Here is a 56,107-nt window from a genome sequence, read left to right on the forward strand (position 1 = left end):
GTCACCTCGGCGAGGGGCAGCATGCTGCCACCGCCGGCATTGGCGAAGAGCACATCGAGGCGCCCGTGTTCGCGGCGGATGCGCTCATAGAGGGCATCGAGCTGGTCCAGGCGCGAGGAGTCCACGGCGATGCCGGTGGCGTTGCCGACCTGGGCGACGGCGGTTTCCAGCGCGGCCTGCCGCCGTCCGGTGAGGATGACGTGGGCACCCTGCTGGGCGAAGAGCTTGGCGGCGGCCAGGCCGATGCCGCTGGTGGCGCCGGTGACCAGGGCGATCTTGTCTGCGAGCTTGAGGGTCATGGCTGAATCTCCGAGAGGTTGTGATCAGGTGGAGTCAGCCTATCGACCAGGGTGATCTTGCAAAATAGAATGATTGGCAAGCCATCATTGCAGAAATGAAATGAGCAGATTGCCGGATTTCGAAGGCTTGGCGATGTTCGCCAAGGTTGCCGAGGAAGGCTCCTTCGCTGCTGCGGCGCGGGTGCTGGGCGTGTCGGTGGCCACCGTATCGCGGGCGGTGACGCGCCTGGAGGAACGCCTCGGCGGGCGGCTGTTCAATCGCACCTCGCGGCAGCTGGCGCTGACCGAATTCGGCCGCGAGCTGGCCGCCCAGGCCGGCGATCTCTATCGCCAGGCGGAGGCCACCGAAAGCGCCGCCCAGGCTCGCGCCGTGCAGCCGCGCGGCCAGGTACGGCTGGCGGTGCCCATGGCCTTCGGCCTGCGCTGGGTGGCGCCGCTGCTGCCCGAGCTGCTGCGCCGCTATCCGCAGCTGACGGTGGATCTGCACCTGTCCGATGCCACCGTTGACTTGGTGGCGGAGGGTTTCGACGCCGCGCTGCGTATCGCCGCCTTGCCCGACTCTTCGCTGGTCGCCCGGCGCCTCTGCGCGGTCAGCCAGCTACTGGTGGCCGCGCCGGACTATGTCGAACGCCACGGCTCCCCAAGCCATCCGCAGGAGCTGACCGAACACGCCTGCCTGAGCTACGCCTACCGGGCGCGCAGCCAGGTGTGGCGCTTCACCCAGGACGATGGGCGCGAGGAAAGCGTGCTGCCGCGTGGCCCCCTGCGCGTCACCAATTCCGAAGCCCTGCTGCCGGTGCTGCTGGAAGGCCTGGCCATCGCCGAGCTGCCGGAATTCATCGCCGCCGAGTATCTGGCCGATGGCCGCCTGATAAGACTGCTACCGGACTGGCACCTGACCCGTGGCGGCCTCTACTTCGTGACCCCCTCGGCGCGCAGTCGACCGACCAAGATCCAGGTGCTTCTGGATTTCTTCCTCGAGCATCTGACCAGTCCCGGCTGGCAGGCGAGCTCCCCGTCCGCTTCGTGACATCCCGCAACATCCGCCTTCCGCCACGCAAGGCTGGCGAAAGGTTGACGGCTTAGGATCCGCTCAAGACCCGCCCCCGTGAGCGGGCGACGTGCCTACAAAAATAACCAGGATTCTTGCCATGTCGTATCTGTCCTCCCCGGCGTCCCTGCGCGCCACCGTTCCTTGGATCTTCGCCTTCACCGCGCCCCTTCGCCGCGGCTGAACCTTCCTTTTCGCGAATATCCAGAGGTACCTCCCATGCTGACTTTCCTCGGCTTCGCCATGGTCATGACCTTCATGTACCTGATCATGACCAAGCGCCTGTCCCCGCTGATCGCCCTGACCATGGTGCCGATCGCCTTCGCCGTACTGGCCTGGGCGCTGTCCAGCGAATTCGCCAGCCTCGGCCACGTCAAGCTCGACGCCCTCGGCCCGATGATGCTCGACGGCATCCGCAAGCTGGCGCCCACCGGCGTGATGCTGCTGTTCGCGATCCTCTACTTCGCCGTGATGATCGATACCGGCCTGTTCGATCCGGCGGTGCGCTGGATCCTCAAGCTGGTCAAGGGCGATCCGCTCAAGGTGGCCATGGGCACCGTCTTCCTGACCCTGGTGGTCTCCCTGGACGGCGACGGCTCGACCACCTACATGATCTGCGTGGCCGCCATGTTCCCGCTGTACAAGCGCCTGGGCATGAATCCCTTGATCATGACCTGCCTGATGCTGCTCTCCAGCGGGGTGATGAACCTGACCCCCTGGGGCGGTCCGACCGCTCGCGCCGCCAGCGCCCTGCACGTGGACCCGGCCGACGTCTTCGTACCCATGATCGCGCCCATGCTGCTGGCCATCGCCTGGCTGTTCTTCCTCGCCTACCTCTATGGCCGCAGTGAGCGCGCCCGCCTGGGCATCCTGCAGATCGGCGAGACCGAAGGCGCCGACGTCACCGTCTCCCAGTGCGCCGAGGCCCGCCGCCCGCACCTGCGCTGGTTCAACGGCCTGCTGACCCTGGCCCTGATGGCCGCGCTGATCGTCGGCGTGCTGCCGATGCCGGTGCTGTTCATGATCGCCTTCGGCATCGCCATGATCGTCAACTACCGCTGCCTGAACATGCAGAAACAGCGCATCGCCGCCCATGCCGAGAACGTGCTGGCGGTGGTCTCGCTGATCTTCGCCGCCGGCATCTTCACCGGCATCCTCTCGGGTACCGGCATGGTCGACGCCATGTCCAAGGGGCTGCTGGCGGTGATTCCGGACGCCCTGGGCCCGTACATGGCGGTGATCACCGCCCTGGTCAGCCTGCCGTTCACCTTCTTCATCTCCAACGACGCCTTCTACTTCGGCGTGCTGCCGGTGCTGGCCGAGGCCGCCGCGGCCTATGGCATCAGCCCGGTGGAGATCGCCCGGGCCTCCATCGTCGGCCAACCCGTGCACCTGCTCAGCCCCCTGGTGCCCTCGACCTACCTGCTGGTGGGCCTGGCCAAGGTGGAATTCGGCGACCACCAGCGCTTCACCCTGAAATGGGCCACCGTGACCTGCATGTTCCTGCTGGTCGGTGCTTTGTTACTGGGTGTGTTTCCGCTGTACAGCCGCTAGAGTTTTACCAACTGTACGACTAGCCTTGCCGGCTGTTCGAAAACGGCGCGTCGTCCGGCGCGCCTTTTCCTTTAAAGCGCGCTGCCAGACGCGCCTTCGCGATGAGAGGATTTGCAATGGAGTGGTTGACCAACCCGGAAATCTGGGTCGCCTTCTTTACCCTGACGGCCCTGGAGATCGTCCTGGGGATCGACAACATCATCATGATCTCCATCCTGGTCAGCCGCATGCCCAAGCACATGCAGGCGCGGACCCGCTTCTTCGGCCTGGCGCTGGCCATGGTCACCCGTATCCTGCTGCTGCTGTCCATCACCTGGGTGATGCGCCTCACCGCCGATCTGTTCTTCGTCTTCGGCCAGGGCATCTCCGGGCGTGACCTCATCCTCTTCTTCGGCGGCCTGTTCCTGTTGTGGAAGAGCAGCGCCGAGATCTACCACGGCCTGGAAGGCGAGGAAGAGCAGGACGAGGACGCGCCGGCGAAGAAGGGCAGCGGCTTCGTCGGCACCATCATCCAGATCGCCATCATCGACATCGTCTTCTCGCTGGACTCGGTGATCACCGCGGTGGGCATGGTCAGCCACGTGCCGGTCATGGTCGCGGCCATCATCGTCGCGGTGCTGGTGATGATGCTGGCGGCCGGTGCCATCAGCAATTTCATCGACAAGCACCCGAGCCTGAAGATGCTGGCGCTGTCCTTCCTGATCGTGGTCGGTACCGTGCTCATCGCCGAAGCCTTCGAAGTCCATGTGCCCAAGGGCTACGTCTACTTCGCCATGGCCTTCTCGCTGGCGGTGGAAGCCATCAACATCCGCCTGCGCGGCAAGGCCAGGGCGCGCGAAGCGGTGAAGCTGCGCAAGGAACAGATCTGACCGCGACGGTTGAACCCGGCGGGGTTGGTACCGCCTAACCCAGCAGGTCTCCGCGAGCCCGAAGGTGCCTCACCTTCGGGCTCGTGCGTCTGTGCAGAATGGTCGTTACAATTTTGTGACAAGCTCGCCAGGAGCTCTTGGACACGCGCCGGGAGGGCGCCACGATGCTGACACTGCTCAATCTGCTATCCGCCGTGTCCCTGCTGGTGTGGGGCACCCATATCGTGCGCACCGGCATCCTGCGGGTGTACGGCGCCAGCCTGCGCCGGGTACTCAGCCGCAGCATGCAGCGCATGCCGCTGGCCTTTCTCTCCGGCATCGCCGTCACCGCCCTGGTGCAGAGCAGCAACGCCACCGCGCTGCTGGTGACCTCCTTCGTCGCCCAGGGCCTGGTGCCGCTCACCCCGGCGCTGGCCATCATGCTCGGCGCCGACGTGGGCACCGCGCTGATGGCACGGGTGCTGACCTTCGACCTGTCCTGGCTATCGCCGCTGCTGATCTTCCTCGGCGTGGTGTTCTTCCTCGGCCGCAAGCAGACCCGCGCCGGCCAGCTCGGCCGGGTCGCCATCGGTCTGGGGCTGATCATCCTGGCGCTGCAGCTGATCGTCGAGGCGGCCTCGCCCATGACCCACGCCGCCGGGGTCAAGGTGCTGTTCTCTTCGCTGACCGGCGACGAACTGCTCGATGCCCTGACCGGGGCCGTCTTCGCCATGGTCTCCTACTCCAGTCTGGCGGCGGTACTGCTCACCGCTACCCTGGCCGGCTCCGGGGTCATCTCGCTCAAGGTGGCGCTGTGCCTGGTGGTGGGCGCCAACCTGGGTAGTGGCGTGCTGGCCATGATCGGCGCCGCCAAGCAGGGCGTGGAAGCGCGCCGGGTGGCCCTGGGCAGCCTGCTGTTCAAGCTCGCCGGCTGCATCCTGGTGCTGCCCTGGATCGGCCACCTGGCCGATTGGCTGCAGGGCTACGACTTCAACGAGGCCGAGGTGGTGATCGGCTTCCACGTCGCCTACAACCTGGTGCGCTGCCTGTTGTTCCTGCCGCTGACCGGTCCGCTGGCGCGCTTCTGCACCGCCCTGCTGCCGGCACGGGAAAGCGCCGAGACCATCCTGCGGCCACGCCACCTGGATACCGCCGCCCTGGATACCCCGGCCCTGGCGCTGACCAACGCCTCGCGCGAGGTGCTGCGCATGGGCGACGTCATCGAGCAGATGCTGCAGCACCTGCTGGTGCTGATCAACGCCGGCGACAAGCAGCTGGCCCGGGAAGTACGGCGTCTGGACGACGACGTCGATGCCCTCTACACGGCGATCAAGCTGTACCTGGCCCGCATGCCGCGCGACGACCTCGACGAGCGCGACAGCCGCCGCTGGGCCGAGACCATCGAACTGGCCATCAACCTGGAACAGGCCGGCGATCTCATCGAGCGCATGGCCAGCGACGTGGACAGCAAGAAGATCGCTGCCCGCCGTTCCTTCTCGGCCTCCGGGGTGGACGAACTCACCGCGCTGCACCGGCTGCTGGTGGACAGCCTGCGGCTGTGCCTGTCGGTCTACCTGTCCGGCGACCTCGACGCCGCACGCCGCCTGCGCCGGCTCAAGCAGCGCTTCCGCCTGCTGGAGCGGCGCTATGCCCATGCCCACGTCGAGCGGCTGCACCAGCAGGTGGTGGAAAGCTTCGAGACCAGCGCCCTGCACCTGGGCCTGCTCAGCGACATGCGCCGGGTCAATTCGCTGTTCTGCAGCATCGCCCACGGCGTGCTGGAGGCGGCCGACGCCGGCTACGCCACCGAGCACGAACTGCCGGTGGAGGGGCGGCAGGAGGCGGGCGAGGGTTGAGGTTGGGTTTCGTGGATGAGGCTGCGCCGTCAGCCATCCTTGTCTTACGACTACGGTCCATCGCGGCCATGGGCCGCTCCTACAAAAGCATCGCCCTCTGTAGGAGCGGCCCATGGCCGCGATAACGGGTTTGTCTACAGCCCGCTATCGAGCCGCTGCAGAATCCGCCAGGCCGTCTCGATCCGTGCCGGAATCGGGTAGTTGCGGTTGGCCAGGATCACCAGGCCGAGCTGGCGCTCGGGGATGAACAGCGCATAGGCGCCAAAGCCGTTGGTGGAGCCCGTCTTGTTCAGCAGGCGGGCGCCGCTGGCTGGCAGTGGCGGGTGCTGCCAGTCCACCGGCTGTGGCTCCAGGGCCATCGCCGGGGTGTTGCCGGCCAGCAACTGGGCCTTGGGCAGGGGATAGGCGTAGGCCTCCCAACCCAGGCCCTGGGTCATGGGGCCGCTGCGATAGTAGCCCTGCTGGGTGGTGGTGATCGCCTTGGCCAGGGGCGCTGGCAGCCGGCCAGGGTTGAGGTTCGCCTCGACGAAGCGCAGCAGATCGCCCGTGGTGGTCTTGATGCCATAGCTCTCTTCGGCATAGACGCCCGGATTGACCCTTAGCGGCTGGTCGTTCTTGCCATGGCCCCAGGCGTAGTGAGCCTGCTCCGTCGCCGGCACTTGCAGATAGGTGTGACTGAGACCCAGAGGTGTCAGCACCAGGCGTTGCAGCGCCGTGGCGAAGGGCTCGTCGAGGCGCTGGGCCGTCAGGGCGCCGAACAGGCCGATGCTGGGATTGGAATAGAGGCGGTGACTGCCGGCGGGGAAGGGCGGCTGGAAGGCGCGGTAGAAGGCCGAGGCCTGATCTTCCGTGGTGACGCTGTCGGGAAATTGCAGCGGCAGACCGCCAGCGCTGTAGGTGGCCAGTTGCAGCAGGCTGGCCTGGCCGATGGCGCTGCCGGCCAGGGCCGGGCGGACCTGCGCCGCCGGTTCGTCAAGGCGCAGGTGGCCGGTGACCGCGGCATAGGCGCCCAGGGTGGCGGTGTAGGTCTTGCTCAGGGAGCCGATCTCGAACAGGGTGGCGGCGTCCACCGGCTGGCCGGTGCGGCGGTCGGTGGTGCCGAAGTAGTAGAACCGGCGCAGGCCAGGCGCGCTGACGCCGATTGCCAGGCCGGGGATGTCCTGCGCGGCCATCACCTCGTGGGCGGCGGCGCGGACCTCGTCGTCGAGGCGCGTGGCGGCCTCGGCCAGGAGCGGCAGGGTCAGGCCCAGGGTGAGGCCGAGCAGAGTGGGCAGGCGCGGGAAAGCCGACATGGGAGGATCTGTTCCTGGGGGGAGGCCAGGAGTCTAGTCGACCGTCGCTGCCTGGGGATGAGACGCAGGCGACGTTGGAAGATTTTGCGGCTGGTGCTGTCCATGGCTGGCTGGAGCCCGGTCATGGACTGGACTACAGTCGCCCTTTCCCTCTTTCAGGAGTCGCCCCATGTCCGCTGCCCCCCTCGTCGAACAGATCCAACTGGGCCAGTTGCCCGTCTGGCGCATCCGCGTCGGCCAGGCCGAAGCCTTGGTGGCCTGCCAGGGCGCCCACGTGCTGCGCTACGGCTTCGACGGCGAGCCGGACATCGTCTGGGGTAATCCGGAGGCCGTGTTCGAGCCCGGCACCCCGATCCGCGGCGGCATCCCGGTCTGCTGGCCCTGGTTCGGCGACCTGCTGAAGAATCCGGCCGCGGTCCAGGCCATGTGCACCACCACCGCGGACGCCCCGGCCCATGGCCTGGCGCGCCAGGTCGCCTGGCAGGCCGGGGGTGTCGAGGTGGATACCGACCGGGTGCGCCTGGACTTCCACCACCGCACCTCCGCCGAGACCACCCCGGGCTGGCCCCAGGCCACCGAGCTGACCCTGAGCCTGAGCGTCGGTGAGCGCCTGGAACTGACCCTGAGCGTGCGCAATCTGGAAGATCACCCACTGGTGCTGAGCCAGGCGCTGCATACCTATTTCGCCGTGAGCGACGTGCGCGAAGTGGGTATCGAGGGCCTGGCCAACGCCGACTACTACGACTGCCTGGACGGCTGGACCCGCAAGCGGCAGAACGGCGAGCCGACCATCACCGCCGAGACCGACCGGGTCTATGTCGGCCTGCCGGCCCGCCTGGCGATCCGCGATCCGCAGTGGCAGCGCCGGCTGTTCGTGGAGACCCGCAACAGCCATTCGGCGGTGCTGTGGAATCCCTGGATCGACAAGGCCGCGCGCCTGAGCCAGTTCGCCGACGACGCCTGGACCGGCATGCTGTGCATCGAGACCGCCCGGGTGATGGACGACGTCCTGACCGTGGCGCCGGGCGCCTCGACCGAAATGGCGGTGAGCCTGTGGCGCGAAGCGTTGTAAGGACTGAAGGGGCATTAGGTTTTGTACGAAAAGTCGCCGAGCGAAGGTTAGGCGAGGCGAAAAAGGCTGAGGAAGCGGAGTTTACGAGTGGTAAATGAGCATTCCGAAGCCTTTTTCAACGAAGCATCACCGAGCGCAGGCATTTTTCGTACAGAGCCTAGGAGTGGCCCTCACCCCGACCCTCTCCCGGAGGGAGAGGAGGCGCTAGGCGGGATTCCGGCACGGAGGGCGCGGCTGTCAGGCGTCGGGCATGCTCTCACCCCAGCCCTCCTTCGGAGGGAGAGGGGATGCTTTGAGAGACGCTGTTGCACGGGTCGCAGAGGGCCTGAAGGATCCCGCACCAAGCCCACCCAAACGCCCCCTCCCCTTGGGAGAGGGCCGGGGTGAGGGAGCAGCCGGCCCATCAGCCGACGCTCACAATTCCTCGCACAGATTGCGCCCGATCCACTCGACCGCCGCCGCGCGGTCCAGGCCGGCGCCGAGCAGCGCATGCAGCTTGCCCAGGGCGGCCTCGCGGGTCATGCCGCGGCCGGAGATCACCCCGGCGTCGGCCAGGCCGCTGCCGGCGGCATAGGTACCCAGTTCCACAGTACCGCGCGCGCCCTGGCTGAGGGCGACCACCAGGGTACCGGCGTCGCGCAGTTCGGCCAGGGCGGCGAGGAAGTCGGCGTCGTCCGCCGGACCGGTACCGCTGCCGTAGCACTCCAGGACCAGGCCGTGCAGGCCGCTGCCCGCCAGACCGCGCAGGGTGGCGCCGTCGACGCCCGGAAACAGCGGCAGCACCGCCACCCGCACTGGCTGGCGTGGCTGGTCGAAGCGCAGCGCCGCTGGCACGGCGACCAAGGCCTCACCACTGCGCGGCCGGGCGCTTTCCACGAAGGCCTTCCAGCCGCTGCTGGCCTGCTTGGTGCAGCGCGCGGCCGGTAGGCGTTCACCATGGAATTGCACCTGCACCCCCGGCGCCAGGCCGCTGGCGAAGGCGGCGAAGCTGTCGGCCAGGTTGTCGTCGGCATCGCTGTCCGCCACCCCGGCCGGCAGCATGGAGCCGGTCAGCAGCACCGGAATGGCCAGGCCCAGCAGACGGAAGGCCAGGGCGGCGGCGCTGTAGGCCAGGGTGTCGGTGCCGTGCAGCACCAGTACGCCGCGGCAGGCCGGGTCCGCAGCGGCGGCGAGGATGGCCTCGGCCATGCGCGCCCAGGCGGCGGGGGTCATGTTGGCGCTGTCGATCAGCGGCAGCAGCTCCTGCAGCCGCCAGGCCGGACTGCCCAGCTCCGGACGGCTGGCCAGCAGGGCGTCGATGCGCGCCTCGAAACCGGCGGCCGGAGCCAGGCCTGCGGCGGTCTGCTGCATGCCGATGGTGCCGCCGGTGTAGAGGATGTGTAGGTAGGGTGAGCTCATGGGGGACATCCTGATAAGACTGCCCCCACACGGGGTGGGGGCAGGAAAACGGTCGCGGTCCGGGTCAGCGCGACCCGGCAGCGGCGGTCAGTGCGCCTGGCGCGGCTGGGCCGCGCGGGCTTCGGCGACGGTCTCTTCCAGACGCTCCAGCGCCGGCCAGGCCTGGCGATCCAGGTCCAGGTCGCGGAACTGGTCGGCGTCGAATACCGGCTGGTCGACCCCGGCACGGCGCTGGGCGTCGTAGTCGTTGAGCACGCGCATGCCGACCTTGATCAGCATGGCCAGGGCGATCAGGTTGACGAAGGCCAGGCAGGTCATGGTGATGTCGGCGAAGGCGAACACCGTGGCCAGGTTCTGCATCGAACCCCAGCAGATCAGCACCAGCACCAGCCCACGATAGCCGAACAGCACGGCCTTGCCACGGCCGAGCAGGTAGCGCAGGCCGTTCTCGCCCAGGTAGATGTTGTAGAGGATGCAGGTGAAGACGAACAGCGACAGGGCGACGCTGATGAAGATGCGGCCCCAGTCACCGACCACCGCGGCCAGGGAGTTCTGCGTCAGCACGATGCCGTCGCCTTCGAAGCCCGGGGTGTAGAAGCCCGACAGCAGGATCAGCAGGGCGGTGCAGGTGCAGATGACGAAGGTGTCGAGGAAGACGCTGAAGGCCTGCACCACGCCCTGGGCGGCCGGGTGCTTGACCGCTGCCACGGCAGCGACGTTGGGCGCGGCGCCCAGGCCGGCTTCGTTGGCGAAGACGCCACGCTTCACGCCCATGGTGATGGCAGCGCCCAGCAGGCCGGCAAAGGCCGGCTCCAGGCCGAAGGCGCTCTTGACGATGGTCAGCAGGGTGCCGGGGACCAGGTCGATCTGGGTGATGATCACATAGAGGGTGACGGCGATGTAGGCCAGGGTCTTGACCGGCACCAGAACGTCGGACACCGCGGCGATGCGCTTGATGCCGCCGATGAACACCAGGCCCAGCAGGATGGCCAGGGCGATCCCGGTGTACTGCACCGGCAGGCCGAAGGCGTTTTCCAGCGAGTGGGTCACGGTGAAGGACTGCAGACCGACGAAGGCGAAGCCGTAGGTCACCAGCAACAGGCCCGAGAAGATCAGGGCCATCCAGCGCTTGTCGAGGCCGTGCTGGATGTAATAGGCCGGGCCACCGATGTAGAGGCCTTCGCCATCGGCGCGCTTGTAGACCTGCGCCAGGGTGCACTCGAAGAAGCTGCTGGCCATGCCGACCAGGGCGGTCACCCACATCCAGAACACCGCGCCGGGACCACCCAGGGTCACGGCCAGGCCCACGCCGGCGATGTTGCCGGCACCCACGCGGCCGGCCAGGCTGAGCATCAGCGCCTGGAAGGAGCTCAGGCCGTCACCGCTGTTGCGCAGGGATTCCTTGAAGACGGTGAACATGTGCGGGAAATGACGGACCTGCACGAATCGCGAACGCAGGGTGAAATAGCTGCCCAGGCCGACGATCAGCACGATCAGCACGTGGCCGGACAGGAAGTCGTTGAGCATTTCTAGGTAGTGCATGGAGGATCCTCGAGCATGCTAGTGATGCCCCAGGGCCGGCTCGCACGCCGTGGGGCTATTATTGTGGGATATACCGTTGCCAGTTCGCGCGCCCGGTCATGCGGAGATGACCGGGAGCAGGCTCTGGAACGCGTCGGTCCGGGCGGATCGGGCAGTGAATAGGACCGGGCGCCTAGATTCGGCTATCCCAACGACGTGGACAATTCCGCGCCTCGCTTCAAAATGGCGCGACTTGATGCTAGTTTTCCGGCCGTCTGTCAAGTTCGGGCGCCCGTCATGAGCGACTTTTCCGCCAATCTGCAGCTGCTCTGCCGGCACCACCGCTCGATTGCGGCCGTCTGTCGCGCCGTCGGCATCAACCGCGCCCAGTTCAATCGCTACCTTAATGGCCAGAGCCGTCCGTCGGCCTACAACCTGCAACGCCTGGCCGATTTCTTCGCCCTGCCGGTGGCCGAGCTGCTGCTGCCCCACCGCCAGTTCGAGGCCCGCCTGGGTGCGCCGGCGAATCAGGAGAGTGGCTGGGCAGGGCAGGCCCTGGCGCTGTTCGCCGGTCGCCAGGAGGGCTTGGCGCGCTACCAGGGCTACTACCACGAGTACTACCCGTCGCTGTCCACGCCCGGCGTGGTGCTCTGTGGCCTGGTGCGGTTGTTCGAGGAGCAGGAGGTGTTCCGCTACGTACGCTTCGAGCGCCTGCGGCGGCAGGGCGAGAGGGTCAGCCAGGCGCGCTTTCGCTACCTAGGCCTGGCCATGAGCCTGGAAAGCCGGCTGTTCTTCACCGACTACGAATCCCTCACCGGCAACGAGCTGTCGCAGACCGTGCTGCTGCCCAGCGCGCGCAATCGCATCGACCGTCTCAATGGTCTCAAGCTGGGCGTCAGCGCCTCCGACCGCCGCGAGCCGGCCTGCACCCGGGTGGTCTGGGAATACCTGGGTGACCGGCCACGGCGTGGCCTGGCCTACGGCCGGATCGGCCTGTACGACTGGCAGGACCCGCAGCTGGACGACGACTTGCGCCAGCGCCTGGCCAGCACCATCCTGGTCGACCGGGTCTATCGCCTGGGTTAAGGGCGCTCGTCGGCGAGCACCAGGTGGTCGTTGCAGCGCTCCAGCCGCCCCTGGTCGCGCCCTGCCTGCTTGGCCCAGTAGAGCTGCCGGTCGGCCGCCTCGAGGAGGGCCTCGGCAGTGGCATGGCGTGGTCCGGCGCAGGCTCCGCCGATGCTGACCGTAACCCGTCGCCCGGCACCGGCATTGCCCGGATTGGGAATCTCCAGCTCGCGGACCGCATCGAGCAGTTGCTGGACGATCTGGCCCTGGTCCTCATCGGCGGCAGAGGTATGGAGGATGGCGAATTCCTCACCGCCGTAGCGCGCCAGGCAGTCACCGGCGCGCAAGGGGCCGGCGAGGGCGGTGGCGACCTGCTTCAGGCAGCGGTCGCCGGCCGGATGGCCGTAGCGGTCGTTGAAGGCCTTGAAGTGGTCGACATCGATCATCAGCAGGATCAGCCGTTGGTCCTGCCGCCGCGGCAAGGCCGTGGCGAGCACCTGCATCAGCGCCCGGCGATTGGCCACGCCGGTCAGCGGATCGGTGGTGGACTGCTGTTCCAGGAAGCGATTGGCGGCGGCCAGCTCCTCGTTGCGCAGCCGGTCGCGCAGGATCAGCAGATAGCCCCGGCGCCGCGCGCTTTCCATCCAGAAATTGGCGAGCAGGGTGAAGGCGATGGTGGCGAAAGCCAGCGTCAGCACCAGCGAGGCCTCCACGGTGGGCAGGCCGTGCATCTGCGTCGCCAGGGCGATGGCCAGCAGGCCGACCAGGCTGTGCACCGTGGCCTGGCGCAGGGGCGGAGCGATGCAGCTGTTGGTGTAGAGGGTCAGCAGCGGTAGGGTGGCCAACCAGAGCGCGCGGTGCGCGGCGTCGGTGGTATCCACCTCGAACAGCGGCGGACCGTAGGCCAGCAGGCTGGGCAGGATACCCAGCCATTCGCGCGCCGGGTGCTCGGCCGGCATGAGCTTGAGCGCCAGCAGCACCGCGCCGCCACCGATCAGCACCAGGCTGGTGAGCAGGGTGATGACCCAGAAGGCGTTGGTCATCAGGATCCAGTCCCAGATCGAGAAGCTGGCATAGGCCAGCATGGCGACCGCGAGACTGATACGCAGATGACGGCGGCGCGAACGGGCGATCTCGAGTTGGTAGTGCCGTTCCAGTACCGGCTCGAAGCCCAGTGCCCAGAAGGGGCGGGCCAGCGCCCGGTCGAGGGGGAAGCTGAGGGACATGGTGCCGTACCTGGCGCAGTGATCCGGTGGCTCACTTGAGCACAGTCAGGCCCTTGGTAATAAGGATGGTTCCCAAATGGAGCCGCGCAGGCGCCGAATGGTAGCCAATGGCTACCATTCGGTCCGTTATGGACCTCCTGGCATTCAACCGCCGGCCTTGATCCGGCTCCAGGCCCGGGTGCGTACCCGCTCGATGGGCTGCGGCAGCGGCTGCACCACATAGAGGTTCTTGCGCATCTCGGCGGTGGGTACCAGGTCGGGATTGTCGCGGATGGCGGCGGTCACCAGTGGCATGCCGGGCTTGTTGGCGTTGGGATAGCCGAGGTAGTCGCTGATCCCGGCGATCACCTTGGGTTCGAGCAGGTAGTTGAGGAAGGCGTGGGCCTGGTCGACGTTCTTGGCGCTGGCCGGAATGGCCCAGGTGTCGAACCAGATGGGCGCGCCCTCGCGCGGCAGGCGCCAGTCCACCGCCACGCCGTTGCCAGCTTCCTTGGCGCGGTTGCCGAACTGGTAGAAGCTGCCCGAATAGCCCACCGCCACGCAGATGTCGCCGTTGGCGATGTCGGTCATGTACTTGGTGGAATTGAAGTAGGCCAGGTAGGGGCGGATCTTCAGCATCAGCGCCGTGGCCTTTTCGTAGTCCTTCGCATTTGTGCTGTTGGGGTCCAGGCCCAGGTAGTGCAACACCACCGGCAGGATGTCCGAGGGCGAGTCGAGCATGGCTACCCCGCAGCTCTTGAGCTTGGCCATGTTCTCCGGCTTGAACACCAGGTCCCAGCTGTCCACCGGCGCATCCGCGCCCAGTGCCGCCTTGACCTTGGCCGGGTTGAAGCCGATGAGGATGGTGCCGTACATGTAGGGCACGCCGTACTGGTTGCCCGGGTCGTTGACCTCCAGCAGCTTGAGCAACCCGGGATCGAGATTCTGCCACTTGGGCAGCTTGCTCCTGTCCAGCTTCTGGAAGACCCCGGCCTTGATCTGGGTTTCCAGGAACTGGTTGGAGGGGATCACCAGGTCGTAGCCGGAGTGGCCGGTGAGCAGCTTGGCCTCCAGCGACTCGTTGCTGTCGAAGGTGTCCCAGGTGACGCGGATGCCGGTCTGCTGGGCGAAGTCCTTGGGCGTCTCGGGCAGGATGTAGTCGGCCCAGTTGTAGACCCGCAGTTCACCGGGGTCGGCGGCCTGGACGGCGGTGGCGAGCAGGGTGCCACCGAGCAGGGCGGCGAGCGGACGCAGGAGGCTGTGCATGGTCGGATTCCTCGCGATAGGGATCAGGCGCCGTCGAAGGCGGCCAGGACGTTCACCGTGTTGATGCCGATCTCCGCCACGGCGTAACCGCCTTCCATGACGAACAGCGTCGGCAGGCCGAGCCGCGCCAGGCGTTCGCCCAGGCGCAGGTAGTCGTCGCTCTCCAGCTTGAACCGGGAAATCGGGTCGGCCTTGAAGGTATCCACCCCCAGGGAGACCAGCAGCAGATCGGGGCCGTAGGCCGGCAACCGCGCCAGCGCCAGCTCCAGGGCGGCGCTCCAGCTGTCCCAGGCGCTACCGGCGGGCAGCGGCAGATTGAGGTTGAAGCCCTGGCCCGCGCCGCTGCCGGTCTCGTCGGCATAGCCGAGGAAGAAGGGGAATTCGAAACCCGGATCGCCGTGCAGCGAGAGGAACAGCACATCGTCGCGTGCATAGAAGATGTCCTGGGTGCCGTTGCCGTGGTGGTAGTCCACGTCGAGGATGGCCACCCGCCGGGCGCCACCGTCGAGGGCGGCCTGGGCGGCGATGGCAGCGTTGTTCAGATAGCAGTAGCCACCCATGACATCGGCTGCGGCGTGGTGGCCCGGTGGCCGGCACAGGGCGAAGGCGCTGCGCGCGCCGCTGGCGATCTCGGCCGCGGCGCTCAGTGCCACCTGGGCGGCGCTGTAGGCGGCCTGCCAGGTCCCGGCGGTGATGGGCGCGCCGCCGTCGAAGCTGTAGTAGCCCAGGCGTCCGTGCAGGCTGGTGGGTGGCAGCACCTGGCGCAGGGTACGCGCCGGCCAGGTATAGGGCAGCAGATCCACGGTCTCGCCGCGGGCGGCCCATTCGTCCCAGGCGCCGGCGAGGAAGTCGAGATAGGCGTCGGTATGGATGCGCGCCAGCGGTGCCCGGCCGAAGTCCTGGGGCGCCACCAGCTCGCCGAGCTGCCGCCGGTAGCACTCGGCGAGGATGAATTCGACGCGCTGAGGTTTTTCGAAACAGGGCTGCAACTGGCCATCGATCAATTCGCAGCGACCGTGGTGCAGGGCGTGATCGGGACTGTGGTGAATGCGCATGGCGACTCCGGGCAGCGGGCTTCCCGGTCGATTCTTGCCAGCCCGGTGCCCCTGGACGAGAGGCGCAGCGGCCAAAAGGGGATGGATCCGGCCAGATCCGGTGGAACGCCGGTCCTCAGCCGCCCCTGGCTTCGTAGACCACGAAGCGCTTCAGGGTAGGCTCCAGCACCTCCCAGGTGCCCTGGAAGCCGCGCGGTACGACGAAGCTGCTGCCGGGACCGAGGCGGGTGGCGTGGCCCTGGTCATCGGTGACCAGACTCAGACCTTCGAGGATCTGGCAGTACTCTTCCTCGGTGTAGTTCACCCGCCATTTACCCACCTCGCTGTGCCAGTGGCCGACGGCGAAGACGCCGCTGCCATCCTCGTACTCGAGCCAGAGGCTCTGCAACGGATCGCCCTCCAGGCGCTTTTCCGCCGGCAGGTGGTATTGGTCGGTGGGTTGGCCGCGTGCTTCGAGCAGCTTCAGCGAGGGCATGGAAGATCCTCCTTGGGTATGGGAAGCGCTCAGCATACGCCGGCCGCTAGAGTCGATAACCCCGCGGCGATTGCCCGCTCCAGCGGCGAAAGGCATGGCGGAAACTGGCGGTTTCGCTGAAGCCCATGACCTCGGCGATGCGGTAGATGGGCAGCCGCTCCTGGGCCAGCAGGTCGCGCGCCCGCTCGAAACGCAGCTCGTCGAGCAAGAGCTGGTAGCCGCTGCCGGCGGCCTGCAGGTGCCGGCGCAGGCTGCGCGGGGCCATGCCGAGCCGGCGCGCCAGGGCTTCGAAGGAAGGTGGCGCGGCCAGTTCGGCGCTGAGCAGGGTGCGGGTGCGGGCGAGCAGGGCGCGCTGGCGATCCTGCTCCGGGGCCAGGCGCTCGCACTGCTGGAGGGCATCGCGGTGGGTCACGGCGTCCGCCAGGGGCAGCGGCCGCTCCAGCCAGGCGGCGGGAAAGGCCAGGCCGTTGAAGGGAGCCTCGAAGGCCAGGGGCGTGGCGCCGAAGCAGTCGGCATAGCGAGCGCGATGGGCTGGTACTGGATGGCGGAGGACCACCTGGGTCAGCGGCAGGGGCGTACCCAGAAGGTCACAGCAGATCGCCAGGAGCGAGGCCAGGCAGCACTCGGCGTTGCAGCGCTCCAGCTCCGGCGCGAAGGGATGATCGTCGGCCCTGAGCCAGGCCAGCTCGCCGTGACGCTGCAGACGCAGGGTGAAATAGGCACCCAGCAGGCCCTGGTGGGCCAGCGCCGCCTGCAGCGCCGCGCCCAGGGTCGGGGCGCTGAGCAGGGCATAGCCGAGCAGGCCGTAGCCGGAGACCCGTAGCCGCCAGCCCAGCAGCAGCCCCAGTTCGGGCGGTGCGACCGGTAGGGCGTTGGCGATGACCCGCTGTTCCTGGGCCAGGGTGATGAGCCGATGGGGCTGTTCGAGGTCGGCCAGTTGCAGGCCGCTGCCGGCCAGCAGGGGCGCCGCCCGGGCGGAGGTGTCGGCCCCCAGTTGCTGGAGCACCAGGGACACCAGGTTGAGGTTGATCAGGCCGGACTGACGCATGGGCAAATTCCCCGGGGCGGTGGCAGCCTTCCAAGCAAGAAGGATACCGCGCCCGCGGGGCGTTGCCGCCGGTTACCGCTCAGGTCTGGTGTAAGGGGCTCAGACCTTGGCCTTCAAGGGCACCAACCGCGGCGCGATCATGTTTTCCGGGCGCAGGATGTCGTCCAGGGTCGCCTCGTCCAGCAGATTTTCCTCGCGCACCAGCTCCAGCACGCCGCGTCCTGTTTCCAGCGCCGTCTTGGCGATGCGGGTGGAGGTCTCGTAGCCCAGGTAGGGGTTGAGCGCGGTGACCAGGCCGATGGAGTGTTCCACCTGGCGGCGGCAGTGCTCGACGTTGGCGGTGATGCCGCTGATGCAATGCTCGCGCAGCATGTCCATGGCGCGCTGCAGCAGGCGGATGGAGTCGAAGATCTTGTAGGCGATCAAAGGCTCCATGACGTTGAGTTGCAGCTGGCCACCCTCGGCCGCCAGGGTCAGGGCCAAGTCGTTGCCGATGATCTCGAAGGCCACCTGGTTGACCGCCTCGGGGATCACCGGATTGACCTTGCCCGGCATGATGGAGCTGCCCGGCTGGCGCGGCGGCAGGTTGATCTCGTTGATGCCGGTGCGCGGGCCGCTGGAGAGCAGGCGCAGGTCGTTGCAGATCTTCGACAGCTTCACCGCGGTGCGCTTGAGCATGCCGGAGAACAGCACGAAGGCGCCCATGTCCGAGGTGGCCTCGATCAGGTCGGCGGCGGGCTTGAGCGGCTGGCCGCTGATCTCCGCCAGGCGTTGCACGGCCAGCAGCTGGTAGCCGGGGTCGGCATTGATGCCGGTGCCGATGGCGGTCCCGCCCAGGTTGACCTCGGTGAGCAGCTCCGGCGCCAGGCTCTTCAGCCGCGCCAGGTCTTCGCCCAGGGTGGTGGCGAAGGCATGGAATTCCTGACCGAGGGTCATGGGTACCGCGTCCTGCAGCTGGGTGCGACCCATCTTCAGCACCTCGGCGAATTCCACGCCCTTGGCGGCGAAGGCGGTGATCAGGCTGTCGAGGCTGTCGAGCAGGGCGTCGTGACCGAGCAGCAGGCCCAGGCGGATGGCGGTGGGGTAGGCGTCGTTGGTCGACTGCGCCATGTTCACGTCATTGTTCGGGTGCAGGTGGCGATAGTCGCCCTTGGCGTGGCCGAGGATCTCCAGGGCCACGTTGGCGATCACCTCGTTGGCGTTCATGTTGGTCGAGGTGCCGGCGCCCCCCTGGATCATGTCCACCACGAACTGATCGTGGAATTCGCCGCGAATGATGCGCGAGCAGGCCTCGTTGATCGCCTGGTGCTTCGCCGCTGGCAGGTGACCGAGGCGGTGGTTGGCGTCGGCTGCCGCCTGCTTGACCATGGCCAGGGCCACCACCAGCTTGGGGTAGTGACCGAGGGGTACGCCGGAGAGGCGGAAGTTCTGTACGGCGCGCAGGGTCTGGATGCCGTAGTAGGCATCGGCGGGGACGTCGAGGGTACCGAGGAGATCTTTTTCGAGGCGGACGGATGATGCAGAGTCTGACATGATAGCGTTAGGCTTCGATCGAGCGGCAGGCGCCGCGATGCCCTAGAATCTAGGCCTGCCAGCCGCTCTCGGCCAATGCCGATCCGCCAAGCCTCATGCCGGATCGGCATAACTTCCGTTGTGACCTCGTGAGATCCGACGACGTATGGGTGCCATGAACATCGAATTCAAATGGCTGGAAGACTTCGTCGCCCTGGCGGCCACCTACAGTTTTTCCCAGGCCGCCGAAAAGCGCTTCGTCACCCAGCCCGCCTTCAGCCGGCGCATCCGCGCGCTGGAGGAAAGCGTCGGCCTGACCCTGGTGGACCGATCCCACACCCCGGTCAGCCTTACCGAGGCCGGCCAACTGTTCCTGGTCACGGCGCGCAGCGTGGTGGAGCAACTGGGCGAGACGGTACGCCATTTGCACCACCTGGAAGGCGGGCAGGGCGAGGTGCTGCAATTCGCCGCCGCCCACTCCCTGGCCCTGGGCTTCTTCCCGCAGTGGATCGCCGGTCTGCGCGGCCAGGGGCTGGCGCTGGCCAGTCGGCTGGTGGCCACCAACGTCGGCGACGCCATCCATGCCCTGCGCGACGGCGCCTGCGACCTGATGCTGGCCTTCCACGATCCCGATGCGGCGTTGCAGATGGACCCGGAACTGTTCCCTTCGCTGCACCTAGCGCACACCGCCATGCTGCCGGTCTGCGCCACCGATGGCGAAGGCCGTCCGCTGTTCCAGCTGGACGGAGAGGGCAGCGTGCCGCTGCTGGCCTACAGCGCCGGCGCCTTCCTCGGTCGCTCGGTGAATCTGCTGTTGCGCCAGCGCAAGCTGCGTGCCGTGACCCTCTACGAAACCGCCATGGCCGACAGCCTCAAGACCATGGCACTGCAGGGGCTGGGCGTGGCCTGGGTGCCACAGCTGTCGGTGGCGGCCGAACTGGCTCGCGGTGAGCTGGCCATCTGTGGCGATTCGGCCTGGCAGGTCGGCCTGGAGATCCGCCTCTATCGCTGTGCCCTGTTGCGCAAGCGGTTGGTGCAGCAGGTCTGGCGGCATCTTGAGAACCAGAGCCACGGCGGCTGACCGGCGCTATTGGATTATGCTGATTTCGGCATTTCGCTAGCCGACGTCCTGCAAGCTTTTCCCACGTTTCTCCGCGACACTGGGAGCTCTCTCACGGAGGTCAGCCATGCAGCGCATCCGCGTCATCGACTCCCATACCGGCGGCGAACCCACCCGCCTGGTGCTGGACGGTTTTCCCGATCTCGGCCACGGCAACATGGCCGACCGCCGCAGCCGTCTGGCCAGCGAGCACGACGCCTTCCGCCGGGCCTGCATGCGCGAACCACGCGGCAACGAGGTACTGGTCGGCGCGCTGCTCTGCGCGCCAGTCTCGCCCAAGGCCAGCGCTGGCGTGGTGTTCTTCAACGAGGTCGGCTACCTCGGCATGTGTGGCCACGGCACCATCGGCCTGGTGGTCTCCCTGGCCCATCTGGGCCGCATCGGCCCTGGCGATCACCTGATCGAGACGCCGGTGGGTGACGTCACCGCCACCCTGCATGACGACGGCAGCGTCAGCGTGCGCAACGTCCCGGCCTATCGCTATCGCCAGGGCGTGCAGGTGGACATTCCCGGCCATGGCCTGGTCAGCGGCGACATCGCCTGGGGTGGCAACTGGTTCTTTCTCTGTGCCGATCACAGCCAGCGCATCGCCGCCGACAACCTCGATGGCCTGCTCACCTTCAGTCTGGCCCTGCGGGGCGCCCTGGAGGCCGTGGGTATCACCGGCGAGCAGGGCGGCCATATCGATCACATCGAACTCTTCGCCGACGACCCGGACGGCGCCGACAGTCGCAGCTATGTGCTCTGCCCGGGCCGCGCCTATGACCGCTCGCCCTGTGGCACCGGTACCAGCGCCAAGCTGGCGTGTCTCGCCGCCGACGGCGACCTCGCGCCTGGCGCCGTCTGGCAGCAGGCCAGTGTCATCGGCAGTCGCTTCGAGGCGCATTACCAGCCGGGCGACGAGGGCCGTATCCTGCCGGTGATCCGCGGTCGCGCCCACGTCATGGCCGAGGCGACCCTGCTGCTGGCCGACGACGATCCCTTCGCCTGGGGTATCCCGGGGTGAAGGCCGTGGCGGACGTCCTCGTCGTCGGTGGCGGCATCGTCGGGGCCAGTTGCGCCGCGGCCCTGGCCGCGCGCGGCTGCCGCGTGCGGGTGCTGGACGCCGGCCTGCCCGGCGCCTCCGCTGCCGGCATGGGCCACCTGGTGGTGATGGACGACGACCCCGCCGAACTGACCCTGAGCGCCCGCTCCCTGGCGCTCTGGCGCGAGCTGGTGCCCCAGTTGCCGAGCGCCGCCGACTACCGCAACTGCGGCACTCTCTGGCTGGCCGGCGACGCCGCCGAACTCGATCTCGTCGAACAGAAGCGCCAGCGCCTGGACGCCCAGGGCGTCGCCAATCGGCCACTGAACGCGGCCGCCACCGCTGCCGCCGAACCGGCGCTGACTGCCCTGGCCGGCAGCCTGGAGGTGCCGGGCGACGGTCTGCTCTATGCCCCGGTAGTCGCTGCCTGGTTGCTGCAACGCTCGCCGCTGATCGAATTCCAACGCGCCCGGGTGAGCACTGTCGAAGGCCGGCGCGTGCGCCTGGACGACGGGCGCTGGCTGAGCGCCGACGCCGTGGTACTCGCCGCCGGCCTGCAGGCCGCCAGTCTCTGCCCGGACCTGCCGCTGGTGCCCAAGAAGGGCCATCTGCTGATCACCGATCGCTATCCCGAGCAGGTTCGCCACCAGCTGGTGGAGATCGGCTATGGCGCCAGCGCCCACGCCAGCAGCGGTGCCTCGGTGGCCTTCAATGTCCAGCCGCGACCCACCGGACAACTCTTGATCGGTTCCTCGCGGCAGTTCGAGCGCCCGGATTCGGCCGTTGAACCCGCGGTGGTCGGCCAGCTGCTGCGCCGTGCCCTGGACTATCTGCCGGGCCTGACCCACACCAGCCTGATCCGTGGCTGGACCGGCCAACGCGCCGCCAGCCCCGATGGTCTGCCGCTGATCGGCGCTCATCCCGACCAGCCCGGTCTGTGGCTGGCGGTCGGTCACGAAGGCCTGGGCGTCACCACCGCGCCGGCCACCGCCGAGGCACTCGTCGCTGGCCTGTTCGGCGAGCAGCCCACGTTCCACGTGGAACCCTTCGCCCCGTCGCGTTTCGCGACCCTATCGAGAAGCCAGGCATGCTGACCCTGTTCATCGATGGCGAGCGCCTGGACATCCGCGCGGGCAGCCTGCTCACCGCGGCCCTGGCCAAGAGCCATAACCCGACGGCACGCCGCTCGGTGACCGGCGAAGCCCGCGCGCCCTTCTGCGGCATGGGCGTCTGCCAGGAATGCCGGGTGCAGGTCGATGGCGTCCGGCGCCTGGCCTGCCAGACTCCCTGCCAGGACGGCATGCAGGTGGAGCGACTGCCATGACGCCCGATCATTGCGACCTGCTCATCGTCGGCGCCGGACCGGCAGGTCTTGCCGCCGCCCGAGCCGCCAGTGGCCGTGGCCTGAAGCTGGTGCTGCTGGATGACAATCCCTTGCCCGGTGGCCAGATCTGGCGCGCCCGGGCGGGCCAGGTAGTCACCGAAGTCGGCAGCCTGCCGGCAGACGTCGACCTGCTTACCCAGACCCGCGTCGCCGCGGTCCTGGGGTCGCACCAGCTGCTGCTGGAGGACGCCACGGGCAGCCGCACCCTGACGTTCGACACCCTCATCCTCTGCACCGGTGCTCGCGAGCTGCTGCTGCCGTTCCCCGGCTGGACCCTGCCCGGGGTGACCGGTGCCGGCGGCCTTCAGGCATTGATCAAAGGCGGCGTCGAAGTCGCCAATGAGCGCATCGTCGTCGCCGGCACCGGTCCGCTGCTACTGGCCAGTGCTGTCACCGCACGACAGGCCGGCGGACGCATCGCCCTGGTCGCCGAACAGGCTGACCGTCGTGCCGTACTCGATTTCGGCCTGGGGCTCTGGCGCTGGCCCAACAAACTGCGCCAGGCCGTGCAACTGGCGACCCCGGTCTATCGCCCCGGCACCTGGGTCGAGGCCGCGCTCGGCACCGATCGTCTCGAAGGCGTGCGCCTGCGCCAGGGCGACCGTCACTGGGAGGTGGCCTGCGACCGCCTGGCCTGTGGCTACGGCCTGGTGCCCAATGTCGAACTGGCCCAGAGCCTGGGCTGCGCGACCCTGGACGGCGCGGTGGCGGTGGACGACCACCAGCGCACCAGCCAGCCGCACATCCTGGCCGCCGGCGAATGCACCGGCATCGGCGGCAACGAGCTGGCCCAGGCCACCGGCCGCCTCGCCGGCCTGGTCGCCAGCGTTCAGCTCGATGCCGTCGCCAGCGTGCAGGCCGAGGCCCGTGCCTGGCGCCGCTTCGCCGCGCAACTGGCCCGCACCTTCGCCTTGAATCCGGCCATCGCCCGCCTGGCCCAGCCGGATACCCTGGTCTGCCGCTGCGAAGACGTCACCCTCGGCGCCCTGGTCGGCCATGCCGACTGGACCCAGGCCAAGCTGCGCAGCCGCTGCGGCATGGGCGCCTGCCAGGGCCGCATCTGTGGCCAGGCCACCCGCGTCTTGCTCGGCTGGACGCCCCCGGCGCCCCGCTTTCCCCTGCAACCCACCCGTATCGACAGCCTGCTGGCCCTGACCGAGGACGAGAGATGAATGCCGCCGCCCACCTGGACGCCCTGAGCCGCGCCCGGCCTGCCGACCTGCCCGCGCTGCTCGCCAGCCTGAGCCTGGTGGCGCCGCTGCTCGACGCCATCCCCGGCGTGGTGTTCTTCGTCAAGGACCTGGAGACGCGCTATGTGCTGGTCAACCTGACCCTGGCCCAGCGCTGCGGCTTTGAAAGCGTTGCCGAACTGCTCGGCAAGACCGCCGAGGAGGTCTTTCCCGCGCCCCTGGGCGGCGCCTACGCCGAGCAGGATCGCCGGGTGCTGCGCGAGGGCCTGGCGCTGGACGACCAGCTGGAATTGCACCTCTATGCCGGACGTACCCCGGGCTGGTGCCTGACCCGCAAGCTGCCGCTGCACGATGCCCAGGGCCGGCTGATGGGCATGGCCGGCATCTCCCACGATCTCCAGGCGCCGGCCGCCGATCATCCGGCCCACGCCAAGGTGGCCGAGGTCGATCGCTATCTGCGTGAGCACTACGCCCAGCCGCTGTCGGTGGGCGAACTCAGCCAGCGGGTGGGCCTGTCGGTCTCCCAGCTCGAGCGCCAGTGCAAACGCATCCTGCGCCTCACGCCCCAGCAACTGCTGCACAAGGCTCGGCTCGATGCCGCCTCGCGCCTGCTGGCCCGCGACCTGCCCGTCACCGAAGTGGCCCTGGCCTGTGGCTACACCGACCACAGCGCCTTCAGCCGCCAGTTCCGCCGTCTCACCGGCCTGTCGCCCCGGCAATACCGCGACTCTCTCAAGCCCCGTTCCCGTCTGGAGGAAACCCCCGCATGAGCACTCCCCGCGTCAACTGGAGCGGCGTCTTTCCCGCCGTCACCACCCAATTCAACGACGACTTCTCGGTCAACCTGGAAAAGACCCATGGCGTGATCAGCAACCTGGTGCGCGATGGCGTCTCCGGTCTGGTGATGTGCGGCACCGTGGGCGAGAACACCTCCCTGACCCTGGACGAGAAGATCTCCCTGGTGGAAGTGGCCAAGGACGCCGCCGGCGGTCGCGTACCGGTGATCTGCGGCGTGGCCGAATTCACCAGCCTCAATGCCAGCCGCACCGCCCAGGCGGTGGGGCGCGCCGGCGCCGACGGCATCATGCTCATGCCGGCGCTGGTCTACTCGGCCAAGCCCCACGAGACCGCTGCCCACTTCCGCAGCGTGGCCAGCGCCCTCGATTTGCCGCTGATGGTCTACAACAACCCGCCCATCTACAAGAACGACGTCACCCCGGACATCCTCATCTCCCTGGCCGACGTCGACAACATCGTCTGCTTCAAGGACTCCTCCGGCGACACCCGCCGCTTCATCGACGTGCGCAACGAGGTGGGTGACCGCTTCGTACTCTTCGCCGGGCTCGACGACGTCGTGCTGGAAAGCATCGCCGTGGGTGCCGAGGGCTGGGTCTCGGGCATGTCCAACATCTTCCCCACCGAAGGCGAAACCATCTTCCGCCTGGCCAAGGCCGGTCGCTTCGCCGACGCCATGCCGCTCTACGAGTGGTTCATGCCGCTGCTGCACCTGGACGCCCGCCCGGACCTGGTGCAGTGCATCAAGCTCTGCGAAGAACTCGCCGGCCGCGGCAGCGCCCTGACCCGTCCGCCACGCCTGGCCCTGCCCGACGCGGACCGTGCCTTCGTCGAACGGCTGATGGCCAAGGCCCTGGAAACCCGTCCGCAACTGCCGGACGTGGGGATCTGAGGCTGGGCTTATCGCGGCTATGGTGGTTCGCCGCTGCGACCGCTCTGCCTTAATCGCGGCCATGCCGGTGCGCCGTAGCGACCGCTCCTACAGTCGTGTCTGAACCTGTAGGAGCGGCCCATGGCCGCGATAAACACAAGGCTTCAGCATGACTTGTCGCCCCAGGGAACCGGAACACCCGAGCTCTCAAGCTACGCCAATCCACCCCCTCTCCCGCTTGCGGGAGAGGGCTGGGGTGAGGGCGCTCTCTAGGGCGATCCCACCCGAATCACCCAACCCTCTGGCCCGTACCTTTCATCCCACACCAGCCCCCATCCCAAGGGCGCCATGGCCTGTCCTCCAACCGACAGGCGATACCCGGCGCAGGAGCACGCTCCGCCCCGCTTTCGTCTATACTATGCCGCTCATTTCCCAAGCCACGTGGTAGAACGCACGAAAGCTACTGCGCTCGGCCGAGCGGCGTTGAAAATCGTCTCAAAATGCTCATTTACTCGGCGTAAACTGCGCTTTTTCGACGATTTTCGCCTGGCTCGTCCTTCGCTCGCGACGCTTTCGTATGCCCTACCTCCGCGTGGCTTCTTCATTTCAGAGGCACGACGATGAGCGCACTCGTAGGCGTGATCATGGGCTCCAAGTCCGACTGGTCCACCCTGAGCCACACCGCCGACATGCTGGACAAGCTGGGCATTCCCCACGAAGTGAAGGTGGTCTCCGCCCACCGCACCCCCGACCTGCTGTTCCAGTACGCCGAAGAGGCGGCCGGCCGCGGTATCGAGGTGATCATCGCCGGCGCCGGTGGCGCCGCCCACCTGCCGGGGATGTGCGCCGCCAAGACCCACCTGCCGGTGCTGGGCGTGCCCGTGCAGTCCTCCATGCTCTCGGGCGTCGACTCCCTGCTGTCCATCGTGCAGATGCCTGCCGGTGTGCCGGTCGCCACCCTGGCCATCGGCAAGGCGGGCGCCATCAATGCGGCGCTGCTCTCCGCCAGCATCCTCGGCGGCAAGTACCCCGAGTACCACGAGCGGCTGAACGCCTTCCGCGAAGAGCAGACCCGCACCGTGCTGGACAATCCCGACCCGAGGGAGCAGGCATGAAGATCGGCGTCATCGGTGGCGGCCAGCTGGGCCGCATGCTCGCCCTGGCCGGCACGCCGCTGGGCATGAACTTCGCCTTTCTCGATCCGGCGCCGGACGCCTGCGCCGCCGCCCTGGGCGAGCACCTGCGCGCCGACTACGGTGACCAGGACCACCTGCGCCAACTGGCCGACGAGGTCGACCTGGTCACCTTCGAATTCGAAAGCGTCCCAGCCGAGACCGTGGCCTTCCTGTCGCAATTCGTGCCGGTCTATCCATCCGCCGAAGCCCTGCGCATCGCTCGCGACCGCCTGTTCGAGAAGTCCATGTTCCGCGACCTGGGCATCCCCACCCCGGCCTTCGCCGACGTGCTCTCCCAGGCCGACCTGGACGCCGCCGTGGCGCGCATTGGCCTGCCGGCCGTGCTCAAGACCCGCACCCTCGGCTACGACGGCAAGGGCCAGAAGGTTCTCCGCCAGCCCGAGGACGTCGCGGGCGCCTTCGCCGAGCTGGGCAGCGTGCCGTTGCTGCTGGAGGGCTTCGTGCCCTTCACCGGTGAAGTCTCCCTGGTGAGCGTACGCGGTCGCGACGGTGAGGTGGCCTGCTATCCGCTGGTGCACAATACCCACGAGAGCGGCATCCTGCGGTTGTCGGTGGCCAGCTCGGGCCATCCGCTGCAGGCGCTGGCCGAAGACTACGCCCGCCGCGTGCTGGAACAGCTCGACTACGTTGGCGTGCTGGCCTTCGAATTCTTCGAGGTCGAGGGCGGCCTCAAGGCCAACGAGATTGCCCCGCGGGTACACAACTCCGGGCACTGGACCATCGAAGGCGCCGAGTGCAGCCAGTTCGAGAACCACCTGCGCGCCGTAGCCGGCCTGCCGCTGGGCTCCACCGCCAAGGTGGGCGAGAGCGCCATGGTCAACTTCATCGGCTCGGTCCCGCCGGTAGCGGCCGTCACCGCCCTGGAAGACTGCCACCTGCACCACTACGGCAAGGCCTTCAAGGCCGGGCGCAAGGTCGGTCACGCCACCCTGCGCAGCGCCGATGCCGCGACCCTGCAGACCCGCATCGCCGCCCTGGAAGCCCTGATCCAGGATTGATGCCAGACGGCTTCCGCACACGGAAGCCGTTTTCCCCTGAACCTCGAAGGATCACCGGTGGTCGGAGAGTACAACGACGCCTGCTGACCGGCGTTGTTTTACCAGCACTTAAACAGGGGATTCTTCACATGGGCATCATCGCAACCATCATCATCGGTCTCATCGTCGGCCTGGTTGCCCGCTTTCTCAAGCCGGGCGACGACAGCATGGGCTGGATCATGACCATCATCCTGGGCATCGTCGGCTCCGTGGTCGCCACCTATCTGGGCCAGGCACTGGGCATCTACCGTGCCGGTGAAGGCGCAGGTTTCATCGGTGCCGTGGTCGGCGCCATCATCGTGCTGTTCATCTACGGCATGGTGACCAAGCGTCGCTAAGACGCCGCTTCGCCTCGGCGAGGCCAAGTAGCACAGCGTTTCCGCCCCTGGTGTCGCCCGTCGACCCAGGGGCTTTTTCATGGAAGAGGCTCTGCTTTGCGGCCTGGAGACTGGACCCCTGGACCGGGGCGCCGCACACTCGGGCTTTTGCGTCCGACCTGCCGACCATGCCCAGACTGCTCATCACCCTGCTGCTCGCCAGCCTGCCGCTGCTGACCCACGCCGCCCAGGGCGAACCCCCGGAAACCAACTGGCTCGACCTGCTCACTGCCGAGGATCGCCGGGCGCTGGAAACCATGCCCGAGATCAGCCACGACAGTCCCGAGGCACCGGGCGGCTTCGGCTCACCGGGTGGACTCAAACAGAAAGACAGTCGCCTGCCTGAGGTGATGCACTCCACCCGCACCGTGGCCGCCCTGAATGGCAAGACCATCCGTCTAGGTGGATTCCCCGTGCCCCTGGAGACCGACGCCAAGGGCAACTTCCGCGAATTCTTCCTGGTGCCCTATCCGGGCGCCTGCATCCACGTCCCGCCGCCACCGCCGAACCAGATCGTGCTGGTGCGCTATCCCAAGGGCGTGCCGCTCCCCGACATCTACGAGCCCTACTGGGTCATCGGCACCCTGCACACCGAGTCGGTCGATAACGACCTGGCCGAGGCCTCCTATACCCTGGATGCCAGCAAGGTTCGCAAGGTCGAGGAAAGCGATCTATAGCGATCGTAGGCTGGGCCAGGACGGCTCAACCGTCGCAGCCCAACAAACCCAAGACAGACACGTAGCGTGGACAACGGCGCAGCCTTGTCTACCACCACTCACCGCAAACCCTAGGCCGGTTGCCGCTCGCCGTACCGCTGCTCCAGGTAGGCGATGATGTCGTCTGACTCGTACATCCACACGCTCTGGCTGCCTTCGTCGATACGCAGACAAGGTACCTTCACCCGGCCACCGCCCTGTTCCAGCTCGGCGCGCAGCTGCGGGTCCTTCTTGATGTCCTTGAGGCGGATCGGCAGGTTCAGCCGATGCAGCGCCCGGCGCGTCTTCACGCAGAAGGGGCAGGCCTGGAACTGATAGAGCGACAGATGCGCCAGCTCCGCCTCGATGGCAGCCTGGGCCTGCTCGCTGCGCTTGAGCTTGCGCGGCCGGGTCACCAGATCCAGGCCGACGATCACCTGGCCGAGGCCGTTGCGTAGCAGATTGATCAACGGGATTCACCTTGAAGGTCGTTCGAGCCAGCCAGTTTACCCTATCGCCTCCAGGCTGCCGTTCCGCCAGTCGTTACGGAACGTCACCCGCCAGGCAGGGCTCTACAGGGGGATTAATTCCTCGATGGGGACCTGTTGCATGCCGCTGTCTTCCGCAGAGCGCGAGGCCTTTCGCCAACTCGCCGCCGATCTTCCGGGTATCGATCTTCCGGTCTACGAACACTTCGCCAAGGACCCACTGGACCCCATCATCGGCCTGGGCGATCCCGACGCACCCCTGGGCTTCTTCGGCCGCGACCCAGGGCGGGACGAGGTCAAGTACGGCGAACCCTTCATCGGCAGCGGCGGCCAGATCGCCCGCAAGATCCTCTACCAGCACCTGCACGGCCAGCCCCCGGCCGACTTCGACGCCACCCGCAGCCTGAGCCAGCAGTTCTTCTGGGCCAATACCGTGCCCTACAAACCCCTGGGCAACAAAGCCTGGTCGGAACGGGTGAAGAAAACCTTCCACCCCTTGATGCGCCGCTTGCTGGTGGACCACTGGCACGGCACCCAGCTCATCACCTTCGGCCGCGAAGCCTTCCTCTGGTTCGGTATCGACCAACCCAAGACCGAACGCGCTCGCCTGGAAGCTTTCTGGAAGCGCGAAGACCGCTTCGAAAGCAGCATCGAGGTCACTCTGGAAACGGAGGAGGGTACGTGCAAGACGCTGACGCTCTATCCGCTACCCCATCCGTCGCCGTTGAATCAGACCTGGTATACGAGGTTTCCGGGGTTGTTGGAGAACAGAGTAAAGGTATTGCTTGGGCGAGAATAACGGTCCGACAGTAGTAGTTCTATGTGACGGTAACTATTTATTATGTGATGGATAAAAAGGTCATTGTCTATTTGACGCTTTTTTTGTCGTGCATCCTCACTATTAACGGATTTAAATTTATCTATTCTCTTGTTTCCAGTAGGTCTCTGGAGTTCTCTAAGCGGGAAAGCGATCCTATTTGGCTTTTGGGAATTCCAGATATTTTATAATTCTTACCCTTGTTTATGATCAAGATGCCAATCTCATAGTCATTTTCTGATCCCCAGTTTTGATAGACTGAGTAATCAGTGCCGCTATTGTCGAATGAGATTTCGCGCGCTCCCTTAGGGTCGTTGAGTTCTCCTCCTGCTCTCACATAGCTATTGAAAGAAAATTTTTCCCATGAGCTGGAATTAGGGTCGGTAGGATAGTTTAGTTCTATATGGTTTTGGGTTCCGTATCTATATACGAGATAACTTCTTTGAGGACCTATGCAAATAGATGCGATTTTTTCCTTTGGGTCCGTCTTGAACGAAAAGGCAATATTTTCTTTTGGCAGGCAGAGGCTGCTTTCAAGATAATCAGGTTGTTCTTTCGCAAATGAGTAGCTGCATATAAATAAAAGTAAAATGGCTATCGATTTTTCAATTGGCTTTATATTCATTGTAGAAGCTCTCTATATTTTTTGCGTAATCCGGATTTATCTCTCTCCAATTTTTTCCATTGTGTCCTTGTGCAATCATCTCAAAGTTTTTTGTCCTGAGTCCTTTCAGAAGAATAAGATTGCCTTTTTGCAAATTTTAAAAAGGCTTTGATGTGTTCACTGTCGCCCTTGGACATAGCCTGTGTGAACTCTTTAACGGTATTGTAGCCCGCTGGCTTATAATTAAATCCCATGATCTGGAATTTACCCCAGGATGCAGCCTGAAGTGCGGCGTCTTCGTTCAAGCAGTATGCGCGGATAAGACGATCGTATTGAAAACGTCCTGAAGGCCCATAGGTATCTGCCAACTGTATCTTTTCTTTTGTCCTGATGTCTACGTAAGACCCGTCTTTTAGTTTTTTAGCTCTTCTATAAGGGCTTCCATATATGTCACTATGGGTGCTTTCGAGAGCCTCATTGCGAACCAGTTTTCTAAAGTGATGACGCTCGTACAGAATTGAAGGAATTTTTTCTCCATCTATTTCAATGAAGGAAGAGTGAGAGGATTCCTGTTTTGCAATTGCATACACCAATCCAGGCTCACACTCCAATTCAGCGGCAGCTTCTCTGATGTCTTTGTCTTCTAGCTTTTTTCTCTGATATTTTAGTAGAAATTTGAGCTCTATTCTCTCTCCAAAGAAATTTACAATGGGGTGAATGCTCTGTCTCGAAAAGATATTTTCTAAATCTAGAGGATGGATATGCCAAAAGATTGAAGACATAGAAAGGTGCTCTATTGGGTGAGTTTGTTTCCACCAAGATAGAGTTTCTATTTTCCTCTTTTCATCTGCCCACTTTTCGTTTTCTTTTCCCACCTCAGGAGTTAAGATTTTATCTAAAGAATTCCAGGTGCTAGGGTCCCAAGCCCATTCGCTTTTAGATAATGTTGAGGTTTTCTCTAGTTTCTGAGCTAGCCAGGGTTTCGAAAGGAATTTTTGCAACTTGTGAATGCTCAGTAATTTATCTTTGTTTTCGTCAATTACGCTGTAGAATCTAGAGATTATAGGGCTTTGGCTACATTCGGTGATTTCGGATTTGTAGGCGGTACTTTCATCTTGGGTTAGAAGATTCAAAGCCTCTAAATGATAAGTGAGGCGTGCTTTGGGGTGAGTTGGGTCATCAACTAGCTCATAATCAACCCACTCCCATGGACTGTGCCGGCTGGTGATTAGCTCCTGCTCACAAAGCCACCCATCAATAGGCATTCCTTCGTCATCAGCCAGCAGACCTTTCAAATGCCACCAGCGCAGTTCTGGCGTGCAAATGCCGCCTTTGTTTCGTGCGGGAACGACGATCTTGTCGTCAGTAGGCAGAGCATCCAGTTGCGTCTGACTAAGGATGAGATCCACCCCCACCTGAACGCCGGGGTCGCTGATCCGCGGGGGATGGCTGGCGTCGATGTCGGGCCTGTGGGTGATCAGCTTGCTGGCACCGGCGTGGATCTTCAGCAGGGTCCTGTCGCTTTCCGGCAGGTGGGCAGCCCAGGCGCGGCTGCGTTCGATGAAGACGGGGAGGTCGTCGCAGCTGAAGGTTTCCAGGTGGATCTGCTGCTGGCCTTCGTAAAGGCCCGGATGGCCGAGTAGCTCGCCAGCTTTGATGGGGAAGGGTTGGTCCAGGACCACCACCGTGTTCTGCGACTTGGGTGTCGCTTCCGGTTTGAGGTAGCGGCGGGCGACGTAGCCGAGACCGACTTGCGACCGCCCCGGTAGGGGCCTCAAGCCTTTGTCCAGTATTTCGCTCAGCTGACACCAGTCGCCTGTACCCGAGATGCGGACCTGACTGCCGTTGTTCAGCTCAGCCTGGACGAGGGCTTGGCTGCTGGGCTTCTGGCGGACATTGAGCTTACCGCCCTGGGTACTGACACGGAAATGATCGTTGCCCCAGAAGGCTGGGCGTGGCAGGGCGGGGTTGGCTTCGTAGCCAGCCCAGTCGAGCAGGTGCATGTAAAGACTGAAGAACACCAGTGAAGGCGGGACTTCGGGATTGTTGGGCAGTCGCGGCGCTTCCAGGCGATGACGGACCAGGACGAAGCTGGTGGAGTAGGTCTTGCTCTCCGGCGTCAGGCCCTCCTCGGGCGCGAAGCGATGGACCTTGTCGTCGATGCGATAGGCCACCACCTCGCCGTCGGCGATGCAGTGGATGCAGGATTGGTCCAAGTAGGCGGCGGTGCCCTCGTCGAAGTGCACGCCGCCGTGCCAGAGGTCGTTACTGCCCAACAGGTAGGTACCGCCGCGAGCGTGGGCCAGAGCCTGCTGGTAGAGCCGGGGATCGGTGTCGTCCTGACCGTCCTTGGCCTTGAAGGGGTAGGCCCAGTTTTCCACCTTGGGTGGTTGTGCAGTGGGAGTGGTAGTCATGCTGCTGTCTTTGGCTGAACCCGCCGTGAGACGGCCGGTTCCTTGAAAGGGCGTAGTCAGACGGAGAAATCGTGCATCCCCTGATGCGCCGCCTGCTTGTAGAGCGCTGGCACGGCACCCTACTCATCACCCTTGGCCATGAAGCATCCCACTGGTTCGGCAGACCACCCCATAGACAAATGCGCCCACCTGGAAGCCTTCTGGAAGTGCGAAGACTGCTTCGACAGTAACATCCAAGTCACCTTGGAAACGGAGGAGGGTAAGCGCAAGACGTTGACACTCTATCCTCTGCCGCATCCGTCTCTGTTGAATCAGACTTGGTATGCGAGATTTCCGGGGTTGTTGGAGGGTAGGATAAAAAGCTTCTTTGACGGCAATCGTTCGCGTTAGAAGTATTTTCCATAGATGCCGACGCCGAAAATATTGTTCTGTTTGTCGAATTGTCGGGCTCTGTGTTTAGTATTAATTGCTATTTTGAATTAACTCTGAGCAGCTAGATAACTCCAGCAGGACCTTTTTTTTGCCATCGGTGTAGATGCATAGTGGTTTGTCAAAAGTTCCCGTAACGGTTTGGCATACGGAATCATTTTCTTTTTTGTAGGCACATAGTGAATCCGAAATAACTAACTCCATGCTTGGGGTTTTGGTTTCTACAGAGGACTCGCTAATTTGGTATACGGTTTCGTATATTGATCCGCCTGACTGAGCAATATTGCGATATGTGTTTGTGCCGATGGGGGTTGCATCGACAGGTATGGATCCTATGTATGTAGCCTCTGATTTTTTGGAAGGTGCAATGAACAGGTCGCGCTGAGCATTAAGCCCTAGCTCCTCGCTTGTAGGCCAGGACGTAATCATCCATTTTTTACTCGGAAGAATAACTTCCTCATAAATAAAATCTGAGTCACATGTTCGCTTGGAATTCCTTATGGTAAACTCTATGTCATTTGCATAAAGTGAAATGTCTTTCGCATTGCCACTATCTGCCTCTTTACATTTGAGGCTTGCTTCCTTGCCGCTAGCACAAGCACAGACGCTCAAAAGACATAAGAAAAATGTTGAGTATCTATTGTTCATCTTTTTTGTCTCCAAGGTGTTTTAAGGCATCCGTGGTCATTTTTTGTCTCTGTGGAAAGTTGGCTGCTGCGGGCCACGGCACTTCAATCCCAACTCTCGACCCATCGCCACGGATCTTTCTAGTCATCTCTTCTACACTGTTGCTATCTGCGATCCTAAGTAGGCTATTTTTTGCCCAGAACCATCCTGCTGTATCAATAGACGTAGCCGGGTCAGAGTTAACCCTTTCTGGATTTGTAATTTGCGGTGGAAGCATTTCCGACTCCAGTCTTGCAACTGTGGCTGCGTCTTGTATCGGTAAAATAGTATATTGGCGGCGGGTAATATTATTATTCGCGATACCCCACCATTGAGAATTACGCCACCAACGATCCGAGAATGAACTTTTGGCCAGCCACCCTCTGTAAACCCAGTAATCGGCATAATTGGCTCGTCCAGTCAGTTGCTTCATTCCACGCCCGCGAAAGTCACCGCCATCATTCCATTTTATGTTGCCTAGCCATCCAACAAAATTCTGGGCATTCGCATAGCGCCGGAAATAGTCATATGGATCTCCGTTGTAAAGTTCAGACATCCACCGAAGTTGATTTGTTTCTACTCCGGCTTGTCCAAAAAAATGCGCCCGACGGACAGTTCCATTTATCAAATATTTAATTATTGTTTTGTTGATTAGTTTTAGGTAAGACTGGGTTTTCTCAGGTTGTACATTGGGATAGATGCCTTTAAATTCATTGGGTGATAACCAAGCGCATTTTCGAAAATGGCCGATAATCTCTTTTGGTGAGAAATGCCAGTGCGTGGAGGCAATCCCTTCCAACTCAGCCTCTTCCCAAAATGCCAATTCTTGATGATGTAGGCGGAAACGGTTGTAGTCTTCCTCGGACAGCGGACCTCCCGGTGCTACTTTTTTCAGCCAGCCGTAGCGAGTGTCGAAATCACTTTTGCTCCATTCACTAGGGAATTTGCAAATTAGGCGTTTGAGCTGCTTTTGGGCAGTTGCATCTCGTAGGGCTGCTTCGTTTTGAGTGCGTTCACGTTCGTAGCGCTCAGAAAGCTTAAGTCTCTTCTCTTCAGAGAGGGCTGCATAAGCAGGCGAGAGCGCAATGCTCACTGCATCCACCTGATCGGACACTACCTTGCCGTCATTCAGACGTAACAAACTACGAATGAACGGTGACTGACAATGGCTATCTGAATCGCTGTCATCGTTGATCAGTTGCCAGCCTTGCCAGTGCGGGAAATCTGCATCGCTGAACTTCGTAATGGTGGCCGCATTGAGGTTTACCCAACCTGTTCCTGGCCGCTCTCCTGAGCGAGTAGGCAGGGCTATCTGGCGCCAATGGGCGGCATCAGTGGGTTGCAAAGTATCTGGCCCCAAGACCCGTCCGAAGCGAAGCAGCTCGTATCCAGCACTGGGCCGCTGTGGATAAAGCTTGGTTGCGGTTTTGTACAGGTCGTACTCGTAATCGATCTCTTCCTGATGAGTACCGATTTCTTCTCCTGATATGAGGAAGGAAGTCAGGCTGCATTGGCCACGCTCGTAGTTCATGCGAACGAAGATGCCATCCTGTAGTTGCTGGGCGATGGCCCATTCATAGCCTTGGACCGGGGGAGTGGGCTCCGCTTGCCCAGATCCGCCCTCTACGACAGGGGGCACTCCGGTAGGCATAGCGGGGCAGCGATAGGCAATGGGAGCGCTGTTTTCGCTTTGTAGTCGGTCAGTAGGAGCGGCTTCGTAGATAAGTACCTCGGGGGGAACGAAAAAATACATGTCTCCCCAGCAGCTATCGGTTCTGCCATTGCCGGACTGATGGTCGAGCAGGCGCTCGCTACGCCCTACTAGATTGGCGATTTGGCTCTGGTCGGCAATGATTTCAAAATGAATACGGTGATTCTGGCCATAGATTTTTCCAGCTTCTCCCAGTGCATCCTTGCGGTAGATCTTGCTCCCTTTGGTAGGGGTGGCGAGGGTAATTTTCGAGAGATGCAGGTAAATGGAGTAGAACACTACCGAGGCGCCTGCTCCCTCGCCGATCTCCGTTTCATGCTTGAGCACGATACAACCGTTGTCGGTCCATTGATCGCGGTAGCGCAGCCCGTGATCTGTTGGGGCAGAAGCTTCATCGGTTGGTTGGCGGCAATAAACCAGGGTGCCATCAGCTATGGCTCTGACAGGAAGACGCTTGGTTCCTTCCTGAGGGGCGGTCAAATGGATACCGCCGTGCCAGTTCAAATCGAAACTCAAGGGGAAGCCGCCGTCTCCAGGCACTCCGCCTTGCATGGCTCGGTTGACGAAAGCTTCGTCGCTTTCCTCGCTTATAGGAGCGGGGAGGAATGGGGGGCTAATCAACATAGTGCTTACCTAGGTCCTTTTGTGTTCGTCAAGGTTCAGAGCGAAAGCGGGTAGTCCTTGACGCTTTTCTTGGGCTCTACGGGATCGTTGGCCAGGGCCAGTTGGTTCGTTTTCCCGGCTTCGTCCTCGTGGGCGCTGCCCGGCGGCCGTGGCAGTTGCAGGGCGATGCCGGAGCCATTGCCCGGTGAGCCGCCGGCGTTGAGGCGGGCGAGGGGGCCGACCAGGGTGATGCCGCTGGGGTCGAGCTTGATGAAGCTGCCGCCGGCGGTGAGGGTCAGTTCGGTGCCGGCTTCGAGGACGACCTTGTCGCCGGCCTTGAGGTGGATTTCCTGGCCGGCTTCGAGGTACTGGCCCGCCCCCAGCTTGAGGTGCTGGCTGCCGCCGATCAGCAAGTGGTCGCTGGCCTTGACCTCGGCCTTGCGCGCGCCGTGGACCAGGCGGTGCTCTTCGGCGTGCAGTTCGCTGTAGCTGTTGCCGCGAATGCGTTGGTGGCGCTCGTGGCCGATCTCGCTGCGGTGGTCGTGGCGGATGTGTTCGTCCCAGTCGCGTTGGGCGTGGACGTGGATTTCTTCCTGGCCCTGGCGATCCTCGATGCGTACTTCGTTGTAGCCGCCACCGCCCGGGCTGCTCAGGGTCTTGAAAGAGCTGCGGGTCTTGTCCTTGGGCAGATCCAGAGGCGGCCGATGCTCGGCGTGGTACAGGCAGCCGGTGACCAGGGGCTGGTCGGGATCGCCTTCGAGAAAGCCCACCAGCACTTCCATGCCGATCCGCGGTACGGCCAGGGCGCCGTGGCCATTGCCGGCCCAGCCGCTGGCGACTCTTAGCCAGCAACTGGTGCGCTCGTCGGCCTGGCCTTCGCGGTCCCAATGGAATTGCACCTTGACCCGACCCAGGGCGTCGCAATGGATCTCTTCGCCGGCCGGGCCGGTGACCACGGCGCTCTGCTGGCCGAGCAGCCGCGGCTTGGCGTGGCGGCGCTCCGGGCGAAAAGGCAGTTGCCAGGGAATGGCGGTGAAGCGGTTGCGATAGCCCTGGGTCCAGCCGTCGTCGCTGGGGGGCAACAGGTCAGGCGTGCCGAGGCCTTCTTCCAGCACCTGGGGTTGGCGACCCTCGTGGTCGATGCGGGTGAGTAGCCACAGCTGATTCCAGTCCGCGCGGGGGTGCTCGGTCAGCGGCAGGAAATGGCCGCTGCTCAGGCTGGGTTGGTCGCCGTGGCCCTCGGCTGCCTGGCTGTCGGCGCGCAGGGCTTCCAGGCCGCGGCTGCTGAGTTGCTTGCCGCGGGTGCGGTCGTGGAAGCCGGCGGGAAAGGTGTAGTGTTCCAGCACCGGCTGTTGCTCGGCGTCGCTGCGGCTTTCCAGGCGCAGCCGGGGTTGCAGCGGGTCTTGGTCGCGCAGGGTGAGCTGGCTGCTGCGGGTCTGCAGGCCCACTTGCAAGCGGCGAATGACCGGGCGCTCGGCGACCTGGCCGCTGCCGGGGTGATAGGCCGTGGCGGCCAGGCGCGGAAAGCCGGTGGCGTCGTCGCCGAAGACCAGCACGGCGCCCTCCGGCTGGTGTTCGAAGTGGTAGTGGATGCCTTCTTCCTCGCAGAGTCGGTCGAGGAAGTGCAGGTCGCTCTCGCCGTATTGCACGCAGTAGTCACGGGCGGGATAGGGTGTCGGGCCGAGGGCCAGGCGATAGGCACCTTCCAGGATGCCGTGCTCTTCGAGCAGGCGCGCGAGGATCTGTGGCACCGTGAGATGCTGGAAGATGCGCGAATTGGTGCGCTGGGCCAGGTAGGTCAGGCGCGGGACCAGCTCCACGCGATAGCGGGTCAGCCGCCTGCCCGAGTCGCCCTGGGTGACGGCGCCGAGCAGGCCGTGGATACCCGGACCGCTGGGTGCCAGGCTCAGCCAGGCTGGGCGATGCAGCAGCTGCTCCAGGGGCCAGTCGGCCTTTTCGCTGACCAGTTCCAGCTCGAAGCGATAGGGCTGGTTGAGGGCTTCCTGCCCGTGGAAGGCCAACACCTGGAAATCGTGGGTGAGGCCCGGCAGGGTAAGAGTGAAGCCGGGTGTAGTGGCAGGGTTGAACATGACGAGTCTTCCTGACGTGGTAAGGGTTTCACGTGGAACGTGGCGCCAGCCGCTGCCACCAGCGCCGCGCCGGTTGAGCGGCGGTCTGCCACAGGGCGCGCCATTCGCCGAGATGCTGCTGGCGCTGGGCAGGATCGATTGCCAACGCCCGGCGCAGCACCTGCCAGGCGGGGAGTGGCATGTCCTGCGGCCGCTCGGGTTCGATCTGCATACTGCGGGCCTGCTTGGCGCTGAGGCGGCGATAGGGGTGCTTGCCGGTGGCCAGTTCATAGAGCACGCAGGCGCAGGCGTAGAGGTCGCCTGCCGGTGTCAGCAGGCCCTCTTCGAGCAATTCGAGGGAGGCATAGCGCACCGTCCAGGCGTTGAAGCGGCCGCGACTCAGGCGTGGTAGGCCGGGTAGCAGGTCTTCGCAGGGCTGGCCGAGACCGAAGTCGAACAGGCGCAGACCGCTGTCGGTAAGGATCACGTTGCTGGGCTTGAGGTCGCCGTGCAGCACGCCCTGGGTATGGGCGAAGTGCAGGGCATCCAGCAGCGGCAGGGCGATCTCCTGCAGCTCCGGCCAGGAAAGACCATCGGGACGGTCGCAGAGCAGGGCGTCGAGGGTCGGCCCGCGCAGCAGTTCGAGGGTGATGAAGGCGCGCTCGCTGTCGCGATCCACCTCGAAACCATGCAGCCGCACGATGTGGGGGTGACGCAGCCGCACCGTGCGGGCGAATTCGCCGTAGAGCAGGGCGTTGGCATCGCTGTATTCGGCGAAGTCGTCGTTGAGCACCTTGACCGCCACCTGGGGCGCCGGATCGCCGTACTGTTCGCGCAAGAGATCGCGGGCGCGATAGACGGCGCCCATGCCGCCGACCCCCAGCAGGGTTTCCAGCTGATAGCGTCCGCCGAGCAATTCCGGCAGGGGCGCCAGCTGACGGGTGACGGGCACCGCGGTGGGTTGGGCGAAGGCGAAATGGGTGAGGCCTTCGTCGAGGGAAAGCGCCTGGTCGTTCATGCGGCCTCCAGGGGATGGATGACGATGGCGGTGAGGTTGTCCCGCGCCGGCCCTTGCAGGACGCCATCGAGCAACCGCTCCAGGGCCACCGCTGGCGTGGGTAGCGAGAGGGCGGCGCCCAGGGTGCGTTCTTCCAGGGCGCCGTGCAGGCCGTCGCTGCTGAGCAGCAGGCGATCACCGGCCAGCAGTTCGAAGCGGACGATGTCCAGCGCCAGCTCATCCTGGGCGCCCAGGGCGCGGGTCAGGGCGCGGGCGCTGGGATGACGGGTGGCCTGTTGCGGCGTCAGGCCTTCGACCTCGACCAGCCGCTCCAGCAGGCTGTGATCGCGGGTCAGCTGGTAGAGCTGGTTGCCGCGCCAGAGATAGGCGCGGCTGTCGCCCGCCCAGACGCAGGCGGCTTCGCCGTCCGCCAGCAGCAGCGCCACCACGGTGGTGCCGATCAGGCGCTCGGCGCTGTCGGCGAGCACCGTGAGGTCCTGGGTGAGGCGTCGATTCACCTCGTGCAGCACCAGGCGGACCTGCTCCAGCCGCTCGTCGAGGCTGCCGCCCAGCGCCAGTTCGGCGAGGCGCTCCACCACCAGGCGACTGGCACGGGCGCCTTCCTGATGGCCGCCCATGCCGTCGGCGACGGCCCAGAGCCCCTCGGCGGCGCGCTCCAGCAGGGCGTCCTCGTTCCGCGCCCGGACCTTGCCGGGATGGCTGCGGGCGCTGCTCAGGGCCAGGCTCATCACAGCCGCTCCGGCAGCTTGAAGCCGCGCAGGGTGGCCAGGTCGAAGGGGTTGGGCGAGCGCTGGCTGGACAGCAGGTAGCCGGCATGGCGTCCTTCGAGATCGGCCTGGACGAGCATGACGTCGCGGGCGCTGTGCTGTTGCAGCTTCAGCCGATCCAGCAGGCGGAACAGCGACCAGGCGCTGCCGTCCTGCTGCAGGCCCACGCGGCGACCGCCCAGCTCTTCCAGCACCAGGGTGGTTCTCAGGGCGTCGCTCTGCGGCCAGCGGAAGGTGGCGGCGACGATGGGACCATGGCGATATTCCAGGCGCTCCTTGCCGATGGCGAGGTCGGCGCGGGTCAGGCTCGGGTCCAGGGAGTAGGGTTCGAGCTTGAAGACGATGCCCGGCTCGGCCGGATTCTCGGCGAAGAAGCCGCGGCGGATCTGCTGGGTGCGGCCCATCTGGATGAGGAGCTCGCGCGACAGCGGCAGGCTGTGGCCATCGATGGCACGGAGGCGATAGGCATTGTCGCTGCGAATCACGAAGGGCTTGAGGTAGGTATCGAAGAAGGTGTCGGCGGTCCCCTGGGCCTTGAAGAACTCGCGGAAGTCGGCCAGGGAGACGTCGCTCTCGCTATCGGCCTTGAACGGATAGCGCTTGTCCAGGCCGTTGCGGTAGCTCGCCAGCAACTCGCTCTGGTAGCGGTCGTTGAGGTAGTCGTAGGCGCCGGCCAGGATGAGGTTCCAGCTGTCGTCCGCCAGCAGGCCGAGCCAACTGTTGACCGGGACCGGCAGGCGGCTGGCGGCGGTGCGCAGGCTGTTCAGGGCATCGCGGTTGCCGGCCATGCGCGCCTTGGCCAGGTCGAAGGCGGCCTGTTCCGGGGCGCTGGCGTGGGCCAGGCCGGCCAGTTGCTGCTGCAGGTCGTTGAGGGCGGCCATGGTGGGCGCGAGATCGGCCACGGCGGTGCCCTGGCCGTCGAGCAGTTGGTGCAGGTTCTCGAAGCGGGTCTGTAGGCTGCGCCGCGCGGTATCCGGCAGAGGGTCACCCTGGCCGGTGGCGTCGCTGGCGACGGCGGTCAGGCGGGTGTTGTTGCGCACCTCCAGCAGCAGCTGCAGCAGGGGCGAGTTGGCCGAGGTCAGCCCGGCCAGCAGCAGGGCACCCTGGTTGGCATCGCCCACCGGTTGCAGGGTCACCCGGGCGAGGGCTTCGCTCCAGAGATTGGCGTAGTCGCGGAAGTAGAGCTGTTCCAGTTCCACCTGCAGGTGGCGCAGGTCCATGCCGGTGATGCCGTCGCCATCGCCCAGCACCCAGTTGTCGGCGGCCAGATCGCGGATCACGGCGAGACCGTGGGTGGAGAAGGTCTGCTCGTAGCCCTGGCGGGTATAGAAGCCGGGGATGGGGTAGTCGGCGCCTTCGAAGGCCAGGGCCTGGGGTCCCAGGTGCTGGCTCAGGCGATAGACCGGCAGGCCGCTGGCCTGGTCGCGCAGGATGCGATACACCACCGTGGCGAGGGATTCGCTGCGCAGTACCTGGCGCGCCTGACTGACCAGCTGGGCGTCCACCGCGTAAGCGGCGAAGCCTTGTTCCAGCAGCCGGGCCAGGTGGGTGTCGAGACTGTTCTGGGTCAGGGCATCGCCGGGATAGCGCTGCGACCAGTCGGCCGTGGCCCAGTCGCGCAGGGCACGGGCGTCGCGGCGCTCGGGTAGCTGCAGCATGAGGTAGGCGCGCAGATGGCCGATCAGCCGTTCGCGGTCGCCGAGGCTGCCGCGGATGCGTTCTTCCAGCTGCGCCTTGAGGCGCGGCAGCAGGTAGCTTTCCAGCGCCTGACGGTAGGCGGCGTCGGTGGTGGGACGCACCGCGTCGCCCTGGTAGAGCCCGGTGCGCTCGCGCAGTGGCGTGGCGCCGGCGGCGGGAAAGACCTGGGTGCCGGCGTAGGCGTTGTCCAGCAGCGGCAGCAGGGCGCGGGCATCGGCGCCGGGCTTGAGCTGGCTGCGCGCCTGCTGGCCGTGCTGCGCCAGGTCGCGCAGGCGTTCCAGGCGCTCGTGGTTGTTGCCGAAGCTGCTGGTCCAGAGTGCCGCGCTCAGGGCCAGGCCGGCAAGGGCTGCGGCGTAGAGACCGCGCTGCCCCCAGCTCAGCCGCCGTACCTCGCGCTGGTCGAGACCGGCCAGGCTGGCCTCGGGGAAGATCACCCGACTGAACAGCTGGCGGATGAAGCGCGGCTGGCCGCTACGGTACTGGGGCAGCAGGGTGCTGGGCAGGCCGAGCTGGTCGCCGATGCCCTGGGTCTGGGCGTCGAGCGTCTGGGTCAGCGCCGGGGTGCTGGTCAGGTAGAAGCCGCGCAGCTGGGCGGCGCGCTGGTAGCGATTGCCGGAGAAGGCCAGTTCGACGAACAGGGTTAGACCGTCGGCCAGACGACCGAGCTGGTGCGGGAAGTCGAGGATCTGGCCGCGCCGCTGGCCGTCGCGCTCCTGGTGGATGCGCGGGATGACCTGGCTATTGAGGCGACGCAGCAGTTCCTCGAATTCCTGGCGCAGGATCGTGGTGTCGGTGCCGTTCTGGGCCTCGCGGAAGGTGGTGCCGAGGACCTGTTCGCTCTCCTCGCGGGAGAGGCCGTCGAAGAAGGCGCCGAAGCCGGACAGGCGGTCGGCCTGGGTCAGCACCAGGTAGACGGGGACCTCCACCCTGAGTTCGCGAGTGACGTCATGTAGCCGGGCGCGGACCTGGCGGGCCAGGATTTCCAGTTCGACCTCGTTGCCGCTCGCCAGCCGCTCCACCGGCAGGGCGACGAGGATGCCGTTGAGCGGGCGGGTGCGGCGCTGGCGGCGCAAAAGCCGCAACAGGGTCAGCCAGGCGCTGCTGTCCACCGGGGCATCACCCTGGGTCAGGTAGCGGCCGGCGGTATCCAGCAGCACGCCTTGTTCGGCGAAGTACCAGTCGCAGTAGCGGGTGCCGCTGACGTCCCGGGTCAGCCGCGATTTCTCGCCATTGAGCGGGAAGTCCAGGCCGGAGAAGTCCAGCAGGGCGGTCTTGCCGGCGCCTTCCGGCCCCAGCAGCAGGTAGTGCGGCAATTCGCGGCGCCAGCGCTGGCTGCGACCGCGATAGAGACCAGCGCCGTGCAGGGTGCGCTGGGCGTCGCGGGCGCGGGCCTGCAGTTCGTGGGCCTCGTCGTTGATGCGTTCGGCGCGCAGCTGGTCTTGCTGGCCTTCCTCGGTGGCGAGGCGCTGCCGACGCTTGCGGTTCTGCCAGCCCTGCAGCACGACCATGCCTAGGCCCCAGGCCAGGAACAGGCCGCAGAGGGTGGCCAGGCGGTGGGTGATCGAGGCCCAGGGGCTGTGGCCGGCGAAGGCCAGCAGTGGGCCGAGGGTCCAGACCAGGCTGCCCAGGCCGAGGGTTACGAGTAGGGTCCAGGCCCAGGGACGGCGCAGGCTGCGCCCGAGTGCGATGATGAGTCCTTTCATGACGGCGATCCGTGTCAGGCGTGGGGAGCGGTGGGGGAGGTCGCGGCGGCGGGGCGACCCGGATAGTGCTCCAGCAGGCTGTCGCGCTGCTGGTCCAGCACCAGGCGGAAGCCACCGTAGAGGCTGCCCAGGCAGATCAGGGTGAACAGCCCGACCAGCCACCAGGGCACCAGGCGCACCAGCCGCCGCGGCTTGGCGTCCAGGCCCTGCCAGTGCGGCGACAGCTCGCGGGGGACGTCGCCGCGCAGCTGGCGGATCTGCCGGTAGAGGCTGTCGCGGATGGCCTCCAGCTCGAGCGTGCCGCGCGGCAGCACGCGGTACTTGCCTTCGAAACCCAGCGCCAGGCAGAGGTAGAGCAGTTCCAGCAGCGCCAGGTGCTTGGCCGGGTTGCGGCTGAGGCGTTCCAGCAGCAGGAAGAATTTCTCGCCGCCGAAGGTTTCGTTGTGGAAGCTGCTGAGCAGGCTGAGTTGTGACCAGTCGCCGGCGTTGCCCCAGGGAGTGGTGACCACGGCTTCGTCGACCGTGGTGCAGAGGGCGTAGCGCGCCGCCATGACTTCGCCGCTGTCCATGCCGTCGGCCAGGGCGCGCTGCTCGAACAGTCGCAGGGTGGCGGCCAGGCGTTCCTTGAGTACGTGCAGGTCTTCGGCGGTGTAGCTCTGGCGCAGGCGCACCACCTCGGAGAGCAGCGGCGCCGCGGCGCCCACCAGCGGGTTGATGCTCAGGTTCAGGGCCTCGCCTGGACGCAGGCGGGCGGCCTGGACCATGCGTTCTTCCAGCTGGGCGTAGCGCGGTGGCTCGCTGAAGTCGGTGAGCGGACTGCGCGGGGCATCCGGGCCGTGGCCGTGGCGGCTGAGCACCACGGTCTTGTCGTCCCGGCCGTAGTCGGTGGCGGTATGCATGCTTAGCTCCTGATCGCCCAGAAAGCGAGGTCGAGGCTCGGGAAGGTGCCGGAGACATGGAAGGCGAAGCCGCCGGACTGTTCGAGCAGGGCGAGGTCGGCGGGGGTGAGTTCGAGGGCGAAGTAGGCCTTGTCGGCATGGAACGGCAGTTGCCGTGGCGCCACCGGCAACGCCTTGAGCGTCAGCCCTGGCAGATGCAGGTTGACCAACTGGCGGATGCGCTCCACCGGGCCCACCTTGAGATGCGCCGGCAGGCGCTGGCGCAGTTCCTCGCTGCTGCAGTCGGCCCCGGCGATGAGCACGAAGCTGGCAGTGGCCAGCAGGCCGTGATCCTGCAAGGGCGCGACCTGGATGCCGTACTGGCGCTGTTGCAGCGGCAACGGCAGGGCGTGCTGTTCGAGCACCATGGACAGCGCCTGGCGCAGGGCCTGGAACAGCGGCTCGAAGCTGCCACCCTGGTCGGAGTGGCGATAGTGCAGCGCCTGGGCGGGACGCTTGTCGGCGGCGGCGAAGGTGGCCAGTTCGCCGTGCAGGGCGAGCAGTTCGCGGAACAGGCTGCGTGGATGCAGCTGTTCGTAGTCCAGGCAGTGGCGCAGGACCGCCTCGTGGCGATTGACCAGTTGCAGCAGCAGGAAGTCGCCGATCTCCGCGGTGCCCAGGCTGCCGTCCGGGGCGGCCTCCAGGATCTGGCAGACCTGCAGGCGGACGTAGGCGTCCAGACGGGGATGGTCGTCCAGTAGCAGGCGGAAATCGGGCCGGCCACAGGTGACCGCGCCGAGCTCGCCGAAGCCGGCATGGGAGTCGGGGATCTCGCGGTCGACGCTCAGGTAGCGGGCGATGATCTCGTCCTGGTCCGCCGGGCGGCTTTCCACGTGCTGGCCGCTGGCGAGCGGCAGGGCCAGCCAGACCGCGCTGTCGCAGGTGTTGGCCGGGACGTCGAGAGCCAGGGGTTCGCTGTCGGCGCCCAGCTCGAACAGGGTGCCGTCGGGCAGGATGCCGCTGGCCTGGCTCACCACCAGCTTGCCCATGGCGAGGAATTGCCGGTCGAGGGCCAGTTCGAAGAAGCCCCAGGCCGGTTCGCCCAGGCGCCGGGTGCGGGTCTGCAATTGCTGGGCGTGGTAGCGGTCGTTCTGCTGGAAGTGCTGCGGGCGCAGCAACATGCCTTCCTGCCAGATCACCTTGAGTTGCTGCATGACCTACTCCTTGGCCGCCGGGGCAGGCTGGATGCCCGCGGCCGTGAGCTGCAGGCGCACCCGGGCCAGGGCGTTGGGCTTGAGCTGGATGACCTGGCGCCACTGGCTGCCGCCGAGGTTGCGATAGGCGCCGTAGATGCCGACGTAGCGGCTGTCGCCTTGCACCTTGAGCTTGAGTTCGCGGGCTTCGCCGGGGCGCAGTTCGAGCTCTTCCTCGGCCACCCAGTCCGGGGCGAGGATCTGCTTGGCGTTCTCGTAGAGCGGGAAGAAGTCGGCGTTCTCGAAGCCCACCGGATTCTTCAGCTCGATCAGCCGCACCACCAGTGGCGAGGGCCGCCCGTTGAGATCGGGATTGAGGTCGTCGCCGCCGTTCAGGGTCAGGTCGAGCAGGGTCGGGTCCGCGGTCTTTGGGCTGGTGCAGGCGCCCAGCAGTAGGGTAAGGCCGAAGGCGCATAGGCGTAGGAGGAGGGTCATGTCAGCGTCCTTGCCGGGTGGGGTCGAGGGTGGCGATCAGGCGAACCTGGTCGGTATAGGCCTGGGCGAAGTCCTTGGCGAACAGCCGCTCGCGCCAGTCGTCGTCCTGGCGCAGTTCGCGGTACTGGCGTTGCCAGGCGCGCCAGAGGGTGGCATCGCGGCCCCAGCGCGGGCGGCGGCCCTCGCGCTCCAGGCGGGCTTCGCACTGGGCTGGCGCCAGCTGTTCGAGGGTGGCCAGCACCGCCTGGCGACTGGCGGCGACCAGGCCGACCTGATGGGCCTGGAGTTCGCGACAGGCGCGCAGCAGCGCCTGATCGGCCGGCAGTTGACCGACGATATTGGGGCGCAGCAGTTGGGCCAGGGCGGCATCGCCATCGGCGGCGAAGGTGAGCGGATTGTTGCCATTGCTCTGCACCGTGGTGAGCGGCAGGCGCAATTCGTTGCGCGTCTCGTTGCGGGTTCGCAGGCAGCCATGCAGGCCCTGGGTGGCCAGGCGCAGCAGGCGGGCAGCCTCCAGGGCCAGGGCCTCGCGCGCGCCGTCGTCGAGGTGGGTCAGGTCCAGGCCGAGGGCCTCGCCGAAGCCCTGCCAGAAGGCCGGCGCCTGGCGTTGGGGCTTCGTCGGACGTTCCACCGCCGGGGCCGCTGCCTCCGGTACCAGGGCAGGAATGCCCAGGCTGTCCAGGTCCACCCGGGCATAGTCGCTGCGGGTGGCGTCGCTGGCGAAGGGATCGTGACCCTCGAGTTCGTCGAGGCCGTGGGGGTCGCGGCGCTCCAGGGCCTGCAGCGGGTCCAGTTCGAGGAAGGCGTCGTCCGGGATCAGTCCCTGGTGGCCGCTGGGGACACTGAAGTCGTCGGCGAAGCCGGCGGGATCGCGGATCAGCCGGGCGGCGAGGGTGAAGCCGCCCAGGATGAAGGTCTGGCCATGCTGGATGCGCCAGGGCTCGCCCTTGTTCAGACGCTGGCCGTCGGCGAGCTGGACGCCGTTGCTGCTCAGGTCGGTGAGGAAATAGTCCCCCTCGCTGTAGCTGATGCGGGCATGCTGACCGGACAGCACCCGCTGCGGATCGGGCAGGTACCAGTCGCAGTCCTCGCTACGGCCGATGAGTCCGCCGACGTGGCGAAAGGTCTTTTGGCTGAGCAGTCCGGGCAGCTGCTGACGGCTGCCGACCAGGTCGAATACCAGTTCCATGGTGACGTCCTGTCCTAGGTGAGGCGATGGGGTGTCTGGGGCTCGCCAAGCGGGCGATAGTCCTGCAGGTCCTTGGGCGCTGCATGGCAGGCCGCCAGGGTCAGCAGGCTCAGCAGCAGCAAGGGGCGAAGTAACGAGGTCATGGCGACTCCTCTTCAGGAAAGTTGCAGATCGGTGCTGCGGATGCTCAGTCGCTGCAGGCGATAGAGCAGGGTGCGGCGCGGCAGGCCCAGCTCCTGTGCGGCCTGGGTCTGGTTGCCGCGGTTCTTGCGCAGGCAGTCCACCAGCAGGCCGCGTTCGAGCTGGTCCAGCCGCTCGCGTAGGGTCAGGCCGTTGGTGGGCGTGGCGAGGGTAGTGGGGCGGATGGCGAAGTGCTCGGGCAGCAGTTCGTTGCCGTCGCACAGCAGCACGGCGCGCTCCACCAGGCCCTTGAGTTCGCGGACGTTGCCGGGAAAGGCGTAGCCGGCCAGCAGGTCCAGGGCGGCGCTGGACCAGCGGCAGCGCGAACGCTGCAGGTAGGCGCAGGCCTGGTCGGCGAAGTGGCGGGCCAACAGCGGCAGGTCTTCGCCGCGTTCGCGCAGGGGCGGCAGCTGGATGGGGAAATGGGTGAGGCGGTAGTAGAGGTCTTCGCGGAAGGTGCCTTGTTCCACCAGGCGCAGCAGGTTGCGGTGGGTGGCCGCGACGATGCGCACGTCGACTTTATGGGTCTCGGCGCTGCCCAGGGGACGCACCTCGCCTTCCTGCAGCACCCGCAGCAGCTTGGCCTGCAGGGGCAGCGGCATGTCGCCGATCTCGTCGAGGAACAGGGTGCCACCGTTGGCCGCATCGAACAGGCCGGCACGATCGCGCTCGGCACCGGTGAAGGCGCCCTTGCGGTAGCCGAAGAGTTCGCTCTCCAGCAGGTGCTCGGGCAGCGCCGCGCAGTTCTGCACCACGAAGGGCTGGGTGCGCCGTGAGCCGCGTTCGTGGATGGCGCGGGCCACCAGTTCCTTGCCGGTGCCGGTCTCGCCGGTGAGCAGCACGGTGATGGGAGTGTGCAGCACCTTGCCGATCAGCCGGTGCACCTGCCGCATGGCACCGCCATCGCCGATCATGCCGAAGCCTTCGCCCGCTGCCGGTGCCGTCGGCCTGGGCGTGGCGGCGCCCAGCGGCTGGGCCTGGGCACGCTCCAGCAACTGGCCCTGCGCCAGGGCAAAGCGTCCGAGCGGGGCCAGCCGGTCGGCGTCGGCTTCCAGGTCGCGGCGGGTGCGGCTGGCCTGGACCAGCAGGCCTTCGACGCCACCGCCCGGACCGCACAGCGGCAGGCAGCCGAGGCTGCGCCAACCGTCGCCGGGCAGGAAGGGGGTGGTGTGCAGCAGCGGGTCCAGTTCGCGCAGGTGCAGGCTCCGATTCTGCGAGAGGCAATAGTGCAGCAGGCTCTCCTGCTCCAGCGGCAGACTGTCGCCGGTCAAGGTGGCCGTGCCGTCCAGGCTCTGGGCCAGGCGCACCAGCTGGGTATGGGTGGCGTCCAGGCGGTAGTACTGCACCAGGTCGAGCTCGAGCAGGTGCTGGATCCCCTCGACCAGGCCAAGGGCGAGCCGGGCGGGATCGTCGTGCTGGCCGAGTTCGATGAACAGCGGCAGGAGCGCTTCTGGAGCGCTGGACAGGGTCATGCCGTCACCTCGCAGAGAAACTCGCCCTGGTCGCTGCAGGCGAGGTGCAACTGGCGTGGCGTGCGGCCTTCGGCCAAGGCAGCGAGCAGGCGGTCGGTGAGCAACGGCAGCACCCGTTGCTCCAGCAGCAGATCGATCCGGCGGGCGCCGCTGTCGGCGTCCAGGCAATGCATCGCCAGTTCGTCCAGTAGGGCCGGGGCATAGCTGAAGGCGATCCGGCGGGTGGCCAGCCGGACGCCGAGGCGGTCGAGCCTGAGCACGATCAGCTCGCGCAGCAGCGCGTCATCCAGTGGGTAGTAGGGCACCACGCGCAGTCGCGCCAGCAGCGCCGGCTTGAAGTGCCGGGAGAGGGTGGGGCGGATCGCCTCCGTGAGGCTGGCCACGTCCGGGCGGCCCTCGGCGCAGAGGCGCTGGATCTCGCCACTGGCCAGGTTGGAGGTGAGCAGGAAGAGCACGTTGCGAAAATCCACCTGCCGACCTTCGCTATCGGTGGCCTGGCCGCGGTCGAAGATCTGGTAGAAGAGGTTGAGCACCTCCGGGTCGGCCTTTTCCACCTCGTCCAGCAGCACCACCGAATAGGGTTGGCGGCGGACCGCCTCGGTGAGCAGGCCACCTTCGCCGTAGCCGACGTAGCCGGGCGGGGCGCCGATCAGCCGGGAGACGCTGTGCTTCTCGGCGAATTCCGAGAGATTGATCGTGGTGAGGAAGCGTTCGCCGCCATAGAGCAGCTCGGCCAGCGCCAGGGCGGTTTCGGTCTTGCCGACGCCGCTGGGGCCGACCAGCAGGAAGACGCCCACCGGCGCCTCGGGGGCGTTGAGGCCCACGGCCGCGGCGCGCAGGGCGCGATCCAGGGCCAGCACCGCCTGCTCCTGGCCACGCAGGCGGGCACGCAGGTCGCCGGCGAAGCGGGCGAGGCGTTGGTCATGGCGGCGGGCGAGCTGGCTCGCCGGGATGCCAGTCCAGACGCTGATCACCTCGGCCACTAGCTGCGGGCAGACCTCCAGGCTGACCAGGCGCTCGCCCTGGGCTTGCAGTTGCGCCAGTTCGGTCTGGGTAGCGATCAGTTCTGCGTGGCTGCCGACCGTGCGCAGGGCCAGGATGCGCTCGGCGAGGGCGCGCTGCTGCTCCCAGGCCTGCTGCAAGACGGTGGCCGCCCGACGATCGGTATCCAGGCTGGCGGCCAGCTCATCCAGGGTGGCCGCCTCGATCGATAGGCCATGGTCGGCATCGCGCTGGGCGGCGCTCAGGGCGCGCTCAGTAGCGGCCAGACGCTCGCGCAGTTGTTCCAGCGCGGCGGGCGGACAGGCCAGGCTGATGCGCACCTGGGCGCAGCAGGTGTCGAGCACGTCCACCGCCTTGTCGGGCAGCTGGCGCCCGCTGAGGTAGCGGGCGGCCAGCTCGGCGGCGGCGACCACGGCGTCGTCGCGCAGATAGACGCCATGGCTCTCGGCATAGGTCGGTGCCAGGCCGCGCAGCACGGCGATGGCAGTGGGAACGTCGAATTCGTCCAGCTTCACTGGTTGGAAGCGCCGCGCCAGGGCCGGGTCCTTCTCGAAGTACTTCTTGTACTCGCCCCAGGTGGCGGCGGCGATGGTGCGCAGCTCGCCGCGAGCTAGCGCCGGCTTGAGCAGGTTGGCGGCATCGGAACCGCCGACCGGCCCGCCGGCGCCGATCAGGGTGTGGGCCTCGTCGATGAACAGGACGATAGGCTGGAGCGCCTGGCGCACGGCATCGATCACCCCCTGCAGGCGGCGCTCGAACTCGCCCTTGACGCTGGCACCGGCCTGCAGCAAGCCGAGGTCGAGGGTGCGCACCTCTACCCGGCGCAGGCTGTCCGGCACCTCGCCAGCGGCGATGCGCAGCGCCAGGCCCTCGACTAGGGCGGTCTTGCCGACCCCGGCCTCGCCCACCACCAGGGGATTGTTCTTGCGCCGTCGCGAGAGGATGTCCACCAGCTGGCGGATCTCGGCATCGCGACCCAGCACCGGGTCCAGCTGTCCAGCGCGGGCCTGGGCGCTGAGGTCATGGGTGAAGCGGCTCAATGGCGAATCGTTGGTGGTGTCCGGAGCTGACGGCTGCTGGGCCTGCACGTAATCCAGCAACTGGGCGGCGTCCACCTGCGCCAGCAGGCGCCCGTAGCGGGTACCCAGGTGCCGCTCGGGGTGGCGCAGCAGCGCCAGCAGCAGGGCGGCGCTGTCCACTGCTGGTTGTCCCAGCTCCAGGCGCGCCAGCAACACGGCGTCCTGCAGCCACAGCAGCAAGTCCGGGCTGAACACCGGATCGCCACCTTCGCCAGTGCCCGGGCGCGGCTGCAGGGTGGCGGCGAAGGCCTGGTGGTCGACTTCGGCGGCGCTCAGGGCGCGGCCGAGCAGGCCATCGGGGGTGTCCAGCAGCACGGCGAGCAGGTCCTCGATGAGGATCTGCCGCCCGCCCCGGCGCACGCAGCGCTGGGCGGCCTGTTCCAGGTCCTGACGCGTCGCGGCGGCCAGGCTGTCGATGAGGTGTTGCAGGTCCAGGGTGAGCATGTCGATCGTCCTTGATTAACGGTGGCAGGCCAGGGTGACCTGACCGTCGGCCTGGGTGAGGCCGAGCCAGGTGGTCCAGCCCAGGCGGCAGGGGCTGGCGGCGCCGAGGCGCCATTCGCGCAACTCATCGCGGCGCAGGTGCAGGCGCAGGTCGTAGTCCAGCTGGTCGCGCAGGGTGAAGCGCAGCAGGGCGCGCAGGGCGGCGTGCTGGACGCCCGCCGGCAGGAAGGCATGGAAGGCCTCCCAGTCCAGCTCCAGCAGGTGCAGGCGGAACTTGCCGCCCCGATCCCGCACCTGCACACCCAGCACCGCCGTCTGGCCGAGCTGAGCGGTGGCCTGACCGAGCCGGGATTGCTGCTCGGCGGGAATGGCGACGCGCCGCTCCAGACACTGCTCCAGGCGCAGGGCGTACTGCGCGAAGTAGTAGCGCAGCACCGCCTCGATCAGCGCTGCCGAGTGCACCTTGAGGCTGAGTAGGCCCAGGTAGGGCAGCAGGCGCTTCCAGTTCAGCTCGGGGGCCTGGCGCAGGCTGCTGGCGCCTAGGCCGATGAGGCTGAACAGCCGCGCCGACAGCTCGTCACTGGCGCCCTCGCGGAAGCGGGCGTGGTAGCGGTATTTGCGCCAGATCGGCAGCAGCAGTCGATGCAGCCGGTGGTTGAAGAGGTCGAGGAAGTCGCGGGTGGTGCGATGCTGCTCGCCGTCGCCCAGGGCCTGCTCGCTGTAGAAGGCAGGCAGCGGCGAGCCACTGCCCATCAGGGAGCCCAGGTTGAGTTGCAGCCGGGCGCGCAGGCCGCCGCCATCCGCGACGAATTCCAGCCGCTCGATGTCACTGCCGGGAAAGGCCAGACTCGGGTTGGCATGGAATTCCAGCCGCTCGTACAGCTCGTCTTCGGTCAGCCCGGGTTCCAGGGCGTGCAATCTCTTGAGCACCTGCTGGATGCCTTGGAACAACGAGTACTCGCGAATCTCCCGGCACAGCGCCGAGCGGTTCAGATCAGCGGCTGCTGACCCATGCGCGGTGTCCATAGGTACACCTCTCCCTGCAGGCTGCGAACGCTGAGTTGATGGAAGGAATTCAGGCTGGCGTAGAGCGCGAAGAACTCGTTGAGCACGCTGGCGAACAGGTACAGCTCGCCCTCGCTGCGAAAGCCGCTGGCATCCATGACCAACTGGGTGGCAATGCCGCGGATCGGCAGGCCGCGATAGAGGCGATCCACCGGGCGATGGCTGATGGCCTGTAGCGCGGCCAGGCGCTGGCGGCTGACCCGCTCGGCCTGGCGGTCGTGCTGGCGCGGCAGGTCGTAGCTGGCCAGCACCGTGCGCAGGGCATCCACGTCGGTCAGCGACAGGTAGTTGAGCGACAGGTTGGAGACCAGCTGCCAGAGCCGATCCCCGGAGAGCACTGGCGCATGGCTGGCGGTGGGAGCGGCCAGGTTGCGAAAGCCCAGCCCGCCGGGGGTGTTCTCGGTAGGCAGGCAGAGGTCGCCGGCGCGCAGGCGCCGTGGCAGATTCTGGTTGGTGCAGGTCAACTCGATGGACAGGGTGTCCTGGTCGTTGCCCGGATCGCCGAAGGCCAGGTAGGTATCGATGCCGCCATGCAGCAGGGCGCTGCGCTGGCGCACGCTGTAGTGGGGCCGGCCACCCTGGCCGCCGAAACTCAGGTCATGGGCAAAGGATTCGAAGGGTAGGTAGTCGCGATGGCCGAGGCCACCGGGTTTCCAGCCGGTCACCCGCTCCACGGCGAACACGCCCAGGTGCTCGCGCCCGTGGCCGGCGGGGAACAGCGGGTACTCGTCGCGCTTGCCGTCCAGGCGGATCGGCAGGGCGTCGTGGCGGAACAGGTTGACCACCGGCACGCAGTGCAGCCGCAGGTTGTCGCGCCCGGGTAGGAGCGGCTGGCGGGCGATGCGCTTGATCGCGAAACGCAGCTCCAGCCCGCGGGCCTGGCGGCGTACCTCTTCGGGGAACCGCTGCAGCGCGGTCAGCCCCTGTACCGTCACGAAGAGGAATTTCTCCGGGAAGGCGAAGTATTCCTGCAGATGCCGATAGCCGCGGAAGGCATTAGGCGGATAGGGCAGCAGCGCTTCCTCTTTGCCGAAGCCGAGCGGCTGGACCAGGTCGGCTGCCAGTGGCAGGACGCGCTCGCGTCCCGTGACGTCGGTCAGCGGCTCGCCCTGGGCGTCCAGCGGCACGAGACTCAAGCCAGCCAGGCTGTGCAGCAGCGCCAGGTAGAGGTCCTGGCAGAGAGTACGGTCGCCGGCCAGGTGCAGCGGTAGCTGGCGCAGGTCCAGCGCGGCCAGGGTGCCGTTGCCGGTGACTTCCAGTCGCAGGGTCAGGCGGGCGCCATCGCCCTGAGGCGCGAAGCCCACCTCGGCCACCCGCAGCGGCAGGATCTCGGCGGCGAAACAGGTGCGGAAGCGGCAGCTCACCTCGTCCAGCGGGCGGGATTCCACCTCCGTTCCACGTGGAACCTCGAGCGCCGCACCCGGCGCGGGTAGCGGGTCGAACTCCAGGATGGCGCAGCTCGGCAGCGGGCGCAGGTAGTGCGGCCAGAGCAGGTTGAGCAGCGAATGGGTCAGTTCCGGCAACTCGTCGTCGAGCTTCTGCCGCAGCCGGCCGGTGAGGAAGGCGAAGCCTTCCAGCAGACGCTCGACATCCGGGTCCTGGCCGCCCTGGCCGAGGAAGGGGGCGAGGGCCGGGTTGCGCTCGGCGAAGCGCGCGCCCAACTGACGCAATTCCGCCAGCTCGCTCTGGTAGTAGTGATTGAAGGACATGCACCTATCCCTGGCTGACCTTGACCTGACCGCTGCCATCCAGGCTCGCGGTGAAGCGAATGGGACGCCGCTGGCCGTCGAGTTCGAGCTCGCCTTCGAGGGCGAAGGCCAGAGCGGTACCCTCCCGCGGCAGCGGTAGCACCTTCACTCCCGACAGGCGTGGCTCGTAGCGGGCGACGAAGTGCTCGATGGCCAGGCGCGCCCGCTGCAGCGAGTCGTGCAGCGACAGGCGCAGGTCGTTGAGATCGGGTAACCCGTAGTCGGCCTGGATCGGCACGCTGCCGGCGCGGGTGCTGAGCATCTTCGCCAGGTGCGCGGCCACCGAGGCGCTCAGCACCTCGAAGGGCGAGCCCTGGCCGCGCGCGTTGCGGGTGCCGGCCAGGCGTTCGAACAGACTGCCGTGGCTCATCGCGACTTACTCCTTATCCAGCTTGCCGACCAACGACAGGGTGAAGTCGGCGCCCTGGTACTTGAAGTGCGGGCGCACGCTCAGACCGACGCGGAACCAGCCCGGATTACCCTCCACGTCGCTGACGCGGATGCTGGCCGCCCGCAACGGCCGCCGGCCGCGGACCTCGGCGCTGGGGTTCTCCTGGTCGGCGACGAACTGGCGGATCCACTTGTTGAGTTCCAGTTCGAGGTCGGTACGCTCCTTGGTCCCGCCCAGTTGCTCGCGCTGCAGCACCTTGAGGTAGTGCGCCAGGCGGCTGACGATGAACAGATAGGGCAGCTGGGTGCCCAGCCTGTAGTTCAGCTCGGCGGCGCGGCCTTCCTCGCTGGTGCCGAAGAACTTGGGCTTCTGCGTCGAGCAGGCGGAGAAGAAGGCGGCGTTGTCGCTGCCCTTGCGCATGGTCAGGGCGATGAAGCCGGCGTCGGCCAGTTCGTATTCGCGGCGATCGGAAATCAGCACCTCGGTGGGGATCTTGGTCTCGATCTCACCCATGCTTTCGAAGTGGTGCAACGGCAGGTCTTCCACCGCGCCGCCGCTCTGCGGGCCGACGATGTTCGGGCACCAGCGGTATTTGGCGAAGCTGTGGGTCAGGCGGGTGGCGAAGGCGTAAGCGGTGTTGCCCCAGAGGTAGTGACCGTGGCTCTGGCTGACGTTCTCGCGATAGGTGAAGGTCTTCACCGGATTCTCTTCCGGATCGTAGGGCGTGCGCAGCAGGAAGCGCGGTAGGGTCAGGCCGACGTAGCGGGCGTCCTCCTGTTCACGGAAGCTCTGCCACTTGGCGAATTGCGGGCCGTCGAAGTGATCCTTGAGGTCCTTGAGATCGGGCAGGCCGGTGAAGCTCTCCAGGCCGAAGAAGCGCGGCCCGGCGGCGGCGATGAAGGGCGCATGGGCCATGGCCGAGACCGCCGCTACCTGCTGCAGGGTGCGGATGTCCGGCGCGGTGGGATCGAAGTCGTAGTTGGCGATGATGGCACCGACCGGTTCGCCGCCGAACTGGCCGAACTCGGCGGTATAGACGTGTTTGTAGAGACCGGACTGGACGATCTCCGGCGCGTCCTCGAAGTCTTCCAGCAGGTCCTGCTTGGAGACGTTGAGTAGCTCGATCTTGTTGTTCTCGCGGAAATCGGTGCGCTCCACCAGCAGTCGTAGGCCGCGCCAGGCCGCTTCCAGGGACTGGAATTCGGCGTGGTGCAGGATCTCGTCCACCTGGCGGCTGAGCTTCTCGTCGATCTCGGCGATCATGCGGTCGACTAGCGCCTTCTTTACCGGCTGCTGGGCGTTGTGCGGCTTGAGCAATTCCTCGATGAAGGCGCAGACGCCGCGCTTGGCCGCGCCATAGCCTTCGTCCTGGGGCGCCAGGCGGGTCTCGGCGATGATGCGCCCGAGGATGCCGCTGTCGTCGGCGACGGCGGCTGGGCTATGCTGGAGCAGGGTAGCGGTCATGATGAGCCTCCTGGTCAGACGTCTTGTTGGGGCAAGCCGAGCTCGCCGAGCACCTGCTCGCGGGCGAGCGGATCGGCGAGCACCTGCTCGATGGCCTTGCGGAAGGCCGGGGCGTTGCCGAGCGGGCCCTTGAGCGCCACCAGGGCGTCGCGCAGATCCATCAGTTGCTTGAGTTCGGGCACCTGCTGCACCAGCCGCGCCGGACTGAAGTCGGCCATGGCCTTGATGTCGAGCTGTACCGCGAGGTCGTCTTCGCCGCCTTCCTGCAGGCGATTGGGCACCGCCAGGGTCAGGCCCAGCTGCTGCTTGGCCAT

At 66.0% G+C, this 56,107-nt stretch carries 50 protein-coding genes (2 of these 50 cut by a window edge); 18 read left to right on the forward strand and 32 right to left on the reverse strand.

What is annotated here, in order from left to right:
• Positions 1 to 299: the beginning of an SDR family NAD(P)-dependent oxidoreductase gene (locus AR540_RS10710; protein WP_059228737.1), read on the reverse strand. 454 nt of this gene lie to the left of the window's left edge; only the first 299 of its 753 coding nucleotides appear in the window; it begins with the start codon at positions 297 to 299; its stop codon lies off the left edge, out of view.
• A 100-nt stretch (positions 300 to 399) separates the two neighbouring features.
• Between AR540_RS10710 and AR540_RS10715 the strand changes: the two genes are divergently transcribed.
• The 4 genes from AR540_RS10715 to AR540_RS10730 all read left to right on the forward strand — a co-directional run bounded on the left by AR540_RS10715 (position 400) and on the right by AR540_RS10730 (position 5,608).
• Positions 400 to 1,329 (forward strand): LysR family transcriptional regulator, encoded by a 930-nt coding sequence (locus AR540_RS10715; protein WP_059228738.1) that lies wholly within the window; start codon positions 400 to 402, stop codon positions 1,327 to 1,329.
• A 240-nt stretch (positions 1,330 to 1,569) separates the two neighbouring features.
• The gene (locus AR540_RS10720) at positions 1,570 to 2,904 is read left to right on the forward strand and encodes a CitMHS family transporter (protein ID WP_059228740.1); all 1,335 of its coding nucleotides are present in this window, start codon (positions 1,570 to 1,572) and stop codon (positions 2,902 to 2,904) included.
• Between the two features lie 116 nt (positions 2,905 to 3,020).
• Entirely contained in the window at positions 3,021 to 3,773 is a 753-nt protein-coding gene (locus tag AR540_RS10725) for a TerC family protein (RefSeq protein WP_059228742.1), read from the forward strand.
• 164 nt (positions 3,774 to 3,937) lie between these two features.
• Entirely contained in the window at positions 3,938 to 5,608 is a 1,671-nt protein-coding gene (locus tag AR540_RS10730) for a Na/Pi cotransporter family protein (protein WP_059228744.1), read from the forward strand.
• Between the two features lie 134 nt (positions 5,609 to 5,742).
• Here AR540_RS10730 and ampC read toward each other — a convergent pair whose 3' ends face one another.
• The gene (gene ampC / locus AR540_RS10735) at positions 5,743 to 6,900 is read right to left on the reverse strand and encodes a class C beta-lactamase (protein ID WP_059228745.1); all 1,158 of its coding nucleotides are present in this window, start codon (positions 6,898 to 6,900) and stop codon (positions 5,743 to 5,745) included.
• A 169-nt stretch (positions 6,901 to 7,069) separates the two neighbouring features.
• Here ampC and AR540_RS10740 point away from each other — a divergent pair, with 169 nt between their 5' ends.
• Positions 7,070 to 7,972 (forward strand): D-hexose-6-phosphate mutarotase, encoded by a 903-nt coding sequence (locus AR540_RS10740; protein WP_059228747.1) that lies wholly within the window; start codon positions 7,070 to 7,072, stop codon positions 7,970 to 7,972.
• A gap of 414 nt (positions 7,973 to 8,386) precedes the next feature.
• On the opposite strand, the gene AR540_RS10745 is transcribed toward AR540_RS10740, so the two are convergent.
• Both AR540_RS10745 and AR540_RS10750 read right to left on the reverse strand, forming a co-directional pair.
• Positions 8,387 to 9,370 (reverse strand): asparaginase, encoded by a 984-nt coding sequence (locus AR540_RS10745; protein ID WP_082706975.1) that lies wholly within the window; start codon positions 9,368 to 9,370, stop codon positions 8,387 to 8,389.
• A gap of 87 nt (positions 9,371 to 9,457) precedes the next feature.
• Positions 9,458 to 10,912 carry an alanine/glycine:cation symporter family protein gene (locus tag AR540_RS10750; protein WP_059228752.1) on the reverse strand — a complete coding sequence of 485 codons (1,455 nt, stop codon included), beginning with the start codon at positions 10,910 to 10,912 and terminating at the stop codon, positions 9,458 to 9,460.
• 276 nt (positions 10,913 to 11,188) lie between these two features.
• Here AR540_RS10750 and AR540_RS10755 point away from each other — a divergent pair, with 276 nt between their 5' ends.
• Positions 11,189 to 11,977 (forward strand): helix-turn-helix domain-containing protein, encoded by a 789-nt coding sequence (locus tag AR540_RS10755; protein ID WP_059228754.1) that lies wholly within the window; start codon positions 11,189 to 11,191, stop codon positions 11,975 to 11,977.
• Here AR540_RS10755 and AR540_RS10760 read toward each other — a convergent pair.
• The 6 genes from AR540_RS10760 to AR540_RS10785 form a co-directional block, all read right to left on the reverse strand.
• A complete protein-coding gene (locus AR540_RS10760; protein ID WP_059228756.1) occupies positions 11,974 to 13,182 on the reverse strand; it encodes a GGDEF domain-containing protein in 1,209 nt (402 codons plus the stop codon). The two genes, AR540_RS10755 and AR540_RS10760, sit on opposite strands and share 4 nt — an antisense overlap.
• Positions 13,183 to 13,326: 144 nt before the next feature.
• The gene (locus AR540_RS10765; protein WP_059228757.1) at positions 13,327 to 14,427 is read right to left on the reverse strand and encodes a polyamine ABC transporter substrate-binding protein; all 1,101 of its coding nucleotides are present in this window, start codon (positions 14,425 to 14,427) and stop codon (positions 13,327 to 13,329) included.
• A gap of 23 nt (positions 14,428 to 14,450) precedes the next feature.
• Positions 14,451 to 15,482 carry a histone deacetylase family protein gene (locus AR540_RS10770; RefSeq protein ID WP_059228759.1) on the reverse strand — a complete coding sequence of 344 codons (1,032 nt, stop codon included), beginning with the start codon at positions 15,480 to 15,482 and terminating at the stop codon, positions 14,451 to 14,453.
• 115 nt (positions 15,483 to 15,597) lie between these two features.
• A complete protein-coding gene (locus AR540_RS10775) occupies positions 15,598 to 15,957 on the reverse strand; it encodes a cupin domain-containing protein (protein ID WP_059228761.1) in 360 nt (119 codons plus the stop codon).
• Between the two features lie 46 nt (positions 15,958 to 16,003).
• Positions 16,004 to 17,005, reverse strand: a complete 1,002-nt coding sequence (locus AR540_RS10780; protein WP_059228763.1) for an AraC family transcriptional regulator — start codon at positions 17,003 to 17,005, stop codon at positions 16,004 to 16,006.
• A 99-nt stretch (positions 17,006 to 17,104) separates the two neighbouring features.
• The gene (locus AR540_RS10785; RefSeq protein WP_059228765.1) at positions 17,105 to 18,538 is read right to left on the reverse strand and encodes an aspartate ammonia-lyase; all 1,434 of its coding nucleotides are present in this window, start codon (positions 18,536 to 18,538) and stop codon (positions 17,105 to 17,107) included.
• A 154-nt stretch (positions 18,539 to 18,692) separates the two neighbouring features.
• Between AR540_RS10785 and AR540_RS10790 the strand changes: the two genes are divergently transcribed.
• The 11 genes from AR540_RS10790 to AR540_RS10840 all read left to right on the forward strand — a co-directional run bounded on the left by AR540_RS10790 (position 18,693) and on the right by AR540_RS10840 (position 28,188).
• A complete protein-coding gene (locus AR540_RS10790) occupies positions 18,693 to 19,598 on the forward strand; it encodes a LysR substrate-binding domain-containing protein (RefSeq protein ID WP_059229725.1) in 906 nt (301 codons plus the stop codon).
• Between the two features lie 106 nt (positions 19,599 to 19,704).
• Complete coding sequence (locus AR540_RS10795) at positions 19,705 to 20,643, forward strand: 4-hydroxyproline epimerase (protein WP_059228767.1); 939 nt, start codon at positions 19,705 to 19,707, stop codon at positions 20,641 to 20,643.
• Positions 20,640 to 21,755, forward strand: a complete 1,116-nt coding sequence (locus AR540_RS10800) for an NAD(P)/FAD-dependent oxidoreductase (protein WP_059228768.1) — start codon at positions 20,640 to 20,642, stop codon at positions 21,753 to 21,755. The genes AR540_RS10795 and AR540_RS10800 overlap by 4 nt, the downstream gene beginning before the upstream one ends.
• On the forward strand, positions 21,749 to 21,985 hold the full coding sequence (locus AR540_RS10805; RefSeq protein ID WP_059228770.1) for a (2Fe-2S)-binding protein: 237 nt from the start codon (positions 21,749 to 21,751) through the stop codon (positions 21,983 to 21,985). Before AR540_RS10800 ends, AR540_RS10805 begins: the two co-directional genes overlap by 7 nt.
• The gene (locus AR540_RS10810; RefSeq protein ID WP_059228773.1) at positions 21,982 to 23,217 is read left to right on the forward strand and encodes an NAD(P)/FAD-dependent oxidoreductase; all 1,236 of its coding nucleotides are present in this window, start codon (positions 21,982 to 21,984) and stop codon (positions 23,215 to 23,217) included. The genes AR540_RS10805 and AR540_RS10810 overlap by 4 nt, the downstream gene beginning before the upstream one ends.
• Positions 23,214 to 24,005 (forward strand): AraC family transcriptional regulator, encoded by a 792-nt coding sequence (locus AR540_RS10815; RefSeq protein WP_059228775.1) that lies wholly within the window; start codon positions 23,214 to 23,216, stop codon positions 24,003 to 24,005. Before AR540_RS10810 ends, AR540_RS10815 begins: the two co-directional genes overlap by 4 nt.
• On the forward strand, positions 24,002 to 24,922 hold the full coding sequence (locus tag AR540_RS10820; RefSeq protein WP_059228777.1) for a dihydrodipicolinate synthase family protein: 921 nt from the start codon (positions 24,002 to 24,004) through the stop codon (positions 24,920 to 24,922). The genes AR540_RS10815 and AR540_RS10820 overlap by 4 nt, the downstream gene beginning before the upstream one ends.
• A gap of 599 nt (positions 24,923 to 25,521) precedes the next feature.
• On the forward strand, positions 25,522 to 26,016 hold the full coding sequence (gene purE, locus AR540_RS10825; RefSeq protein ID WP_027598658.1) for a 5-(carboxyamino)imidazole ribonucleotide mutase: 495 nt from the start codon (positions 25,522 to 25,524) through the stop codon (positions 26,014 to 26,016).
• Positions 26,013 to 27,095, forward strand: coding sequence for a 5-(carboxyamino)imidazole ribonucleotide synthase (locus AR540_RS10830; protein ID WP_059228779.1), 1,083 nt, complete (start codon positions 26,013 to 26,015; stop codon positions 27,093 to 27,095). The genes purE and AR540_RS10830 overlap by 4 nt, the downstream gene beginning before the upstream one ends.
• A gap of 128 nt (positions 27,096 to 27,223) precedes the next feature.
• Positions 27,224 to 27,472: a GlsB/YeaQ/YmgE family stress response membrane protein gene (locus AR540_RS10835; protein ID WP_007160058.1), complete on the forward strand. Its 249-nt coding sequence runs from the start codon at positions 27,224 to 27,226 to the stop codon at positions 27,470 to 27,472.
• A gap of 167 nt (positions 27,473 to 27,639) precedes the next feature.
• Complete coding sequence (locus tag AR540_RS10840) at positions 27,640 to 28,188, forward strand: DUF3299 domain-containing protein (RefSeq protein ID WP_059228781.1); 549 nt, start codon at positions 27,640 to 27,642, stop codon at positions 28,186 to 28,188.
• Positions 28,189 to 28,298: 110 nt separating this feature from the next.
• Here AR540_RS10840 and AR540_RS10845 read toward each other — a convergent pair whose 3' ends face one another.
• Complete coding sequence (locus AR540_RS10845) at positions 28,299 to 28,676, reverse strand: glutaredoxin family protein (protein WP_059228783.1); 378 nt, start codon at positions 28,674 to 28,676, stop codon at positions 28,299 to 28,301.
• A gap of 139 nt (positions 28,677 to 28,815) precedes the next feature.
• Between AR540_RS10845 and AR540_RS10850 the strand changes: the two genes are divergently transcribed.
• On the forward strand, positions 28,816 to 29,493 hold the full coding sequence (locus AR540_RS10850; RefSeq protein WP_059228785.1) for a uracil-DNA glycosylase family protein: 678 nt from the start codon (positions 28,816 to 28,818) through the stop codon (positions 29,491 to 29,493).
• 121 nt (positions 29,494 to 29,614) lie between these two features.
• Here AR540_RS10850 and AR540_RS25365 read toward each other — a convergent pair whose 3' ends face one another.
• From AR540_RS25365 to tssB, 21 genes are all read right to left on the reverse strand, one after another.
• Complete coding sequence (locus tag AR540_RS25365) at positions 29,615 to 30,136, reverse strand: hypothetical protein (protein ID WP_153014217.1); 522 nt, start codon at positions 30,134 to 30,136, stop codon at positions 29,615 to 29,617.
• The gene (locus AR540_RS26490) at positions 30,117 to 30,215 is read right to left on the reverse strand and encodes a hypothetical protein (protein WP_153014218.1); all 99 of its coding nucleotides are present in this window, start codon (positions 30,213 to 30,215) and stop codon (positions 30,117 to 30,119) included. The genes AR540_RS25365 and AR540_RS26490 overlap by 20 nt, the downstream gene beginning before the upstream one ends.
• Position 30,216: 1 nt before the next feature.
• A complete protein-coding gene (locus AR540_RS10855; protein WP_059228787.1) occupies positions 30,217 to 32,529 on the reverse strand; it encodes an N-acetylmuramidase domain-containing protein in 2,313 nt (770 codons plus the stop codon).
• 462 nt (positions 32,530 to 32,991) lie between these two features.
• Positions 32,992 to 33,606 carry a hypothetical protein gene (locus tag AR540_RS25375; protein ID WP_153014219.1) on the reverse strand — a complete coding sequence of 205 codons (615 nt, stop codon included), beginning with the start codon at positions 33,604 to 33,606 and terminating at the stop codon, positions 32,992 to 32,994.
• Positions 33,596 to 35,959, reverse strand: a complete 2,364-nt coding sequence (locus AR540_RS25380) for a M23 family metallopeptidase (RefSeq protein WP_153014220.1) — start codon at positions 35,957 to 35,959, stop codon at positions 33,596 to 33,598. Before AR540_RS25380 ends, AR540_RS25375 begins: the two co-directional genes overlap by 11 nt.
• Before the next feature lie 35 nt (positions 35,960 to 35,994).
• Positions 35,995 to 38,028, reverse strand: a complete 2,034-nt coding sequence (gene tssI / locus AR540_RS10865; protein ID WP_059228791.1) for a type VI secretion system Vgr family protein — start codon at positions 38,026 to 38,028, stop codon at positions 35,995 to 35,997.
• A 28-nt stretch (positions 38,029 to 38,056) separates the two neighbouring features.
• Positions 38,057 to 39,025, reverse strand: a complete 969-nt coding sequence (locus AR540_RS10870) for a serine/threonine-protein kinase (protein ID WP_059228793.1) — start codon at positions 39,023 to 39,025, stop codon at positions 38,057 to 38,059.
• On the reverse strand, positions 39,022 to 39,753 hold the full coding sequence (locus AR540_RS10875) for a PP2C family protein-serine/threonine phosphatase (RefSeq protein ID WP_059228795.1): 732 nt from the start codon (positions 39,751 to 39,753) through the stop codon (positions 39,022 to 39,024). Before AR540_RS10875 ends, AR540_RS10870 begins: the two co-directional genes overlap by 4 nt.
• Positions 39,753 to 43,193, reverse strand: a complete 3,441-nt coding sequence (gene tssM / locus AR540_RS10880) for a type VI secretion system membrane subunit TssM (protein WP_059228797.1) — start codon at positions 43,191 to 43,193, stop codon at positions 39,753 to 39,755. The genes AR540_RS10875 and tssM overlap by 1 nt, the downstream gene beginning before the upstream one ends.
• A 14-nt stretch (positions 43,194 to 43,207) precedes the next feature.
• Positions 43,208 to 44,092, reverse strand: coding sequence for a type IVB secretion system protein IcmH/DotU (icmH, locus tag AR540_RS10885; protein ID WP_059228800.1), 885 nt, complete (start codon positions 44,090 to 44,092; stop codon positions 43,208 to 43,210).
• Positions 44,093 to 44,094: 2 nt separating this feature from the next.
• On the reverse strand, positions 44,095 to 45,285 hold the full coding sequence (gene tssK / locus AR540_RS10890; protein WP_059228802.1) for a type VI secretion system baseplate subunit TssK: 1,191 nt from the start codon (positions 45,283 to 45,285) through the stop codon (positions 44,095 to 44,097).
• A gap of 3 nt (positions 45,286 to 45,288) precedes the next feature.
• Positions 45,289 to 45,759 carry a type VI secretion system lipoprotein TssJ gene (gene tssJ, locus AR540_RS10895; protein ID WP_059228804.1) on the reverse strand — a complete coding sequence of 157 codons (471 nt, stop codon included), beginning with the start codon at positions 45,757 to 45,759 and terminating at the stop codon, positions 45,289 to 45,291.
• Position 45,760: 1 nt separating this feature from the next.
• A complete protein-coding gene (gene tagH, locus AR540_RS10900) occupies positions 45,761 to 46,948 on the reverse strand; it encodes a type VI secretion system-associated FHA domain protein TagH (protein ID WP_059228806.1) in 1,188 nt (395 codons plus the stop codon).
• Between the two features lie 14 nt (positions 46,949 to 46,962).
• The gene (locus AR540_RS26215; protein ID WP_269085530.1) at positions 46,963 to 47,091 is read right to left on the reverse strand and encodes a hypothetical protein; all 129 of its coding nucleotides are present in this window, start codon (positions 47,089 to 47,091) and stop codon (positions 46,963 to 46,965) included.
• Between the two features lie 12 nt (positions 47,092 to 47,103).
• A complete protein-coding gene (locus AR540_RS10905; RefSeq protein ID WP_059228808.1) occupies positions 47,104 to 48,600 on the reverse strand; it encodes a sigma-54 interaction domain-containing protein in 1,497 nt (498 codons plus the stop codon).
• Positions 48,597 to 51,125, reverse strand: a complete 2,529-nt coding sequence (gene tssH, locus AR540_RS10910; protein WP_059228810.1) for a type VI secretion system ATPase TssH — start codon at positions 51,123 to 51,125, stop codon at positions 48,597 to 48,599. The genes AR540_RS10905 and tssH overlap by 4 nt, the downstream gene beginning before the upstream one ends.
• 15 nt (positions 51,126 to 51,140) lie before the next feature.
• Entirely contained in the window at positions 51,141 to 52,151 is a 1,011-nt protein-coding gene (gene tssG / locus AR540_RS10915) for a type VI secretion system baseplate subunit TssG (RefSeq protein ID WP_059228812.1), read from the reverse strand.
• Positions 52,115 to 53,899 carry a type VI secretion system baseplate subunit TssF gene (tssF, locus tag AR540_RS10920; protein WP_059228814.1) on the reverse strand — a complete coding sequence of 595 codons (1,785 nt, stop codon included), beginning with the start codon at positions 53,897 to 53,899 and terminating at the stop codon, positions 52,115 to 52,117. The genes tssG and tssF overlap by 37 nt, the downstream gene beginning before the upstream one ends.
• A gap of 4 nt (positions 53,900 to 53,903) precedes the next feature.
• On the reverse strand, positions 53,904 to 54,308 hold the full coding sequence (tssE, locus tag AR540_RS10925; protein ID WP_059228816.1) for a type VI secretion system baseplate subunit TssE: 405 nt from the start codon (positions 54,306 to 54,308) through the stop codon (positions 53,904 to 53,906).
• A 6-nt stretch (positions 54,309 to 54,314) separates the two neighbouring features.
• Entirely contained in the window at positions 54,315 to 55,793 is a 1,479-nt protein-coding gene (gene tssC, locus AR540_RS10930; RefSeq protein ID WP_059228818.1) for a type VI secretion system contractile sheath large subunit, read from the reverse strand.
• Between the two features lie 14 nt (positions 55,794 to 55,807).
• A protein-coding gene (gene tssB / locus AR540_RS10935; RefSeq protein WP_059228821.1) for a type VI secretion system contractile sheath small subunit crosses the window boundary here: on the reverse strand, positions 55,808 to 56,107 show its 3' portion. The gene runs 195 nt beyond the window's last position; 300 of the gene's 495 nt are visible here — the last part of the coding sequence; its start codon lies beyond the right edge, outside the window; the stop codon is at positions 55,808 to 55,810.

This window comes from Pseudomonas sp. EpS/L25, assembly GCF_001512295.1.
Lineage (GTDB): Bacteria > Pseudomonadota > Gammaproteobacteria > Pseudomonadales > Pseudomonadaceae > Chryseomonas.

Excerpts from the sequence above, each read along its gene's own strand:
- AR540_RS10715 (WP_059228738.1), top strand. The coding sequence starts at position 400 with ATGAGCAGATTGCCGGATTTCGAAGGCTTGGCGATGTTCGCCAAGGTT.
- AR540_RS10720 (WP_059228740.1), top strand. The coding sequence starts at position 1,570 with ATGCTGACTTTCCTCGGCTTCGCCATGGTCATGACCTTCATGTACCTG.
- AR540_RS10725 (WP_059228742.1), top strand. The coding sequence starts at position 3,021 with ATGGAGTGGTTGACCAACCCGGAAATCTGGGTCGCCTTCTTTACCCTG.
- AR540_RS10730 (WP_059228744.1), top strand. The coding sequence starts at position 3,938 with ATGCTGACACTGCTCAATCTGCTATCCGCCGTGTCCCTGCTGGTGTGG.
- ampC (WP_059228745.1), bottom strand. The coding sequence starts at position 6,900 with ATGTCGGCTTTCCCGCGCCTGCCCACTCTGCTCGGCCTCACCCTGGGC.
- AR540_RS10740 (WP_059228747.1), top strand. The coding sequence starts at position 7,070 with ATGTCCGCTGCCCCCCTCGTCGAACAGATCCAACTGGGCCAGTTGCCC.
- AR540_RS10745 (WP_082706975.1), bottom strand. The coding sequence starts at position 9,370 with ATGAGCTCACCCTACCTACACATCCTCTACACCGGCGGCACCATCGGC.
- AR540_RS10750 (WP_059228752.1), bottom strand. The coding sequence starts at position 10,912 with ATGCACTACCTAGAAATGCTCAACGACTTCCTGTCCGGCCACGTGCTG.
- AR540_RS10755 (WP_059228754.1), top strand. The coding sequence starts at position 11,189 with ATGAGCGACTTTTCCGCCAATCTGCAGCTGCTCTGCCGGCACCACCGC.
- AR540_RS10760 (WP_059228756.1), bottom strand. The coding sequence starts at position 13,182 with ATGTCCCTCAGCTTCCCCCTCGACCGGGCGCTGGCCCGCCCCTTCTGG.
- AR540_RS10765 (WP_059228757.1), bottom strand. The coding sequence starts at position 14,427 with ATGCACAGCCTCCTGCGTCCGCTCGCCGCCCTGCTCGGTGGCACCCTG.
- AR540_RS10770 (WP_059228759.1), bottom strand. The coding sequence starts at position 15,482 with ATGCGCATTCACCACAGTCCCGATCACGCCCTGCACCACGGTCGCTGC.
- AR540_RS10775 (WP_059228761.1), bottom strand. The coding sequence starts at position 15,957 with ATGCCCTCGCTGAAGCTGCTCGAAGCACGCGGCCAACCCACCGACCAA.
- AR540_RS10780 (WP_059228763.1), bottom strand. The coding sequence starts at position 17,005 with ATGCGTCAGTCCGGCCTGATCAACCTCAACCTGGTGTCCCTGGTGCTC.
- AR540_RS10785 (WP_059228765.1), bottom strand. The coding sequence starts at position 18,538 with ATGTCAGACTCTGCATCATCCGTCCGCCTCGAAAAAGATCTCCTCGGT.
- AR540_RS10790 (WP_059229725.1), top strand. The coding sequence starts at position 18,693 with ATGAACATCGAATTCAAATGGCTGGAAGACTTCGTCGCCCTGGCGGCC.
- AR540_RS10795 (WP_059228767.1), top strand. The coding sequence starts at position 19,705 with ATGCAGCGCATCCGCGTCATCGACTCCCATACCGGCGGCGAACCCACC.
- AR540_RS10805 (WP_059228770.1), top strand. The coding sequence starts at position 21,749 with ATGCTGACCCTGTTCATCGATGGCGAGCGCCTGGACATCCGCGCGGGC.
- AR540_RS10810 (WP_059228773.1), top strand. The coding sequence starts at position 21,982 with ATGACGCCCGATCATTGCGACCTGCTCATCGTCGGCGCCGGACCGGCA.
- AR540_RS10815 (WP_059228775.1), top strand. The coding sequence starts at position 23,214 with ATGAATGCCGCCGCCCACCTGGACGCCCTGAGCCGCGCCCGGCCTGCC.
- AR540_RS10820 (WP_059228777.1), top strand. The coding sequence starts at position 24,002 with ATGAGCACTCCCCGCGTCAACTGGAGCGGCGTCTTTCCCGCCGTCACC.
- purE (WP_027598658.1), top strand. The coding sequence starts at position 25,522 with ATGAGCGCACTCGTAGGCGTGATCATGGGCTCCAAGTCCGACTGGTCC.
- AR540_RS10830 (WP_059228779.1), top strand. The coding sequence starts at position 26,013 with ATGAAGATCGGCGTCATCGGTGGCGGCCAGCTGGGCCGCATGCTCGCC.
- AR540_RS10835 (WP_007160058.1), top strand. The coding sequence starts at position 27,224 with ATGGGCATCATCGCAACCATCATCATCGGTCTCATCGTCGGCCTGGTT.
- AR540_RS10840 (WP_059228781.1), top strand. The coding sequence starts at position 27,640 with ATGCCCAGACTGCTCATCACCCTGCTGCTCGCCAGCCTGCCGCTGCTG.
- AR540_RS10850 (WP_059228785.1), top strand. The coding sequence starts at position 28,816 with ATGCCGCTGTCTTCCGCAGAGCGCGAGGCCTTTCGCCAACTCGCCGCC.
- AR540_RS25365 (WP_153014217.1), bottom strand. The coding sequence starts at position 30,136 with ATGAATATAAAGCCAATTGAAAAATCGATAGCCATTTTACTTTTATTT.
- AR540_RS26490 (WP_153014218.1), bottom strand. The coding sequence starts at position 30,215 with ATGATTGCACAAGGACACAATGGAAAAAATTGGAGAGAGATAAATCCG.
- AR540_RS10855 (WP_059228787.1), bottom strand. The coding sequence starts at position 32,529 with ATGACTACCACTCCCACTGCACAACCACCCAAGGTGGAAAACTGGGCC.
- AR540_RS25375 (WP_153014219.1), bottom strand. The coding sequence starts at position 33,606 with ATGAACAATAGATACTCAACATTTTTCTTATGTCTTTTGAGCGTCTGT.
- AR540_RS25380 (WP_153014220.1), bottom strand. The coding sequence starts at position 35,959 with ATGTTGATTAGCCCCCCATTCCTCCCCGCTCCTATAAGCGAGGAAAGC.
- tssI (WP_059228791.1), bottom strand. The coding sequence starts at position 38,028 with ATGTTCAACCCTGCCACTACACCCGGCTTCACTCTTACCCTGCCGGGC.
- AR540_RS10870 (WP_059228793.1), bottom strand. The coding sequence starts at position 39,025 with ATGAACGACCAGGCGCTTTCCCTCGACGAAGGCCTCACCCATTTCGCC.
- AR540_RS10875 (WP_059228795.1), bottom strand. The coding sequence starts at position 39,753 with ATGAGCCTGGCCCTGAGCAGCGCCCGCAGCCATCCCGGCAAGGTCCGG.
- tssM (WP_059228797.1), bottom strand. The coding sequence starts at position 43,193 with ATGAAAGGACTCATCATCGCACTCGGGCGCAGCCTGCGCCGTCCCTGG.
- icmH (WP_059228800.1), bottom strand. The coding sequence starts at position 44,092 with ATGCATACCGCCACCGACTACGGCCGGGACGACAAGACCGTGGTGCTC.
- tssK (WP_059228802.1), bottom strand. The coding sequence starts at position 45,285 with ATGCAGCAACTCAAGGTGATCTGGCAGGAAGGCATGTTGCTGCGCCCG.
- tssJ (WP_059228804.1), bottom strand. The coding sequence starts at position 45,759 with ATGACCCTCCTCCTACGCCTATGCGCCTTCGGCCTTACCCTACTGCTG.
- tagH (WP_059228806.1), bottom strand. The coding sequence starts at position 46,948 with ATGGAACTGGTATTCGACCTGGTCGGCAGCCGTCAGCAGCTGCCCGGA.
- AR540_RS26215 (WP_269085530.1), bottom strand. The coding sequence starts at position 47,091 with ATGACCTCGTTACTTCGCCCCTTGCTGCTGCTGAGCCTGCTGACCCTG.
- AR540_RS10905 (WP_059228808.1), bottom strand. The coding sequence starts at position 48,600 with ATGACCCTGTCCAGCGCTCCAGAAGCGCTCCTGCCGCTGTTCATCGAA.
- tssH (WP_059228810.1), bottom strand. The coding sequence starts at position 51,125 with ATGCTCACCCTGGACCTGCAACACCTCATCGACAGCCTGGCCGCCGCG.
- tssG (WP_059228812.1), bottom strand. The coding sequence starts at position 52,151 with ATGGACACCGCGCATGGGTCAGCAGCCGCTGATCTGAACCGCTCGGCG.
- tssF (WP_059228814.1), bottom strand. The coding sequence starts at position 53,899 with ATGTCCTTCAATCACTACTACCAGAGCGAGCTGGCGGAATTGCGTCAG.
- tssE (WP_059228816.1), bottom strand. The coding sequence starts at position 54,308 with ATGAGCCACGGCAGTCTGTTCGAACGCCTGGCCGGCACCCGCAACGCG.
- tssC (WP_059228818.1), bottom strand. The coding sequence starts at position 55,793 with ATGACCGCTACCCTGCTCCAGCATAGCCCAGCCGCCGTCGCCGACGAC.